Origin of the sequence: Vibrio sp. ECSMB14106, from assembly GCF_000972265.1 — a bacterium.
In the GTDB taxonomy this organism is placed as follows: domain Bacteria; phylum Pseudomonadota; class Gammaproteobacteria; order Enterobacterales; family Vibrionaceae; genus Vibrio; species Vibrio kanaloae.
This window is the reverse complement of sequence record NZ_LAUM01000001.1, coordinates 1-57,671: the sequence shown is the minus strand read 5'-3', so window position 1 is coordinate 57,671 and position 57,671 is coordinate 1. Positions and strand designations below refer to the sequence as shown.

49 protein-coding genes and 1 tRNA gene (1 of these 50 running past the window's edge) are annotated in these 57,671 nt (G+C 44.5%); 20 read left to right on the top strand and 30 right to left on the bottom strand.

Annotated features, from left to right (window positions below; all coding sequences use genetic code 11):
- The 3 genes from WR49_RS00250 to WR49_RS00240 all read left to right on the top strand — a co-directional run.
- Nucleotides 1-99, top strand: partial view of a YejL family protein gene (locus WR49_RS00250; protein WP_017056482.1) — the 3' portion only. 129 nt of this gene lie to the left of the window's left edge; 99 of the gene's 228 nt are visible here — the last part of the coding sequence; the start codon falls outside the window, past its left edge; its stop codon occupies nucleotides 97-99.
- 28 nt (nucleotides 100-127) lie between these two features.
- Nucleotides 128-1,930 (top strand): DUF3413 domain-containing protein, encoded by a 1,803-nt coding sequence (locus WR49_RS00245; protein WP_017056481.1) that lies wholly within the window; start codon nucleotides 128-130, stop codon nucleotides 1,928-1,930.
- Nucleotides 1,931-2,067: 137 nt separating this feature from the next.
- A tRNA-Ser gene (locus WR49_RS00240) sits at nucleotides 2,068-2,158 on the top strand.
- 75 nt (nucleotides 2,159-2,233) lie between these two features.
- Here WR49_RS00240 and WR49_RS00235 read toward each other — a convergent pair.
- Together WR49_RS00235 and WR49_RS00230 are read right to left on the bottom strand one after the other, a co-directional pair.
- The gene (locus WR49_RS00235; protein ID WP_046222680.1) at nucleotides 2,234-4,360 is read right to left on the bottom strand and encodes a methyl-accepting chemotaxis protein; all 2,127 of its coding nucleotides are present in this window, start codon (nucleotides 4,358-4,360) and stop codon (nucleotides 2,234-2,236) included.
- A 193-nt stretch (nucleotides 4,361-4,553) separates the two neighbouring features.
- The gene (locus tag WR49_RS00230; protein WP_017056479.1) at nucleotides 4,554-5,474 is read right to left on the bottom strand and encodes a histone deacetylase family protein; all 921 of its coding nucleotides are present in this window, start codon (nucleotides 5,472-5,474) and stop codon (nucleotides 4,554-4,556) included.
- Nucleotides 5,475-5,735: 261 nt separating this feature from the next.
- On the opposite strand from WR49_RS00230, the gene WR49_RS00225 reads away from it, so the two are divergent.
- Together WR49_RS00225 and WR49_RS00220 are read left to right on the top strand one after the other, a co-directional pair.
- A complete protein-coding gene (locus WR49_RS00225; RefSeq protein WP_046222679.1) occupies nucleotides 5,736-6,422 on the top strand; it encodes an SDR family oxidoreductase in 687 nt (228 codons plus the stop codon).
- A 7-nt stretch (nucleotides 6,423-6,429) separates the two neighbouring features.
- Entirely contained in the window at nucleotides 6,430-7,431 is a 1,002-nt protein-coding gene (locus WR49_RS00220; protein ID WP_046222678.1) for a DUF3080 domain-containing protein, read from the top strand.
- 18 nt (nucleotides 7,432-7,449) lie between these two features.
- Here WR49_RS00220 and WR49_RS00215 read toward each other — a convergent pair whose 3' ends face one another.
- The 3 genes from WR49_RS00215 to WR49_RS00205 form a co-directional block, all read right to left on the bottom strand.
- Nucleotides 7,450-9,459, bottom strand: coding sequence for a DNA topoisomerase III (locus tag WR49_RS00215; RefSeq protein WP_046222677.1), 2,010 nt, complete (start codon nucleotides 9,457-9,459; stop codon nucleotides 7,450-7,452).
- Nucleotides 9,460-9,586: 127 nt separating this feature from the next.
- Nucleotides 9,587-10,135: an NAD(P)H nitroreductase gene (locus WR49_RS00210; protein ID WP_046222676.1), complete on the bottom strand. Its 549-nt coding sequence runs from the start codon at nucleotides 10,133-10,135 to the stop codon at nucleotides 9,587-9,589.
- A gap of 207 nt (nucleotides 10,136-10,342) precedes the next feature.
- On the bottom strand, nucleotides 10,343-12,352 hold the full coding sequence (locus tag WR49_RS00205; RefSeq protein WP_017056474.1) for an NADPH-dependent 2,4-dienoyl-CoA reductase: 2,010 nt from the start codon (nucleotides 12,350-12,352) through the stop codon (nucleotides 10,343-10,345).
- 289 nt (nucleotides 12,353-12,641) lie between these two features.
- On the opposite strand from WR49_RS00205, the gene sppA reads away from it, so the two are divergent.
- A complete protein-coding gene (gene sppA / locus WR49_RS00200) occupies nucleotides 12,642-14,492 on the top strand; it encodes a signal peptide peptidase SppA (RefSeq protein ID WP_017056473.1) in 1,851 nt (616 codons plus the stop codon).
- A 110-nt stretch (nucleotides 14,493-14,602) separates the two neighbouring features.
- Complete coding sequence (gene ansA / locus WR49_RS00195) at nucleotides 14,603-15,619, top strand: asparaginase (RefSeq protein ID WP_017056472.1); 1,017 nt, start codon at nucleotides 14,603-14,605, stop codon at nucleotides 15,617-15,619.
- A 164-nt stretch (nucleotides 15,620-15,783) separates the two neighbouring features.
- Here the strand turns inward: ansA and WR49_RS00190 are convergent, their stop codons facing one another.
- Nucleotides 15,784-16,065, bottom strand: a complete 282-nt coding sequence (locus WR49_RS00190; RefSeq protein WP_017056471.1) for a YeaC family protein — start codon at nucleotides 16,063-16,065, stop codon at nucleotides 15,784-15,786.
- Nucleotides 16,066-16,179: 114 nt separating this feature from the next.
- On the opposite strand from WR49_RS00190, the gene WR49_RS00185 reads away from it, so the two are divergent.
- Nucleotides 16,180-16,986 carry a DUF2989 domain-containing protein gene (locus WR49_RS00185; RefSeq protein ID WP_046222675.1) on the top strand — a complete coding sequence of 269 codons (807 nt, stop codon included), beginning with the start codon at nucleotides 16,180-16,182 and terminating at the stop codon, nucleotides 16,984-16,986.
- A 147-nt stretch (nucleotides 16,987-17,133) separates the two neighbouring features.
- On the opposite strand, the gene msrB is transcribed toward WR49_RS00185, so the two are convergent.
- Nucleotides 17,134-17,571: a peptide-methionine (R)-S-oxide reductase MsrB gene (msrB, locus tag WR49_RS00180; RefSeq protein ID WP_077680161.1), complete on the bottom strand. Its 438-nt coding sequence runs from the start codon at nucleotides 17,569-17,571 to the stop codon at nucleotides 17,134-17,136.
- Between the two features lie 319 nt (nucleotides 17,572-17,890).
- Between msrB and gap the strand changes: the two genes are divergently transcribed.
- Nucleotides 17,891-18,886 (top strand): type I glyceraldehyde-3-phosphate dehydrogenase, encoded by a 996-nt coding sequence (gene gap / locus WR49_RS00175; RefSeq protein WP_046222674.1) that lies wholly within the window; start codon nucleotides 17,891-17,893, stop codon nucleotides 18,884-18,886.
- A gap of 255 nt (nucleotides 18,887-19,141) precedes the next feature.
- Complete coding sequence (locus tag WR49_RS00170) at nucleotides 19,142-20,026, top strand: D-hexose-6-phosphate mutarotase (RefSeq protein WP_046222673.1); 885 nt, start codon at nucleotides 19,142-19,144, stop codon at nucleotides 20,024-20,026.
- Between the two features lie 94 nt (nucleotides 20,027-20,120).
- Here the strand turns inward: WR49_RS00170 and WR49_RS00165 are convergent, their stop codons facing one another.
- Nucleotides 20,121-21,095 carry a nucleoside hydrolase gene (locus tag WR49_RS00165; protein ID WP_046222672.1) on the bottom strand — a complete coding sequence of 325 codons (975 nt, stop codon included), beginning with the start codon at nucleotides 21,093-21,095 and terminating at the stop codon, nucleotides 20,121-20,123.
- A gap of 205 nt (nucleotides 21,096-21,300) precedes the next feature.
- On the opposite strand from WR49_RS00165, the gene rlmA reads away from it, so the two are divergent.
- The 5 genes from rlmA (at nucleotide 21,301) to WR49_RS00140 (ending at nucleotide 27,548) form a co-directional block, all read left to right on the top strand.
- A complete protein-coding gene (gene rlmA / locus WR49_RS00160; protein ID WP_046222671.1) occupies nucleotides 21,301-22,116 on the top strand; it encodes a 23S rRNA (guanine(745)-N(1))-methyltransferase in 816 nt (271 codons plus the stop codon).
- A gap of 75 nt (nucleotides 22,117-22,191) precedes the next feature.
- Nucleotides 22,192-23,151, top strand: coding sequence for a ChaN family lipoprotein (locus WR49_RS00155; RefSeq protein ID WP_046222670.1), 960 nt, complete (start codon nucleotides 22,192-22,194; stop codon nucleotides 23,149-23,151).
- A gap of 274 nt (nucleotides 23,152-23,425) precedes the next feature.
- A complete protein-coding gene (locus tag WR49_RS00150) occupies nucleotides 23,426-23,779 on the top strand; it encodes a hypothetical protein (RefSeq protein WP_046222669.1) in 354 nt (117 codons plus the stop codon).
- 111 nt (nucleotides 23,780-23,890) lie between these two features.
- Entirely contained in the window at nucleotides 23,891-25,777 is a 1,887-nt protein-coding gene (locus tag WR49_RS00145) for a BCCT family transporter (RefSeq protein WP_046222842.1), read from the top strand.
- Between the two features lie 193 nt (nucleotides 25,778-25,970).
- Nucleotides 25,971-27,548: an alkaline phosphatase gene (locus WR49_RS00140; RefSeq protein WP_017056461.1), complete on the top strand. Its 1,578-nt coding sequence runs from the start codon at nucleotides 25,971-25,973 to the stop codon at nucleotides 27,546-27,548.
- Between the two features lie 124 nt (nucleotides 27,549-27,672).
- On the opposite strand, the gene WR49_RS00135 is transcribed toward WR49_RS00140, so the two are convergent.
- Nucleotides 27,673-28,110 carry a YcgN family cysteine cluster protein gene (locus WR49_RS00135; protein ID WP_046222668.1) on the bottom strand — a complete coding sequence of 146 codons (438 nt, stop codon included), beginning with the start codon at nucleotides 28,108-28,110 and terminating at the stop codon, nucleotides 27,673-27,675.
- Between the two features lie 159 nt (nucleotides 28,111-28,269).
- Here WR49_RS00135 and WR49_RS00130 point away from each other — a divergent pair, with 159 nt between their 5' ends.
- Nucleotides 28,270-28,518 (top strand): YkgJ family cysteine cluster protein, encoded by a 249-nt coding sequence (locus WR49_RS00130; protein WP_004734153.1) that lies wholly within the window; start codon nucleotides 28,270-28,272, stop codon nucleotides 28,516-28,518.
- Between the two features lie 220 nt (nucleotides 28,519-28,738).
- On the opposite strand, the gene recR is transcribed toward WR49_RS00130, so the two are convergent.
- The 7 genes from recR to WR49_RS00095 form a co-directional block, all read right to left on the bottom strand.
- Nucleotides 28,739-29,338, bottom strand: a complete 600-nt coding sequence (recR, locus tag WR49_RS00125) for a recombination mediator RecR (protein ID WP_029626987.1) — start codon at nucleotides 29,336-29,338, stop codon at nucleotides 28,739-28,741.
- 78 nt (nucleotides 29,339-29,416) lie between these two features.
- A complete protein-coding gene (locus tag WR49_RS00120; protein ID WP_009848672.1) occupies nucleotides 29,417-29,746 on the bottom strand; it encodes a YbaB/EbfC family nucleoid-associated protein in 330 nt (109 codons plus the stop codon).
- Between the two features lie 152 nt (nucleotides 29,747-29,898).
- Nucleotides 29,899-32,082, bottom strand: a complete 2,184-nt coding sequence (gene dnaX, locus WR49_RS00115) for a DNA polymerase III subunit gamma/tau (RefSeq protein WP_017056457.1) — start codon at nucleotides 32,080-32,082, stop codon at nucleotides 29,899-29,901.
- A gap of 18 nt (nucleotides 32,083-32,100) precedes the next feature.
- Nucleotides 32,101-32,646 (bottom strand): adenine phosphoribosyltransferase, encoded by a 546-nt coding sequence (gene apt / locus WR49_RS00110; RefSeq protein ID WP_017056456.1) that lies wholly within the window; start codon nucleotides 32,644-32,646, stop codon nucleotides 32,101-32,103.
- A gap of 161 nt (nucleotides 32,647-32,807) precedes the next feature.
- The gene (locus tag WR49_RS20845) at nucleotides 32,808-33,179 is read right to left on the bottom strand and encodes a YbaN family protein (protein ID WP_077680152.1); all 372 of its coding nucleotides are present in this window, start codon (nucleotides 33,177-33,179) and stop codon (nucleotides 32,808-32,810) included.
- Between the two features lie 119 nt (nucleotides 33,180-33,298).
- Nucleotides 33,299-33,436 (bottom strand): hypothetical protein, encoded by a 138-nt coding sequence (locus WR49_RS21405; protein WP_004734169.1) that lies wholly within the window; start codon nucleotides 33,434-33,436, stop codon nucleotides 33,299-33,301.
- A gap of 155 nt (nucleotides 33,437-33,591) precedes the next feature.
- Nucleotides 33,592-34,695: a response regulator gene (locus tag WR49_RS00095; protein WP_017056454.1), complete on the bottom strand. Its 1,104-nt coding sequence runs from the start codon at nucleotides 34,693-34,695 to the stop codon at nucleotides 33,592-33,594.
- A 228-nt stretch (nucleotides 34,696-34,923) separates the two neighbouring features.
- On the opposite strand from WR49_RS00095, the gene WR49_RS00090 reads away from it, so the two are divergent.
- Nucleotides 34,924-35,799, top strand: a complete 876-nt coding sequence (locus WR49_RS00090; protein WP_017056453.1) for a LysR family transcriptional regulator — start codon at nucleotides 34,924-34,926, stop codon at nucleotides 35,797-35,799.
- A gap of 141 nt (nucleotides 35,800-35,940) precedes the next feature.
- Here WR49_RS00090 and purF read toward each other — a convergent pair whose 3' ends face one another.
- From purF to fabB, 10 genes are all read right to left on the bottom strand, one after another.
- Nucleotides 35,941-37,455, bottom strand: coding sequence for an amidophosphoribosyltransferase (gene purF, locus WR49_RS00085; protein ID WP_046222667.1), 1,515 nt, complete (start codon nucleotides 37,453-37,455; stop codon nucleotides 35,941-35,943).
- A gap of 33 nt (nucleotides 37,456-37,488) precedes the next feature.
- Entirely contained in the window at nucleotides 37,489-37,980 is a 492-nt protein-coding gene (locus WR49_RS00080; protein ID WP_046222666.1) for a CvpA family protein, read from the bottom strand.
- Nucleotides 37,981-38,041: 61 nt separating this feature from the next.
- Nucleotides 38,042-38,617, bottom strand: coding sequence for an SPOR domain-containing protein (locus WR49_RS00075; protein WP_046222665.1), 576 nt, complete (start codon nucleotides 38,615-38,617; stop codon nucleotides 38,042-38,044).
- Nucleotides 38,618-39,880 carry a bifunctional tetrahydrofolate synthase/dihydrofolate synthase gene (gene folC / locus WR49_RS00070; protein ID WP_017056449.1) on the bottom strand — a complete coding sequence of 421 codons (1,263 nt, stop codon included), beginning with the start codon at nucleotides 39,878-39,880 and terminating at the stop codon, nucleotides 38,618-38,620. It abuts the gene before it with no gap.
- A 42-nt stretch (nucleotides 39,881-39,922) separates the two neighbouring features.
- On the bottom strand, nucleotides 39,923-40,849 hold the full coding sequence (accD, locus tag WR49_RS00065; RefSeq protein ID WP_017056448.1) for an acetyl-CoA carboxylase, carboxyltransferase subunit beta: 927 nt from the start codon (nucleotides 40,847-40,849) through the stop codon (nucleotides 39,923-39,925).
- Nucleotides 40,850-41,025: 176 nt separating this feature from the next.
- Nucleotides 41,026-41,820 (bottom strand): tRNA pseudouridine(38-40) synthase TruA, encoded by a 795-nt coding sequence (truA, locus tag WR49_RS00060; RefSeq protein ID WP_017056447.1) that lies wholly within the window; start codon nucleotides 41,818-41,820, stop codon nucleotides 41,026-41,028.
- A gap of 154 nt (nucleotides 41,821-41,974) precedes the next feature.
- The gene (locus tag WR49_RS00055; RefSeq protein ID WP_046222664.1) at nucleotides 41,975-46,786 is read right to left on the bottom strand and encodes a FimV/HubP family polar landmark protein; all 4,812 of its coding nucleotides are present in this window, start codon (nucleotides 46,784-46,786) and stop codon (nucleotides 41,975-41,977) included.
- Between the two features lie 208 nt (nucleotides 46,787-46,994).
- Nucleotides 46,995-48,008, bottom strand: a complete 1,014-nt coding sequence (locus WR49_RS00050) for an aspartate-semialdehyde dehydrogenase (RefSeq protein ID WP_017056445.1) — start codon at nucleotides 48,006-48,008, stop codon at nucleotides 46,995-46,997.
- Nucleotides 48,009-48,020: 12 nt separating this feature from the next.
- Complete coding sequence (locus WR49_RS00045) at nucleotides 48,021-49,154, bottom strand: 4-phosphoerythronate dehydrogenase (RefSeq protein WP_046222663.1); 1,134 nt, start codon at nucleotides 49,152-49,154, stop codon at nucleotides 48,021-48,023.
- 484 nt (nucleotides 49,155-49,638) lie between these two features.
- Nucleotides 49,639-50,850, bottom strand: coding sequence for a beta-ketoacyl-ACP synthase I (gene fabB, locus WR49_RS00040; protein WP_017056443.1), 1,212 nt, complete (start codon nucleotides 50,848-50,850; stop codon nucleotides 49,639-49,641).
- Nucleotides 50,851-50,978: 128 nt separating this feature from the next.
- Between fabB and mnmC the strand changes: the two genes are divergently transcribed.
- Nucleotides 50,979-53,057 (top strand): bifunctional tRNA (5-methylaminomethyl-2-thiouridine)(34)-methyltransferase MnmD/FAD-dependent 5-carboxymethylaminomethyl-2-thiouridine(34) oxidoreductase MnmC, encoded by a 2,079-nt coding sequence (mnmC, locus tag WR49_RS00035; protein WP_046222662.1) that lies wholly within the window; start codon nucleotides 50,979-50,981, stop codon nucleotides 53,055-53,057.
- A gap of 130 nt (nucleotides 53,058-53,187) precedes the next feature.
- On the opposite strand, the gene WR49_RS00030 is transcribed toward mnmC, so the two are convergent.
- The 3 genes from WR49_RS00030 to WR49_RS00020 all read right to left on the bottom strand — a co-directional run bounded on the left by WR49_RS00030 (nucleotide 53,188) and on the right by WR49_RS00020 (nucleotide 54,688).
- Entirely contained in the window at nucleotides 53,188-53,709 is a 522-nt protein-coding gene (locus tag WR49_RS00030) for an NADPH-dependent FMN reductase (RefSeq protein WP_046222661.1), read from the bottom strand.
- A gap of 175 nt (nucleotides 53,710-53,884) precedes the next feature.
- On the bottom strand, nucleotides 53,885-54,148 hold the full coding sequence (locus tag WR49_RS00025; protein ID WP_017056440.1) for a YfcL family protein: 264 nt from the start codon (nucleotides 54,146-54,148) through the stop codon (nucleotides 53,885-53,887).
- Between the two features lie 9 nt (nucleotides 54,149-54,157).
- Nucleotides 54,158-54,688: an elongation factor P hydroxylase gene (locus WR49_RS00020; protein WP_017056439.1), complete on the bottom strand. Its 531-nt coding sequence runs from the start codon at nucleotides 54,686-54,688 to the stop codon at nucleotides 54,158-54,160.
- A 300-nt stretch (nucleotides 54,689-54,988) separates the two neighbouring features.
- Here WR49_RS00020 and WR49_RS00015 point away from each other — a divergent pair, with 300 nt between their 5' ends.
- Nucleotides 54,989-55,612 (top strand): trimeric intracellular cation channel family protein, encoded by a 624-nt coding sequence (locus WR49_RS00015; protein ID WP_017056438.1) that lies wholly within the window; start codon nucleotides 54,989-54,991, stop codon nucleotides 55,610-55,612.
- A 143-nt stretch (nucleotides 55,613-55,755) separates the two neighbouring features.
- On the opposite strand, the gene aroC is transcribed toward WR49_RS00015, so the two are convergent.
- The gene (aroC, locus tag WR49_RS00010; RefSeq protein WP_046222660.1) at nucleotides 55,756-56,841 is read right to left on the bottom strand and encodes a chorismate synthase; all 1,086 of its coding nucleotides are present in this window, start codon (nucleotides 56,839-56,841) and stop codon (nucleotides 55,756-55,758) included.
- A 297-nt stretch (nucleotides 56,842-57,138) separates the two neighbouring features.
- On the opposite strand from aroC, the gene WR49_RS00005 reads away from it, so the two are divergent.
- A complete protein-coding gene (locus tag WR49_RS00005) occupies nucleotides 57,139-57,639 on the top strand; it encodes a GNAT family N-acetyltransferase (protein WP_046222659.1) in 501 nt (166 codons plus the stop codon).
- Nucleotides 57,640-57,671: the final 32 nt, after the last annotated feature.

The window sequence follows — 57,671 nt, the reverse complement described above, 5'->3', positions numbered from 1 at the left end:
GTCTTAAATCAGAACGTTGCTGCTTCACAGCGCAAAGGAATTGCTGAAAAATTTGCCGAAGCTTTGATTTCTTCTCTTGAAGATAAAAAGTCTCACTAAGTTTGATTGACGGATAAAAGAATTATAAATGGTAGACAGCGCAAACTCATATAGCGATCGCGTATCTCGACTGGTTGGTTGGGGTCACTGGTTTGCATTTTTCAACATCATTGCTGCGATGTTGATCGGTACTCGTTATATTACTCAATCTGCTTGGCCAGAAACCCTATTGGGTCAATTTTATTTGGCTGCATCATGGGTTGGTCATTTTGGCTTTTTAGTCTTCGCGCTCTATCTATTAGTGCTGTTTCCGCTCACTTTTGTTCTTCCGTCGAGGAAGTTATTACGTTTGGTTGCCGTTTGCTTCGCGACCATAGGTTTAACTGTCCTGCTAATTGATACCCAAACGTATCAAAATATAAACCTCCACCTGACACCTGTCGTGTGGGAGGTTTTATTTAGTGGAGAGGAGTCTGCATTCACTTCTGATTTGCAACACCTCTTCATTGTTATGCCACTTATCTTCTTATTACAGCTAGGTCTGTCTGAATGGGTTTGGCGTAAACAGCGTAAACTATCTCACAAGCACATCGGCCGACCAATTGCGGCAGTTTTCTTTTTATGCTTCATCAGCAGTCACCTCACTTATATGTGGGCTGATGCCTTTTTCTATAACCCGATAACAAGCCAAAAAGCCAACTTCCCACTGTCTTACCCAATGACAGCGAAAAGCTTTATGGAAAAACATGGTCTGTTAGATCGTGAAGAGTACCTACAGCGCTTGGAAGAGAACAAAGAAAGCGTAAATTTAGTTAGCTATCCGCTAGAAAAAATTCAATACAACCGTCGCAGTGATGACCTAAACATCCTGATGGTAAGTGTAAACAACCTTCGTTCTGATGCATTAAACGCAACAGCAATGCCAAATAGCTACACCTTTTCTCAACAAGCAATCAACTTCACAAATCATTACAGCTCAAGTAACGATATGTATGGTATTTTTGGTTTGTTTTACGGCCTGCCAAGTAGTTATTCAAGCAGCATCAAAGCACAAGGCTCAAGCGCCGTGCTATTAGATGTGTTAGAGCATCATAATTATAAATTTGCTGCGTTCAGTGGTGATAACTTTGAAGACCCACTGTATTCAGAAATTATTTTCCGTGGTCGTGAAGTGACACCAGAGCAAGCGACTCTCAATGATCAGAGTGCTATTCAAGCATGGTCTGATTGGGTTCAGTCACCAAAAACCAAAGGTCCTTGGTTCAACTTTATTGAGCTGACTACACTTGATAACTTTTCGAACTACGATTTAAATTCTGACTCTGAGTTAAGCACTGAAGAACGCTTTGCTGCTGACTACAAAAAATCAGCACAAGCAGCTGACAAGCAGTTGTCTACTATTTATGCTGAACTAGAACGTTTAGAGCTTAGCGATAATACTGTTGTCATCATTACCTCAAATCACGGTACAGAATTTAATGAGACTAAAACGAATAGCTGGGGTGCCAACTCTAACTATAGTCGTTACCAACTACAGGTTCCTTTGTTTATCAGCTGGCCGGGTAAGTCACCATCTGAGTACACTCATCGCTCAAGTCATCTGGACGTGTCTGTCACGTTAATGCAAGAATTACTGGGGGTATCTTCGAACCCCACCGATTTCAGCAGCGGGCGCAATCTGTTTGATGAACGTAATAGGAAATGGATTTTAGCTGGCGACTCTCGTGAGCTAGCCCTAATCACAGACAAACAAACAACGGTGTTAGATAAATTTGGTAATTACAAGTTATACGACCAAAACTATAAACGCCTAAAAGATATCAGCCCTCGCTTACCTGTATTGATGCAAGGCCTTACTGAGCTACAGCGTTTCTACACAAAAAATGATTAAATGATCGTCAATTATAAAAGGGAAGCCAGTCGCTTCCTTTTTTATAACCATGAGCGATTAGAAAATAAGCAACCAAACAAAATTATGAAAATTAAGGGTTTACAAGTTCCTCTACCCCTTATATTATTCACGCCACTGGAGGGATGGCTGAGTGGTCGAAAGCACCGGTCTTGAAAACCGGCAACCGTTAATAGCGGTTCTAGGGTTCAAATCCCTATCCCTCCACCACATTAAAGAAAGCCGCTGAGAAATCAGCGGCTTTTTTGTATCTGGCGTTTGCGTAAAGAGCTTACGTAGTTTCTACTACGCCACCTTTCGGCTCACTTCAAAGCGTCCAATCAATTGGTCTAAGCGGCTCAATGCATTACCCATTAACGAGACTCGACGTGCGAGTTGCTTAGTAGACAGTTGTAAGTCAGATATTGAACGTTGGGCTTTATCTGCCGTTTGTCCGTTTTTCTGACTGTTTTCATCTAAGTTAGACATCGTGGTAAAGAGATCAATCACCTCTGCTTGAATTTGTTCACTGCGGGCGTTTGAGTCGACTGTTAAGTTTCCTTTACTCACATTCTCAACACCTCGCTCCATGGATTCCACAGCACTGCGAGACTTACTATGCAGCTCTTTCATTAGGTCACTAATATGGTTAGTGGCTTGTGAAGTACGATCAGCCAGAGTTCTTACTTCAGAAGCGACGACAGAGAACCCTCTCCCGTGTTCACCTGCTCTTGCCGACTCGATGGCCGCATTCAAGGCCAAAAGGTTAGTCTGCGCGGTAATGTCAGTAATGATATCTATAATGTCAGACACCTTGGTCATTTCATTATTCACCTCATTCACGCTATGCGCCGAGCTTTCTACGATATTGCGAACAATCTCCATGCCTTCGACAGACTGTTTGTATTCCTTTTCCGCGCTCAGGACGGCTTGTTTCATCACCGTATCCATTTGCGTTGCTGAGACACTCGCATGAGTAATTTCACTCTGTTGATGCTGACTCAACTGAAGCATATTGCTTAACGCTTGTGATGCATCATCACTGGTTTGCTTCATCACGACACTGCGACGAAACATAGATTCCGACACTTCCCTTACTTCGTGGCTGGCATGAATCAATTCACTAACTGTGCTGTCTAAATTGTCGATAAAGCTGTTAGTCCAGCGTCCTAAATTACCAAGTTCATTATGACTGAATGTGGTTGGGTCAAGTCTCCGACTTAAGTTGCCATCACCTTCGGCTAAGGTTCGCATCACCCCGGTCATTTCGTGAATTTTATTCGCTAACGGCTTAGCACTCACGAAACGGAATAAACCAAGGGCGAGACCAGCGCAAGCAAACATAACACCGCTTTGCATCAAAGGAGTGAGCGTATAGAAATTAGCAAGCAGTAATGGAAAAAATAGAGGCAGTAACATGCAGCTGATAAAGTGTTTAGATAAGGTGTAGCTTAGACTTCGGTCTCTGTAGACCTCTTCTAAGTCGGATTCACACATCATACCAAAAGTGTCAGATGAGCCATCCAGTTGAAAAGTGATACCTTTGCCGATAACCGGTATGTGGCGATAGTCGGAATACCCCGGGTAACCGATAAACAGGTTACTACCATTTTTGATGGTTTCTCTTACGCCAGGGTGAAGTTGATTGGTGGCGGGGTCCGTAAAACGAATCTCAAATTCGGTGTGTTGCTGGATCTTAACCGTTCCCCAATCAGTATGAATCCCTTGTTTTAAGTTCTCACCGTGTGAAAAGGTATTGTCTTCAAAGCGAGAGCGAGAGAGCGCCACACCCGGCTGAATGTGAGGATCATGAATAGAGTCGACCATAAAGATATAGTTGTCACCCGACTCACTATAAATATGCCCCGCTTCTCTTTGAATAATGTCACCAATAACATCATTTGGAACCCGACCACATAAAAACAGCTGTGTCCCTTCGTCCCGAGAAAAGGGGACATAAAACATCAGCGTGACTTGATCATGAAACGATGAACTCGATGCCCCTACATTCAACGTGCGTGGATCCATATACGGGCCATGTAGATAACGCTTTGATGTCCCTTCGACTAAAGCTTTCTTATCTGCGAGAGCTACTCCGATATGGTCGTGATAACTCGATGCTTGCGCAACGCCTTTCGAATCGACAATCGCCAATTCAGAAAAGTCCGTGCTGCGCTTAAGAAGACTCGACAATGTACCTTCAGCTTGCTCTTCTGTTCTACTTGCTAAATAAACGGCAGAGTCCTCTAAAAAACCCCATTGGTTCTTCACCCAATTATGAAGAAGTTGAACTCGAGTATGAGCGATACTTTCAAATGTTTGCTCAAGCTCTTCCGCCCTACTTCGGTTTAGGAGACAAGCCCTGCGCATTGCCAGTTTCCCTGTTGCGCCAAACCAATTAAGCCAACTGCGTTCCTTATCCTTCAGGTTCATGTACATCCCTTGTGTTTTTATATTCACATAGGGTAAAGCAATTTACAGACCATAATTAATCACACGAATACGTAACTAATTAATAAAAAAGTACTTTATATGTATAGCTATGGTGCAAGCCATGTCTTTTTTGGTGCAACAGGCGCTTCTTCAAAATCCTCTTTTTAATGCGCTTTCAGCAGTTAATTTGAAGCTAATCGTAAACATGATAAGCCGCTTTCAATAACTGCATGTGAATCGGCACCAAATCTTGATGTTGAGTTCGATATCCGCCACCGACTACGCAGGCCATCGGAATAGATTCTGATTTCGCTAAGCCGATCATGAAGCAGTCACGTTCAAATATCCCTTGTGTGGAAACATTCAAATAACCCAGTTCATCGTCTTGATGGATATCGATACCCGCATCATAAATGATGAGATCCGGTTGGTGATGAGCAATTGCCAGTTTGGTGACTTGTGCGAAACAGCGCTGAAACTCTTCATCTTCGGTTTCACGGCTTAATGGCACATCTAAATCAGATAGCGGTTTTCGTGCCGGGAAGTTTTTGTCGCAGTGGAACGACAAAGTAATGATGTCGTCATTCTCTTGGCAAAGCGTCGCAGTGCCGTCACCGTGGTGTACGTCACTATCAACGATCAGCACCTTATCTATGTGCTCAAAGGTCAAGGCGTGCTTTGCCGCCAACACCAAATCGTTCAACAAACAAAAACCGCTTCCAAAGTCATGATGCGCGTGATGATAACCACCACTCAAATGAATCGCTAAACCGCACTCTATCGCCATTTCCGCGGTCAAGCAGGTTCCACCGCTAGAATAGAGCGTTCTTTCAATAAGTGACTCACTCCACGGGAAGCCGATGCGTCTCATCTTTGCTGCGGGTAGATTTCCAGAAACAAGCAAATCCACATACTCGCTATCGTGAACCTGTTTTACTTGGTCAACCGAAACCGGCGTGGGCTGGAACACTTCAAACTTGCTGTTCCATAGTGGACTGCTATCCATTAGCACCTTAACTGCACTGTGTAACAACTGATATTTGTTAATCGGATAACGATGACCTTCAGGTAAAGGTAATTGCGAATAGATTGGGTGGTAAATTAAAGGAATCATAATCAAGTTAATTGCGTATCTTTCTTAAAATCATAACAGCCTCAGACTTGGCGACAACCTTAATTAATGATAACAATTATCATTATCCACAATGCATTTCAAAGGCAACAATGAAAAACGTAATACTCATCCTTGGGGTGATCTGCGGCTCGATGGCTGCAATAATGATTTTTGTAGGAATGCTAATGGCCAGTTGGTGGACCGTTGATTTTCTCGTGTTAAGCCATCAAACTTAACTAATTGAACTGAAAAGGAATCACCATGAATGTAATTTTTATTACTGGAGCGAACCGCGGCATTGGCTTTAGCCTGACTCAACAATACTTAAAAGGTAATCACAAGGTGTACGCGACTTACCGTGATGCCAATTCAGCAAAAGAACTGCTCTCACTCGCAGAGCACAACACCAACCTGACCTGTATTCAATTAGAGATAACCGATTACCAAGCGGTGAGCCAACTCTCCTCTCAAATTCCGTCGATTGATGTCTTGATTAACAATGCTGGCTACTATGGTCCTAAAGGCTATGGGCTGGGTAATACCGATGTTGAAGAGTGGCGTCGTGTATTCGAAGTCAACACCATTGCTCCGCTGAAACTTGTCGAAACGCTATTGCCTTTATTAGAACACAGCGATATCAAAAAGGTCGCTTGTTTATCCTCTAAAGTCGGCAGCATGACCGAGAACACCTCAGGCGGCGGTTATATCTATCGCTCCTCCAAAGCCGCTCTAAACTCCGTGGTGAAGAGCCTAAGCAACGACTTAACCGAGAATGGCTTTACGGTGTTAGCACTTCATCCAGGCTGGGTACAGACTGAAATGGGAGGCCCTAATGCTCTGATCGACACCGACACCTCAGCTTCTGGTCTTATAAAAGTCATCGAGTCAGCGAATACCGAAGTGAGTGGTCACTTCTTCAATTTCGATGGCAGCGAAATAGACTGGTAATCCACAGATGAATACAGGGCATCTCTCAAACCTAGTTAAGCACTCAACGCTGTTTTGTCTAACAGTGATGCTAGCTGGCTGTTTCAGTGATGGCCCCGGCGACTTGTTCGACAACTACCAAACCAAGATAGCCAGAGTACAAGATGCTGAAGAACTCAAAGAGGATTGGGAGTTTGAAAGCCTACCGAGAAAACGAGAACTGCTGCTTGACGTGCCCACACTCTCTATCGGTCTCATCGACAGCTATCAGCTTCGCCAGTGTGGCTTGTTCAATCTGATTGCAGAAAGAAATTCGGTTCTGGGCAAGGTCGCGGATCAGTTTCGTAATTACGATTATCAAGTCGCGCTACTTGCAGGTGTGGGTAAATGTTTATCCAGTAATGAATTAGACCCAGAGATCGTAGAATTACTCAAAGAAATTGAGCAACAGAAACTCGCACAGTTTCCATTGCACCAATGGAATCTCATCTATGCCAGTGATGCGATGCAGTCACAAATGCGGGGTAGTCAGTGGTTACGCGCTGATATCGGCGATCAGGTACGACAAACCAGTGATGCCTTAGAACACATCAATCAAGCGTTAAACACATCGCTCGTTTCCGACAAAACCATTGAGGTTCAAGAAGTACTAGAGAAGAGTTCGACCCTTGGGGATTTGTACTACTCGCTCACGCGAGCTTCGGCCGAACTTGATACCATTACCAAACAGCTGACAACTTTTGATGCCAACATCATCTGTGGTAAACAACGAGACACGACCAAGTTTCGTTATCTCAACAATGTGTTCGAGCAACAGTACATAGGTAAGGTTCAGCCTTACATGGCGCAACTGGATGGCTACTATCAACAGTTAGCCCCGCAACTGGGGATGTTTGACGCGCAACCTGAACTGCACAGTTATTACTTTCCCATTCAAGATGCACATCAAGCATTTCGAGCATCAACTCGTCGCCATGTCGACTATTGGCAGCAGCTGTTTAAACGTTGTGGCCGTAAAGTCGGACGTTAATCCCAACCTCAATAAGTCTTAGCTTTTAGTGCCCTTCTTAGCGGAAGTGCCTTTCTTAGCATACGAACCTGTCTTGGCATACGTACCTTTGTTGGCATAAGACTTCGCACCACCGCCTTTGCGACGTTTAAAAGCCGGTCTTTCGACTTTAGGAAGATGACGCAGAGACTCAGGAACTTCGCCTGTTTTTACCTTGCCCATCAAACCATCAATCTTGCTTTCTAGCGCTTGCATGAAAGGTTGATACGCTTGATTTCGTTCTGCCATGCCTTGCAACTGGTGCTCCCAATGTGCCGTCATGTCTGGGAAGGTCGAATCCTCAGGTAAGGCATGAATCAAACCTCTGCCCGCAGGGCTACTATGAATGCTCTTACCTTGGCGCGTTAGCAGTTGCCTTTTGAATAGAGTATCTAAAATGCCCGCACGGGTTGCTTCTGTGCCAAGGCCGTCGGTCTCTTTCAAAATGGCTTTAAGGTCTTTGTTCGCGACAAAGCGCGCGATACCTGTCATCGCTTGTAGCAAGGTCGCTTCCGTGAAGTGTTTTGGCGGCTCGGTTTTCTTATCGCCAATCACACCTTCACGACACGTCAGTACGGTTCCTTTGTCTAATGGAGGCACCGTATCCGTGCCATCACCTTTCTCTTCGGTGTCTGTTTTGCCCATCAACACTTTCCAACCGGGGTTGATAAGCTGACGTCCTTTTGCGATGAACACACCACCAGCAATATCAAAGACTAGCTTAGCATCGGCAAAAATAGCAGGTGGGTAGAACTGCATTAGATACTGGCGCGCGATTTGCTGATAGATTTTCATTTCATTGGCAGACAAGCCGTTCACCGATGATTTTTTCGGAGTAGGAATTATCGCGTGGTGAGCATCGACCTTACTGTCGTTCCATGCTTTGGATTTAAGAGAAAGATCCGCACCTTGAGCACCACTTTGCAGCTCTTTCGCATTGTTAGCGATAGCATCCACGACCGACTCTCGTTGTGAGTAATGATCTTTGGGTAAGTATCGGCTGTCAGAACGTGGATAGGTGATGAGTTTGTGTTTCTCGTACAATGACTGACAAGTGTCGAGTACCTGCTGAGCACTCATGCCAAATCGCTTAGACGCATCAATCTGCAAAGCTGACAACGAGTAAGGCAGTGGCGCAGCTTGTTTACTTTGCTTTTGCTCTGATTCCGTCACCGTCGCGGGTTGATTCGCAATTCGGTTAGCAACGTTCTCAACCAGTTTTCGATTGAGCACTCGGCCTTCTTCATCTTGCCATGGTTTACATGCTTCGCTTGGTTTCCAACGCGCTCGAATATCAAAGCTCTGGCCGTTGTTTTGATAAGGGATCAGCGCATGCAGAGTAAAATAATCTTTCGGAATGAAGTTTTCGATTTCTTCATCACGTCTCACCACCAAACCAAGTACAGGGGTTTGTACTCGCCCTACCGACAATACGCCTTGGTAACCCGCCTTTTGACCAAGTAAAGTATAAGCACGAGTCATGTTCATTCCATACAACCAATCAGCTCTAGAGCGTGCTAAAGCCGAAATAGACAGTGGAATAAAATCACGATTACTGCGCATTTGAGAGAGCGCTCGCTTTACCGCTGGCAAGTTCAAGTCACTAATCAGCAGCCTATCCATCGACTCTTTCTTGGCCTTAGACACCTTGCAGTAGTCAATCACTTCATCAACCAGCAACTGCCCTTCTCTATCCGGGTCACCTGCATGGACAATTTGAGTGGCGTCCTTCAATAGCTTTCGGATCACCGTGAGCTGTTTGCTGGATGTCTTGCGTGGCCTTAGCTGCCATTGCTCTGGCACGATAGGAAGATCGGCCAAGTTCCATTTCTTATAGCGGTCGTCATAAACATCCGGCTCAACCTGCTCCAATAAGTGTCCAATACACCAAGTCACCACGTCCCCATTACCACATTTGATAAACCCTTGGTCTTTCTTCTGTGGATTCGGTAGAGCGGCGGCGATCGCGCGGCCTAGGCTTGGTTTTTCAGCAATAATAAGGCGAGACATGTTTTTCCAGATGCTACAAACAATTAGGGCCACATTATCTAATGTGGCCCCTAGAAATCAAGGAAAACTGGTTGTTTATACAGTTAGCATTCAACAATTCGTTGTATAGCTATTTTCCTAACGAGATCTATAAGAACTCGACGAACTTTGAGAATTCACGCTCTGGCACTTTCATTGGCGTACAGCCCGGAGTACCCAAATATAAGAAACCAACAATTTCGTCATCGCCTTCTAGGCCAAATGCTTGGTGAACTTCTGGATGGAACATCCATTTCCCTGAACGCCAAAAACCTTGGAAACCTTGCGCGACAGCGGCCATTTGCATTGCTTGCGCAGCACAGCCAGCAGACAGGTGTTGTTCGAACGCTGGCACTTTTTCGTGCTCAGTTACCTTTGCGATGATAGTGATCACCATTGGAGCTCGAAACGGCGCTTTTTTTACTTTCTCAATGACCGCTTCTTCGCTTTCGTCCGCTTCAGCAGCACGAACCAAGATATCAGAAAGCTTCTGTAACCCTGCCCCTTGTGCGATCACAAAGCGCCAAGGTGTTAGTGCACCGTGGTCTGGAGCACGTAAGCCCGCTTTGATTATATTTTCTAACGCGACACCTTCAGGTGCCGGATCAGAGAGTTTTGCGATAGAGCGTCGGTTAAGCAATAGATCCAAAGCATCCATTTGAAGTCCTTACTATTTCTTTATTATTTATATACTTGAACTTTAGCACAGAATACAAACGATAATAAATCTCAACGACTGTCTCTTTAACCTAGATTAGAAACAATAAAGGCTCCTAAATCTATGACTTAGGAGCCTTGTTCAAAATCTAACTCAGCACATTAAGTAACAATATCTGCCGATAAAATTACAGTTTGATAGCTGATTCTATAACTTGATAGCTAGCTCAACACCTTGACGAATTGCACGTACGGCATCCAGCTCACCGGCATAATCGGCACCGCCTATCACGTGCAGTTTGCCACCAAACTCTTGCCACATGCCTTCAAATGGTCGAACCGATACTTGGCCTGCACACACAACAACGGAATCGGCATCCAACACTTGGTCTTTTTTACCAACGCTGATATGCAGACCTTGGTCATCAATTTTGTTGTAGCTCACGCCGCCAAGTAGGTTCACACCTCGTTTTTCTAGCGTACGTTTATGAATCCAGCCCGTCGTTTTACCCGGGCCTTTACCAACACGACCTTCTTTACGCTGCATAACCCACACCGTTTTATCGCTGAACGAATCAGGGTAAGGATAAAGCCCGCCTGGGTGTTCCATGTTCTTATCGATGCCCCACTCATGCAGCCAGTCATCCAAGCTATGTGAAGTCGGCTCTGTCAGCATAGTTGCCACATCAATACCGATACCACCAGCACCAACAATTGCGACCTTTTTTCCTACTGGTGTCTTATCGCGAATCAAGGTTTGGTAATCAACCACGTTTTCTTGGTCAATGCCTTCAATATCGAGCTTTCTTGGTTCTACACCTGCTGCCATCACCACTTCATCGTACTTCAACAACATCTCGAACGTCGCTTCGGTATCCAGTTTTAAATTGACGCCTGATGCATCGATTTGGTTAGCAAAGTAACGAATGGTTTCTCTAAACTCTTCTTTACCTGGGATCTGCATGGCCAATCTAAACTGGCCGCCGATACGGTCATTTTTCTCAATCAAGTCAACCTTGTGTCCACGCTGCGCTAAGGTCGTCGCACACGCTAAGCCTGCAGGGCCTGCGCCGACAACCGCAATAGTCTTAGTCGCTTGAGCTGGTTGCACAACAATTTCGGTTTCGTAACAAGCGCGTGGGTTAACCAAACAGCTCGCGCGTTTACCCTTAAACACGTTATCAAGACAAGCTTGGTTACAACCGATACAGGTATTGATGAACTGCGCTTGGTCTTGAGCGGCTTTATTAACAAAGTCCGGGTCCGCCAAGAAAGGACGCGCCATTGAAACCATGTCGGCCTGTCCTGAACTGAGGATGCGTTCAGCCTCTTCTGGCGTGTTGATCCGGTTACAAGTCACCACTGGAATCGATACGTATGGTTTCACTTTTTCCGTCACCCAAGAGAACGCGCCTCGTGGTACTTGCGTCGCGATGGTCGGAATGCGCGCTTCGTGCCAACCGATACCGGTATTGATAATGGTCACGCCGGCTTCTTCTAGCTTTTGAGCCAGTAGAACAACATCTTCAAAGGTGCTGCCTTGCTCAACCAAATCCAGCATCGACAGTCGGAAAATAATAATAAAGTCATCACCCACCGCCTCACGGATCGATTTAACAATCTCCAGTGGGAAACGCATACGCTTCTCATAAGAACCGCCCCATTCGTCGTAACGCATGTTGGTACGTTTACAGATGAATTGGTTAATTAAGTAACCTTCAGAGCCCATGATTTCAATGCCGTCGTAACCAGCGACTTGAGCTAGCTCAGCACTGTTCGCAAAGGCATCAATAGTTTTCCTAATTTGACGAGGGCTCATCTCACTCGGTGCAAACTTAGCGATTGGCGCTTTGATGCCCGAAGCACTTTGCGCGAATGGATGCATGGCATAGCGACCAGCATGTAATAACTGAAGCGCAATTTTACCACCATGTTTGTGTACGGCTTCGGTAACAACTTGATGCGCTTTTGCGTGTTTAACCTTGCTGAATTCAGCACTAAATGGGGTCAATCTGCCACGTAAATTAGGGGAGAAACCACCGGTAACAATAAGACCAACGCCTCCTTTTGCTCGCTCTTCATAAAACGCGGCGAGTTTGTGTAGGCCTTCTTTATTTTCTTCTAAACCTGTGTGCATTGATCCCATCAATACACGGTTACGTAACTGAGTAAATCCAAGATCGAGTGGTTCAAGTAAATGTGGGTACATGGCAGACATCACTTCTATTATTTTATCCTTGTGGTCTGACCACACTATAGTTCAATCATCAAAAGTTCAAACAGCCGTTTACATTTTTGTAACACCGATCATAGTGCTTTGAATTTTAATGCTTCAAAAGCCAACTCTAAAGGTCAATAGACCCTATACTTAATGAGAATATATATCGATAAACTATTCTTGGTGTAGTTTGAGCTTGGGAATTATCGTAGGATAATAAGCAGCTTAATATTATGAGATTAATGGTTTACGGCTTGTTCGGGCAACGTTATCTCACCGTGGAGAAAGAATGAAAAAAATATTCAAATTTATCGGTATGATTTTTAAAGGGATTTGGAAGCTCATTACGTTTGTGCGTCTTGCGCTTGTTAACATCATCTTTTTACTCAGTATCGCCATCATTTACTTTGTATACTTCCACTCGACTACGACTAAGCCGGTCGTTCCACAACAATCGGCTTTAGTACTTAACCTATCGGGTCCAATTGTAGAACAAAGCCGTTATATCAACCCGATGGACTCCGTAACAGGGTCATTGCTTGGTAAAGACTTTCCGAAAGAAAACGTACTGTTTGATATTGTTGAAACGATTCGCTACGCCAAAGACGATGAAAACGTAACGGGCATTGTGTTAGCGCTTAAAGAGCTACCAGAAACCAATCTAACCAAGCTTCGTTACATTGCTAAGGCACTGAACGAGTTCAAAGCAGCTGGTAAGCCGATTTATGCGGTAGGTGACTTTTACAACCAGAGCCAATACTACCTAGCGAGCTACGCGACTAAAGTATTCTTGTCGCCAGATGGTGGTGTCCTTCTTAAAGGCTACAGCGCTTATTCACTTTATTACAAAACCTTATTAGAGAAGCTAGACGTGAACACACATGTGTTCCGAGTAGGCACTTACAAGTCTGCAATCGAGCCTTTTATTCGTGACGACATGTCAGATGCTTCCAAAGAGTCAGCATCACGTTGGCTAGGCCAACTGTGGGGTGCATACGTCGATGACGTGACCAACAATCGCCAAATAGATGCTAAAACTCTAAACCCAAGCATGGAATCATTCTTGGAAGACCTTGAGTCAGTAGACGGTGATATCGCAAAACTGGCAGAAAAGCTTGGCTTAATTGATGAGCTAGCGACTCGCCAGCAAGTACGACTCAAACTTGCAGACGTGTTTGGCAGCGATGGTCAAGACAGCTACAACGCGCTTGGCTACTACGAATACCGTGCAACGATGCTTCCAGACCTAACAAGTGAATCGCATGATGTTGCTGTAATTGTTGCCAGTGGTGCCATTATGGATGGTAAGCAACCACGTGGTACGGTTGGTGGGGACACGACTGCCGCACTACTTCGCCAAGCTCGTAACGACGACAAAGTGAAAGCCGTCGTACTTCGAGTAGATAGCCCCGGTGGCAGCGCATTTGCTTCAGAAGTAATACGTAATGAAATAGAAGCAATCAAACAAGCAGGCAAACCTGTTGTCGTGTCCATGTCTAGCCTTGCCGCTTCTGGTGGTTATTGGATCTCTATGAGCGCGGACAAGATCTTAGCTCAACCAACCACACTAACTGGCTCGATTGGTATCTTCAGCGTCATCACGACCTTCGAAAAAGGACTAAATGACATTGGTGTTTACACTGATGGCGTTGGCACATCACCCTTCTCCGATTTGGGTATTACGACAGGACTAAGTGATGGCGCTAAAGACGCTTTTCAAATGGGCATTGAAAATGGCTACCGCCGTTTCATCAGCTTGGTTGGAGAAAATCGCGGCATGGACATTGGTTCCGTCGACGAGATCGCTCAAGGTAGAGTATGGACAGGTCAAGATGCGATGCAGAGAGGCCTAGTCGATGAAATTGGTGATTTTGATGATGCGATTGCAGCGGCGGCTTCACTTGCCGAGTTAGAAACCTACAACATTTACTGGGTGGAAGAGCCTCTTTCAGCAACTGAACAATTTATTCAAGAATTCATGAATCAAGTCCAGATGTCGATTGGTCTTGATATTCAATCCATGATACCTAGCAGTTTACAGCCAGTTACTCAGCAGTTAGCTCAAGATAGCCAGCTGTTAGGCAGCTTTAACGACCCACAAGGCCGTTATGCTTTTTGCTTAAACTGCCAAGTTCAATAAGGTAAACCAATAACCAAGAGGCGCCTCTGTGTTAGGTGCCTCTTTTTATTGCATGACAATCCGCTATAATTGCCCTCCTGTTCCCTATATCACACTAAGTATTAATCGCTATGGAAAGAAAACACATCTATATCGCGTACACTGGCGGTACTATTGGCATGCAGAAATCTGTTGATCACGGTTATGTCCCAGTCGCAGGTTTCATGGATAAGCAGCTAGCTGGCATGCCTGAATTCCATCGCCCAGAGATGCCTGAGTACACCATACATGAATACTCTCCGTTAATGGACTCTTCAGATATGACGCCGCTTGATTGGCAGACTATCGCTGATGATATCCGAGCGAACTACGATAAATACGATGGTTTCGTGATCTTGCACGGTACTGACACAATGGCTTACACCGCTTCTGCGCTGTCGTTCATGTTAGAAAACCTAGGCAAGCCTGTGATTGTAACGGGCTCTCAGATTCCACTCGCAGAGCTACGCTCAGATGGACAAGCCAACCTACTGAACGCACTGCACATCGCGGCGAATTACCCTATCAACGAAGTGACACTGTTCTTCAACAACAAGTTGATGCGTGGTAACCGTAGCACCAAATCACACGCTGATGGCTTCAATGCGTTTACTTCCCCAAACCTGACCCCATTGCTAGAAGCGGGTATCAACATCCAACTTAGCAATAACGTAAAAGTAAACGAACAACCAAGAGGTGCGTTTAAGGTTCATAACATTACTCCGCAACCTATCGGCGTGATCACAATGTACCCAGGCATCTCACACGAAGTGATCCGCAACACGCTGTTGCAACCAGTGAATGCAATGATTCTGCTTACTTTTGGTGTCGGTAATGCGCCACAAAACCCCGAACTTCTTCAACACTTAAAAGAGGCCTCAGAGCGAGGTGTCATTGTGGTGAACTTAACTCAATGCTTGGCGGGTAAAGTCAACATGGGGGGTTACGCAACAGGCTGTGCCTTAGCGGAAGCAGGTGTAATCAGTGGTTACGATATGACCCCAGAAGCGGCATTAGCGAAGTTACACTATCTATTAAGCCAGAGCTTGAGCTATGAAGAAGTGAAGACTCAGATGCAACAAGTGTTACGTGGTGAGATGAACTTATAAGATTGTTAAGTGGTCCTTGAGCCCAAGGCCTTGACGTGAATCCTGTCGTTTCACGATGATAATCAAAGGGTTTTAACGTGAACTAAGTCGTTTTATTGCTTACAAATAAACAACTTAACAATAAAAGGGATGGCACAGTGCCACCCCTTTGTTGTAATTTAAGATTAATGATTTGGGTTAACCCTAACAATATCTTCTTGGTCTGATTTAAACTGTTTCTTTAATTCAGACTTAGATTTAAAACTCATCTCACCGCCAGCTGCAATTGTCATATGTTGAGCTTCAGAGTTATGTTTAGATTGGTATAACATAACCGCTTGCATACACGAATCGCGCTGTTCTTTTGAGAGCACCGTGCCTTCTGGCCATTTACCCGTTTCAACAGCGTAAGTTAAACGTTCGTAGACTTCGGGAGTCATTGCGCTAAGAAGTTGTTCTGCATCCATGGTAAAAGCCTTAGTTTTAACAATTTTCACCAGAAAATAACCCGTAACAGAATTGAGTCAAGAACCTGACCGAAAATAAGTGTATTTGATCACAAGTGAAGGAATATGAAAATTATGAAATGGTTGGCGGTTGGCATATTGCCTCTCACTTTAGTTGGGTGTCTTGAAGGGAACAAAAACACCGATCAGTTGTGCCAAAGCAACCCGGCGTTACAGTGTGAGCAATTGAACATGAATGACGGTCACTGTCGCGTTGCGCGTACCGACCTTATATGGCATCGATTTGAAGTCCAAAAACAACCAACCGAAACCAATAAGATTAAAGAATTTAAACTGGTATCTGCCTATAAGAAATGCCTAGAGCTTGCCGCACAGATCGAGACGATCGACCAATCCAAACTTCAAGAACGCCGCTTTACCTCTTTAATGCACAGCATTGAAGAATCTGAACGCATTGTTGAAGAACTAGCTCAATCAGACACGCCTGAAACACTCTACTTTTTATGGTCACAAACTGGCGACATCAGCGCAAGGCGCAGTTTCTTACAGTTAGAAGGAAAAGAAGCCTTAAATACCGCAGAAATGCAGTATGCCTTAGCGACTTTCTATACCACGAGAGATCATGCTAAAACGTTAAAATTGCTCAATAATGCCCTGACATTATCTAATGGTTCAATCGTTAATACTGAAATCTTCAAGTCTATGGCCAGCATCAACCACAGCCTAGGTCACATGGAAAAAGCGTACGTGTGGGCAATGGTAGCCAAAGAATTTAATGTACCGATAGCATCTGAAGCGGAGTTGGCTGTTCTTTATCGTTTCGCCAAGCCAAAATACAAACAGTTAAACAAAGATGCTGATAAAATTGTCGAAGCCATTGAAGATAGAGTTTACAGCTCTTCCGTAATCCCAAATTATTGAGGTTGCCGTTCCCACTTATTAAAAATAAAAACAGCTACCATGATGGTAGCTGTTTTTATTTGTACTAGAGTTAACTCTGTAATCTGAGTCGTTCAAGGTTCCTTAAGCGACAAATGCGATCTGTAAGGATTAAACAATAGTGACAAGTTATTTCGTACTTTTGTCATTTTTGTTGAAAATTAACGACACCGAATTAACACAGAATCGCTCACCGGTTGTCTTCGGACCATCAGGAAAAACGTGACCTAAATGGCTATCACAAGCAGCACAACGGATCTCTACACGCTTCATTCCGTGACTTAGATCTTCTATATAGCGTACGGCTTCATCCGTTACAGGGGCATCAAAACTAGGCCATCCGCACCCAGAGTCGTATTTGTTATCCGACAGAAACAAAGGGCTTTCGCAGCATGTACAGCTATAGATACCCGTCTCTTGGTTGTGTAGTAACTTACCGCTATATGGGGCTTCAGTACCACGTTGACGACACACTGCAAACTCGTCGTCTGATAGGCGTTCACGCCAGTATTCATCAGGCTTTATCATATTTTCTTCCTTTTGAATCACGTTAATATATCTCCACATTCTCATTTATTATATTTACTTTTTTCTTTAAAGGCTTGCATGTAAGTCATTTTGTAGCACATACTTTCTCACTAGAAAACATTGTACATATACACTCATAAATGAATCATCATTTAGAGGTATTTTACCCAACTGGAAGGGTACAGAGCCATTCGCAATGGTCAATTTTCAACCACTTACACCCAATTGTTAAGAAAAGCGGCGCTTTTTTTTGACTTTAAACAAGTTAAGTCGGATTATCTATTGCAGATGTATACTGGATTCTGTAATTTTACTACCAGTTATCTTTAATCAGAAATTAAGTTGTGGAGCAACTACAATGACTATCAAAGTAGGTATTAACGGTTTTGGCCGTATCGGCCGTTTCGTATTCCGCGCAGCTCAAGAGCGTGCAGACATCGAAGTAGTAGGTATTAACGATCTAATCGACGTAGAGTACATGGCATACATGCTTAAGTACGACTCAACTCACGGCCGTTTCAACGGTACTGTTGAAGTTGAAGGCGGTAACCTAATCGTTAACGGTAAAACTGTACGTGTTACAGCTGAACGTAACCCAGAAGATCTTAAGTGGAATGCTATCGACGTAGACGTAGTTGCTGAAGCAACTGGTCTTTTCCTAACTGACGAGACTGCACGTAAGCACATCACTGCTGGTGCTAAGAAAGTTGTTCTTACTGGTCCTTCTAAAGATGCAACTCCAATGTTCGTAATGGGCGTTAACCAAGCATCTTACGCAGGTCAAGACATCGTTTCTAACGCTTCTTGTACTACTAACTGTCTTGCACCTATCGCTAAAGTACTTAACGATAAGTGGGGCATTGAATCTGGTCTTATGACTACAGTTCACGCTACTACAGCAACTCAAAAAACTGTAGATGGCCCTTCTGCTAAAGACTGGCGCGGTGGCCGTGGTGCTTCTCAAAACATCATCCCATCTTCAACTGGTGCTGCTAAAGCTGTAGGCGTTGTTCTTCCAGAACTAAACGGCCTTCTAACTGGTATGGCTTTCCGTGTACCAACTGCTAACGTATCTGTAGTTGACCTAACTGTTAACCTAAAAGAAGCAGCATCTTACGAAGAAATTTGTGCTGCAATGAAAGAAGCTTCTGAAGGCGAAATGGCTGGCGTTCTAGGCTACACAGAAGACCAAGTTGTTTCTCAAGACTTCATCGGCGAAACTCAAACTTCAGTATTCGATGCTAAAGCTGGTGTTGCTCTAACTGACAAATTCGTTAAAGTTGTATCTTGGTACGACAACGAAATCGGTTACTCAAACAAAGTTCTAGACCTAATCGCTCACATCTCTAAGTAATTTCTTTTTAGAAATAGCTTTAGACAAGCATTAGCGAAGACTGTTTTGAGCAGACTTTGAAAAAGGCGACCTTAGTGTCGCCTTTTTAATACCTGTTACCTTTTGAACGGCATTTATTTCGCTCGTTAAAATACCTTTGGCTCATTAAAACGCTAAAATTAAATTCCAATACTGGCTCTGATTGTCACTCATAAAATCACAAGCACCGTTGTTACAGTCAGCATTTGAATTTAATTTCCTTAGAAGGATCATGTAATGGATTTATCTACTCTACCGGCACTGACTGTACTTTCTGACAACGTCACTATCGTTGAACACCAAGGTGTAAAACTGGTTCGCATTATCCATGATAAAGCGAACGCAGCGATTTCACTGTTTGGCGGCCATGTAGTGTCATTCCAACCGCGAGGTCAAGAAGACCTGATTTGGATGAGCCAACAAGCTAAATTCGACGGAAAAACAGCCCTACGTGGCGGTATTCCGGTATGTTGGCCTTGGTTTGGTCGTATTGCAACACCTGCACATGGCTTTGCTCGTTCAAGTGAGTGGCAATTGATTGAGCATCGTGAAAGCGAAGCAGGCGTGATTGTAAGCTTAGGTCTGAAACCTAGCGAAGCGACTCTGGCAGTATGGCCTCATCAATTCGATGCTCGATTGAACGTTGAGATTGGCGACCAACTAAAAGTCACTTTGGATGTGAAGAACACAGATTCGCAACCATGGACTTTCTCTGGCGCGCTGCACACTTACCTAAATATTGGCGATATCCACAGCACAACGACCACTGGTATGGGCGCTGAGTACATTGATAGCCTGCAAGGTGGCAAGATCTGCCAAGGCGGTGCTGAATTGGTACTGACCGGCACGATTGACCGTGTTTACACACAACCAGAAGCGCAAATCTATATTGCTGACAAGAAGCTGGATCGCACGCTAACAGTTGAAAACCACGGTCATAACTCTGCCGTACTATGGAACCCTTGGGCTGAAGGCGCTGCAAGTATGGGCGACATGCAAGACGACGGTTACCTAACCATGCTGTGCGTAGAATCAACACTGCATGCACCAAGCCTAGAAGCAGGAAAAACGCTAAAGCCTGGCGAAAACCACCAACTGATTACGATGATTGCCGCTCAGTAAGCGACTCAATAAGACTATTTAAAGGCCGGTTCATCCGGCCTTTTTTACAGCTACTTTTTAAGCGACTTATTAACAATACTATGATGGCTATCAATTAGCTTTGCTGCTGTGAATAGTGAACTAAAGTTTTTCTATAGAGTGACAGTAACGCATTGTCGTCCACTTTAACGCCTACTTTTTGATCAGGGAACGGGCTCCATTCATCATTCATGTAACTACGTTTGTCGCTTTTCTGAATCGTCATTCCTTCAGCTGGACCATCAGTCACGACTCTGACCGAGCCACTACGACAGGTAAACAGAGATGGTTGGATAACATAAGCAATCGCTGAAGGATCGTGAACATGACACCCTTCCATACCTACTTTTTCGGAATAGAACTTTAAGTAGTAACGGCTGACATCCCAGATAAACTGCCCTACCTCTCCAGCCTCATCTCGCAAATCATCTAGGTATTGGCGAGTAAAAAAGCTCTCCTCAGTAACATCAAGACCGATAATCACAACAGGCCATGAGGCAGTAAATACCTTGTCGGCTGCATGAGGGTCATCATGGATATTCGCTTCCGCAAATGGCGTTACATTACCTCTATGGTCATTTTCACCGAACGCGCCTCCCATAACGACCACTTCTTTTACCAAATCGACAATTTCTGGGTCGGCTTCCAGAGCGAGTGCGAGGTTAGTAAGAGGGCCAACCGCCACAAGAGTAATCTCTCCCGGTTCAGCTCTAACACTGTCGACAATGAACTGATAAGCTGGCTTATCAATCGCTGTGACATCTAACGAACTTGGCGCTTTTACATCACCAAAACCTTCCTCGCCATGCACAACAACCGTGGCTCCAACGGGATCTCTGATTAAGGGTTTATCCGTCCCCTTAGCCACAAGCGCGTTCATACCAAACCTCTGCTTCAAATAGAGAGCATTCCGAGTACCGTTGTCTATCGTCGCATTACCATAAACCGTGGTGATGCCCATCAGGTCAATATCCGGGTGCGCTTCTGCAAATAGGATTGCCATTGCATCATCGATGCCCGGATCTGTGTCTAAGATGATTTTCTTTGTCATATCAGCTTCTAATTAAACAGTAGGAAGGAGAGAACGATACCCATAAAAAAATCAGATAAACGTGATCTAAACCTAATGCTATGATTTTGATTGAAATAGTACTTAAACTCATCATTCTAAGAGCGGATGTTTTCGTCTTTTTATTTAGCCTGATGCAGACCTTTTTGGTAGAATTTGCGCCCAACTCTATGCCTCTGAGAGCGTCATGACTTACCAATGCCCTTTGTGTCACCAACCTTTATCTCAAAACGATCGTACGTTTAAGTGTGAAAAGAACCATCAGTTCGACCTAGCGAAAGAAGGCTATGTCAATTTGATGCCTGCGCACCACAAACGCTCAAAAGATCCAGGTGACAACAAAGAGATGATGCAGGCACGTCGTCGTTTCCTTGAAGGTAACCACTATGACCCAATGCGCCAAGCGGTGGTGACATTGTGTTCTCGCTATCTACCAGCTGAGGCACCTAGCCTATTGGATATTGGTTGTGGCGAAGGGTATTACACCAACGAAATTGCTGTGAATCTTCAAGAAAAGAATGGTGCGACTTTTGGCCTAGACATTTCTAAGATTGCTATCAAATACGCCGCTAAACGCTACCCTGCTGTCGACTTCTCAGTTGCATCAAGCCATCGCCTACCCTTTGCTGAAAACAGCTTAGACGGCATTCTACGCATTTACGCGCCTTGCAAGGCTGAAGAACTACAGCGCACCATCAAAGACAGCGGTGTGGTGATCACCGTGACGCCAGCTAACCGACACCTATACCAACTGCGTGATGCGATTTATGATGGTGTTCGCTTGCATGACGAAGATCCAGAAGTGATCGAAGGTTTTACGCTTGAGCACCAAGAGCAACTAAACTATGTAATGGAACTATCGGGGTCAGATGCATTCGACCTGCTACAGATGACGCCGTTTGCTTGGAAAGCGACTGAGGAGTTTAAACAACAACTCACCGAAGCTGAGCAATTCAACTGTGAAGCAGACTTTATGCTAAGAGTGTATCGCAAATATATTTAATTGATATTGATTATCGTTTGCATTGAAATCTCATCTTGCCTCCTTTAGTATGCGTGTTCTTCAAGGAGGCATTTCATGCAACGTATTATTCTTATCGGATTAGCTACCCTGCTCACGGCTTGTGCTAATCAACCTTCAAACAGCACTTCTCAAAAAGTGGCTAACACGCAAACGGAAACCATTTCCACATTCTATGATTACCAGTTAGCTTCTCCACAAGGCAAAACGCTTTCTCTCAATGCTTTACCTGAGCAGTTGATTGAAGCTGATGTGGTTCTTATTGGTGAATGGCACACTCACTCGGCAATCCATCGCTTTCAAACCGACTTCTTAAAAGCGCGCCGCAACGCCACATCAAACATTGCGCTTTCAATGGAACAGTTCACTCGAGAACACCAAACCACACTCGACCAATACTTAAGCGGCAAAATTGGTGAACAAACTCTCATGTCTCAAGCGGCAGCTTGGCCAAATTACGAAAGTGATTACCGCGCGTTAGTTGAGTTCGCAAAAGCCAACGACGTCGATGTTATTGCGGCAAATGCACCAAAGCCATTTGTTCAGTGTATTGGCCGTAAAGGATTGCCTTACCTAGACCAGTTATCGACCGAGCAACGCCAATGGATTGCTGCCGAAGTGGATACTGGTGATAGCCCTTACAAAGAAAAGTTCATGGCTTCGATGCATCACGGCACCCCAGAGCAAACAGAAAAGCAGTTTGCCGCTCAGGTAACGTGGGACGAAACCATGGCAGAGTCGATTGTGGATTACCTAGCGTCGAATCCGAATAAACAAGTAATTCATGTGGCTGGCAAGTTCCACACCGAGGGTGGTTTAGGAACGGCAGCATCGATTCTACGTCGTAACCCTGATTTGAAAGTGGTCGTTATCAGCCCTATTGAAGAGTTATCAGCGGATACGAGCGACTACCAACTAAAAGTGCTTTCGCCTCCCGCTCGCTTTGTTCAAAAAGAGAACCGAATGAAGGCATACAAACACCTATCTAAACGCGGTTCTGATCTCAAGTGCGACTAAATACATCCGCAATCCAGCCTTAAGCTTTATTTAAGTTGAAGCCTGGTAAGCGAGAAGTCTGGTAAGCGAGAAACCCGGCACGCTAAAAGTTTGTTAAATAGCGCTCTAAGTTAAATATTAATATCGGCATAGGAATTGCTTAATTACCAAGCAGTTTTGATTAAGCAGAAGAAAATGTAATGTGCGAATAAAAAGCATCACTATCGATGATTAATTGCACAAGTTTTTCACACCTCTGCCGATACTATATTTAAGGATAGGTAAGGAGAGCGATATGACGCCAGTAGGAACGAGTAACACTCAGCTGTATTCACCTTCGCAAATGAGCGCACAAGCTAAAAGCAATGAAGCTGAAAAGCCTGCACCTCTTAAGGTTGAGCAAAATACCGTGAAGCTTTCTGATGAAGGCAAAGCCCTATTATCTGCCCTTAAAGAGATCGATAAAGAAGCCAAAAAGGTCGAAGCTGAAAACGCGACCGTTACCGATAAGGTTGAGTCATTTGCTCATGGCGCTTTAGGTATGGATCACCCAGATAAGATTGAAGAAGAGGACGATGGTTCTTATTCTGCAGGGCAATACCTGTCCGCAGCGGCAACCGTTGGTGGGATCCTTCTCGCTCTGGTTTAACGCCCTCCCCTCATGAATTAAATCTATTTGTTGTTACGACAATAGATTCGATTTGCCCTAAAAAATGAGTTCACTCCATAATTCCTCTCTCATTTTAATGGAATTATGCTCGTGAAAAACGCTTTTGAGCTTATTGATAAGCCAACCTTCTTTGGTGCAATTGCACTCCTACTCACGATAGTTTTCCCGCTCATTTTGTTCCCAATTCAGGGCGCAGACTGGATTGCGGTTGCAAAAACATTCATGACAGATCAACTTGGATTTCTCTATCTTGCTTTAGGTCTCGCTGCTTGTGCATTTATGGTTTACGTTGTCTTCAGTGATATGGGCCAAATTAAACTGGGTGAAGCTGATGAAGAGCCTGAATTCAAAACAGCATCATGGGCTGCAATGCTATTTTGTGGTGGTATTGGTGCAAGTATCCTGTACTGGGGCTGTATTGAGTGGGCTTACTACTACCAATCACCTCCTTTCCAACTAGAGCCGGGCAGCGAAGAGGCGGTTCGTTGGGCAGCAACTTACGGTTTGTTTCACTGGGGACCTATTGCTTGGTCTATCTATCTAATCCCTGCAATTCCTATTGCTTACTTTTTCTATGTTCGTAAACAGCCCGTTCTAAAGATCTCTAGTGCACTGATGCCTGTTCTTGGTGAGCACCGCAGTAAAGGCGTACCTGGAAAAATCGTCGATATCCTATTCATTTTCGGCCTACTTGGCGGTGCGGCGACAACATTAGGTTTAGCAGCCCCTCTTATTACTGAAGGTCTGAACCACCTATTTGGTCTACCTAAAAATAACCTAACGCAAGTGATGGTGCTTTTAGTGTGTACTGCGATTTTTGCTTACTCATCTTATGCAGGATTAGAAAAAGGCATCAAGATTCTAAGTAATATCAATTTCTGGGGTGCGATGGGTCTACTGGTTTTCGTGTTGATTGCGGGTCCAACCATCTTCATGCTTGAAACTGGTTTAGATTCAATTGGTCGCCTACTGTCTAACTTCTTCGTGATGGCGACATGGGCAGAACCATTTGGAGGTTACGGTACCTTTGAAAACACCCACTTCCCACAAGACTGGACCATTTTTTACTGGGCATGGTGGCTAGTATTTGCACCGAGTATGGGTCTGTTTGTTGCGCGTATCTCTCGCGGCAGAACCATCAAACAAATGGTGTCAGGTTCTATCTTCTTCGGTTCACTAGGCTGTTTCTTATTCTTCATGATCCTAGGTAACTACGGCCTATCACTGCAGCTTTCTGGTGAGCTAGATGTGGTTGCGATTTTGAATGCCGAAGGCGCAACTAAGGCCATTTTCTCGATGCTAGCACAACTGCCTATGAGCACTCTAGTTATCGCGGTATTCACTCTGCTTTGTATCATCTTTACAGCAACGACGTTTGACTCTATCTCATACATCCTTGCGTCTGTGGTTCAAAACAATGTGACTGAAGAACCAATGCGCTGGAACCGTATGTTCTGGGCATTCACTCTGTCGTTCTTACCAACGATTCTGATGTTCTTGGGCGGTCTAAGTACGCTACAAACGGCGGCGATTGTTGGTGGCTTACCGTTGCTTGTTATTTCTGTGATGCTGATGATCTCAGCAGTTCGTGCGACTAACCTCGACCTGCGCCACCAAGATGCGTACATCGAACCAACGATTAACATCGAAGAGTTGCCAGACATGGATCCATGGTCTGCAGAAGGTATGGCACTGGCTCAGTTTGAGAAAGAAAGAGATGCAGCACAAGAAGCTGCAGAACTTGAGCGTGTTGCTTACACAGAACTTGCCGCAGTGAAGAAAGAAATTCGCGCTTATGTGTTAGAACAAGGTTCACAAATGGAAACTCACGAGTTACCAGAGAACCTACAACAAGCACTTGAGCAGGCCGAGAGTAATCTGAGTACCGCACAAGCTAAAAAGATCGAGTTATCTGAGCAGGCTCAGAATGCTCGAATCGCATTCAATCAAGTGGTTACGGAACTACAACTTGCTTAATATTAGCCATAACGTCGTCCATTTACTTGGACACTCCTAAGTAAGCAAAAGGCTCACCGAAACGTGAGTCTTTTTTTATGTTCTCTCAGAATTTTGAGTTATTACTCAAATTTATAATTATGAAACAAATGTGAAACGACTTTGACACATTTTGATGTTCTAATCATCCGGCTTATATGAAAAGGGACAACTAATGAAGCACATTATTAAACCAATCATTGCCGCAGTGGCAACCTCAACACTCTCATTCAACGTACTTTCAGCAGAAATCAAAAACGTCATTCTGATGATTGGTGATGGTATGGGACCTCAGCAAGTTGGCTTATTGGAAACCTACGCAAACCAGGCGCCAAATTCCATTTATAAAGGGAATAAAACCGCCCTTTACCAATTAGCTCAAGAAGGGGTCATTGGTTCATCCCTGACTCACCCAGAAGATGCGATTGTGGTGGATTCCGCTTGTTCTGCAACCATGCTTGCAACGGGTATCTATAGTGGTTCAGAAGTGATTGGCATTGACTCGCAAGGCAATCATGTCGAGACGGTACTTGAGAAAGCCAAAAAAGCAGGCAAAGCAACTGGCCTAGTGTCCGACACGCGTTTAACTCACGCGACACCCGCTTCTTTTGCGGCTCACCAACCTCACCGTTCACTCGAAAACCAAATTGCTAACGACATGCTAAAAACGGGCGTTGATGTAATGCTTTCAGGCGGGCTACGTCACTGGATTCCAAAATCGACCAATGACAAAGGCGAAACCTACAAGCAACTTGAGAAATTGACTCAGGGCGATGTTTACCTAAAATCAAAACGTAAAGACGACCGTAACCTTCTAACTGAAGCAGAAAAGGACGGCTACCAACTAGCGTTTAACCGTAGCATGTTAGAAGAAGCTAAAGGCGACAAGCTACTTGGCCTGTTCGCCTACTCAGGCATGGATGACGGCATCGCTTACAGCAACAAGAAAAAGAGTGGCGAACGTACTCAGCCAAGCTTGAAAGAGATGACACAAAAAGCACTCAACGTGTTATCCAAAGATGAAGACGGCTTTTTCCTAATGGTTGAAGGTGGTCAAATCGACTGGGCGGGCCATAGTAACGATGCCGGCACTATGCTGCATGAACTGCTCAAGTTTGATGAAGCGATCCAAACAGTGTATGAATGGGCAAAAGATCGTGAAGACACGATCGTGATAGTGACCGCAGACCACGAAACAGGCTCTTTCGGTTTCAGCTACTCTTCTGACAACCTACCAAAACCACAGAAACGTTCTGGCGAAGCTTTCGCTGATCGCGACTATGCACCCAACTTTAACTTTGGTGCATTCGACATTCTAGATGGTTTATATAATCAGAAACAAAGCTACTATGGCATGATCAGCGAATATCAGAAACTGGATAAAGCGCAGCAAACACCTGAAAAGCTGGCTGAGATCGTCAACCAGAATAGTGAGTTCCCTATCACAGCGGAACAGGCGAAAAACGTATTAGCCAGTAAGCCGAACCCATACCGATTGGCTCAGCACAAATACTTGTCGGCAGAGGAAGTACCTGCTATCAACGATTTTGATGCATTCTTCCCTTATAACGACCGTGGCAATTTACTTGCTCGTGAACAAGCAACCGGTCAAAACATCGTTTGGGGTACAGGCACACACACTCACACACCAGTGAACGTTTTTGCTTGGGGCCCAGCAGAGAAAATACTGCCAGTTTCGAAAATCATGCACCACTCAGAACTGGGTGAGTACATTAAACAACAAGTAAACTAGCCTGAACTTTTTACTCGTTTAAGCAAGCGCCCTTCGGGGCGTTTTTTTGATTCTAATTGTTGGTTTTTTTTTGGTACTACCGAATAACAAAACAGCCGCTCAAGAGCGGCTGTTTTTAGAATAACTAGCGATTCGGGTGGTTCAATATGTGGTCTTCCCAATCAACCACATCAATTTCGTATACCACTTGATTACGAACGCTTTCACCTGCTGCATGCATCTCTGATTTAGAACCCGTGATCAATGGGTGCCATTTGGGAATTGGCTTAGATTCTGATAGAAGACGGTAAGCACAGGTGTCTGGTAGCCAATGAAATTCATCGATCTTGTCACGAGTCAGCTTCAAACACTCTTCACCTGACGTGAAGCGGTTCGGGTAATCTTTACACGAACATGTTTTATCGTTTAACCAGCTGCACGCCACGTTGGTGTAGTAAACTTCATCGCTATCTTCATCCATTAGTTTATGCAGGCAACACTTACCACAACCGTCACACAGTGATTCCCACTCGTTCTCGGTCATTTGCTCTAGTGTCTTTTCTTGCCAAAATGGATTCGTCATAGGATTACTTCTTACTCTTTTACTGGGGTGCGTGTTATACCGCTAGCCCATAAAAAGTTCAAGGATAATAATTGTTCATTCTTTGATTCAATCAACAGCTGTCACTCTCATCATTTTTTGCTACTATCGCGCACCCTGTTATTTAGTGAGTTTAATTTGATGGAATGTCGCCTAGGTTGTGGAGCTTGTTGTATCGCTCCAAGTATTACATCTGCTATTCCTGGAATGCCTAATGGTAAGCCTGCTGGCGTACGCTGCATTCAATTAAATGAGCAAGATCTATGCAAATTATTTGGTCAACCTTCACGCCCGAAGGTATGTCACCAGTTCAAAGCCTGCCCTATCATCTGTGGTAAGACGGACCAAGAAGCACTCGATAACCTTATCGAGTTAGAAGCGATTACCTAAGCATATTTGCTCTTATATCCGCAAGATTTCACAAATTTGCGAAATCTCAACTGTCTTGTTGAGACTATTCCAGATTAATAAGAATTGTTATGAATAGGTATACGTTAGAAATGGTCGGAACATTTGGGGTGGTGTTAGGTAATAGCGCCGTTTTAATCGTCGCTTCTATCTATGCAGGTAAAAGAAAAGCCGCTTAGTGATAATTCACCAAGCGGCTTTTTTAGATCTTATGACGACCTAGTAAGGAGTGAGAAAGCGTGGTGCCATCCACCAGCTCTAGCTCACCACCAACGGGAACACCATGAGCAATACGGCTTGCGTTGACTTCATGGGCACTACACAGCTCTGCGATGTAATGCGCTGTTGCTTCCCCTTCAACTGTCGGGTTCGTCGCTAGGATTACTTCAGAGATATCACCACGACGTAAGCGGTAGTCCAAAACATCGAGACCGATATCACTTGGACCAATACCATCTAGTGGTGAAAGATGCCCCATCAACACAAAGTAACGACCTGAATATTGGCCAGTTGCTTCAATTGCTGCAATATCTGCAGGGCTTTCTACTACACATATCTGACCGTTATCCTGACGTTTAGGATTAGTACAAATATGGCAAGTATCTTCTTCGGTAAAAGTACGGCACTCATTACAATGACCAATTTCTGTCATTGCTTGGCTAAGAGCTTCAGCCAACTGTAGGCCGCCTTTTCTATCGCGCTGTAACAAATGAAAGGCCATACGCTGCGCCGACTTAGGGCCAACCCCAGGCAGACAACGTAAGGCCTCCATCAGATGCTCCAGCATGTGACTGGTACGCATATTTAACCGTTCTGATTTTCAAATGGTGACTTGTTCGACACAAACCGCCACTTGAATTAACTTTAAAGAATAAGTTACTTAGAAAGGCATCTTCATACCTGGTGGAAGTTGCATTCCACCAGTTACGCCAGCCATTTTCTCTTTTTGAGTTTCTTCAACACGACGAGCCGCATCGTTGAAGGCAGCAGCGATAAGATCTTCAAGCATCTCTTTATCGTCTTCCATTAAACTTTCATCGATATCAACACGGCGAACGCTGTGGCTACCAGTGATCGTTACTTTTACAAGGCCAGCACCTGACTCACCTGTAACTTCCATATTTGCGATTTCTTCTTGAAGCTTTTGCATGCGCTCTTGCATTTGCTGGGCTTGCTTCATCATGTTGCCCATACCGCCTTTACCAAACATGTTAATACTCTCTGGTCTAATTGGTTTATTAAAATTAATTAAGCTATACGTGCCTAAATGGGGGTTAAAACAATGCGATTCAACCCCTCGATGTTCAGTTCTCAGATTCGCTTATCTGAGATGATATGCCGGTCACTAAACGAGACAGTGTTCTAGATAGGACGAACGCTGTCTCTGTCGAGCTCCGCAGCAAAACGCTTTTCTATAAACTGTACGTTGGCATCGTTTTCCAAACTGGTAAACGCATCTTTCAACTTGCCTTGATACAATCTTTCTCGTAGTTCTAGAGGCGTTTCTCCACCCTCACCGATTTCAACGCTCAAATGACACTCTTCTCCGAGTACGGCATTGAGAGACTGTAATAGTTCGCTCTGCGCACGGTCCGTATTCAAGTGAGCCTGACTCGCTCTTAACGTTAGAGTAATTGATGTTCCATTTTTAGAAAACACTGAGTTTAATGCTAACTGTTCAACAAGCTTGGCTGTCTCTAGCTTTTGAATCGTGGCGGACCATTGATCTTGAGAAATAGACTCTTGAAGCAATTTTTCGACCATTTCTGGTGTCTTAACATGCTCCAACGCGCGCTTGATCTGAGTGGGTGTAAGCTCTTTGTTCACCTCTTGCACTACAGGTTTAGACGGTTTCCAGCGATAAGATTCATTATCATTGGTCACCTTTTGTGTCGAAGAGGTAGATAAAGAAGCTGGCGACACCCGCTCAGAGCCACCGTGTTGCTGAGCAACTCGGTCAAGAACTGAAGTTTTAGCTGGTGTCGCTTTAGCCTTTTTTGGCGCTGAACCTTTGCTCTCTGTTGGTGCTGCGCTGCCTCTGCGTTGAGAACGCAGTTGGTGGCGTAAACCACTCACAGGCGAAGCCGGACGTTCTGATTGTCCTTGCGGAGCAGAAGAAACAGGTGAAGCAGCGTTGTGTGGCTGAGCTGGGCTCTGATTCTGATAATTCGCTTGCTGTTGAGGCTGCTCTGCACCATAGCTAGGGCGTTCGTCATAAGTCGGTGGTGCATCATACTGACTGTGCGAGTAATCCTGCTCAGGATAACCTTGGCTGCCTGAATGGCCAGCGTAACCTTGCGAATCTGAATACTGTGCTGGATTCTGCTGCTGAGCCTGTTGTACAGGTGGCGACTGCATAGCTTGCTGTTGAGGCGCCTGTTGTTGCATCTGAGACTGTCTCGGAGCTGCCATTGACGCAGTGCTCGTCGACTGAGTCGATATTGCCGTTGCCATTGCTTGTTCTGCAGGTCTAAACGCCAACATACGTAAAGCCACCATCTCAATACCAACACGCGCAGTGGGTGATAACGGTAGGTCTTGACGTCCTTTCAACACAATCTGATAGTACAGTTGGATATCTTGTGGGCTTAATGCGTTGCTAAGCAGTTCTATCCGTTCAGCATCAGGCTGTGCTTTATCTAAGGTTGATGGTAATGCTTGAAACATTGCAAGGCGATGTAACTGGGTCGCAAGTTGACTCAATAAACCATCCCATTCCACACCATTCTCGGCAAGACCTTCGATGCAAGCCATTGCTACTTGCGGCTGCTTACTGCTGATCGCTTCTAGCAAGTGAATGGCTTGGTCGGTGTCTAGCGTACCGAGCATATGAGCCACAGTGTCTGTCACAACATTGCCGTTGCCTAATGCGATAGCTTGATCCGTTAAACTCAGAGCATCACGCATACTGCCGTCAGCCGCGTGAGCAATCATCCCAAGCGCACGAGACTCAGACGCAACACTTTCTTGTTCAAGAATATGATCGAGCTGCTCGTGAATATTATCAACACTGATCGGCTTAAGGTGGAACTGCAGACAACGCGATAGAATCGTCACTGGAAGCTTCTGTGGATCGGTCGTTGCGAGCAAAAATTTCACATACTCAGGCGGCTCTTCTAAGGTCTTTAGAAGCGCGTTAAAACTGTGCCTAGAAAGCATGTGTACTTCATCGATAAGGTAAACCTTGAAGCGACCACGTGCTGGCTTGTACTGAACATTGTCCAGAAGCTCGCGGGTATCTTCTACCTTTGTTCGAGAGGCAGCATCGATTTCAAGAAGATCAACAAAACGACCTTCATCAATCTCTTTACAGGTTGCACATTCACCACAAGGGGTTGAGGTAATGCCTGTTTCACAGTTGAGACCCTTAGCAAATAAACGGCCGATGGTCGTTTTACCGACACCTCGTGTGCCGCTGAACAGGTATGCGTGATGCAACCTATTTTGGCTAAGGGCATTCTCTAATGCTGTTAAAACATGGGCTTGACCAACCACTTCTTTGAATTTGGTTGGTCGCCATTTTCGCGCTAACGCAAGATAGCTCATGAATAATTCCGAAAAGGATTAGTGACCGTCGAATTCGCAGATGCTAAACACTTCTAGACCTAAGCCTTTTAAGCGCTTGTCACCACCGATTTCTGGAAGGTTAATAACAAATGCAGCGTGCTCTGCCACACCACCGAGCCTACGAATCAGCTTTGTTGTTGCTTCAATCGTACCGCCTGTTGCTAACAAATCATCAACCATCAGCACTTTATCGCCTTCAACGATAGCGTCGGTATGGATTTCTAATGTATCTGTACCGTACTCAAGTTCATAAGATTGAGCCACAGTTTCACGAGGCAGCTTGCCAGGTTTACGAACAGGAATGAAGCCAACACCTAGCTCAAGAGCCAAAGGCGCACCAAATAAGAAACCACGAGCTTCCGTACCAACGATCTTAGTAAAGCCCATGTCCTTGAATGTTTCCGCTAGCAGGTCAATAGTCGCTTTGTAAGCCGCAGGGTCTTCCATCAAGCTTGTTACGTCACGGAACAAAATACCTGCTTTAGGGTAATCAGGGATGCTTTTGATGCTTGCTTTGATCAGGGAGATTTTTTCTGTGTTCATAATCTTATGCACTTCATTAGGCCGCTTTCCAAACCCTCGTTAATGAATCAAACATCAACGCTTGGAATTAAGGAAAGGTACGATTGGTATTCATTGCAACGAGAGTCATAGCCCTGATTGCTGAAATAATAAACGCCCGCTTTACAAGCAGGCACATTGGCTTAATGGTAGTGATTTTCTTTGCTGTCAGCAACCAACTCATGGGTCGGAAGTCGCATAAACCATGTGAGAAGAATAACAAGTACGCAAATAAGGAAAACCTTAACCCAAATGATCGGGGAAAAGCAGATGGATAACGCAAAACTCAACAAGATAAAGAACACACCGCGCGTTTTAACTTGTTTGGTTACGGCACCATGTTGATACCAATTGTTCAGTAAAGGACCCAGCGTTTTGTGTTCATGCATCCATTTATGAACTTTAGGATTGCTTCGCATGAAGCATGCGCTAGCAAGAAGAAGAAAAGGCGTGGTTGGCAGAACAGGTAAAACTATCCCTAGCACTGCGAGAAATATACAAAGGCCACCAGCAATATTGAGACTTAAAACTCGAACGCTAATTGTGGCCTCCTTAAATTAATTACGACCCGTTAACTTTCAATCAGTCAGCTCTGAATCAGTCAACTACGATTCAGCAAACGGAAATCGGTTAACTAAAATGTTGCGTAACCATTGAATACACGGATCAACGTTAATGTTGCTGGTAACAATGGAATCGCTAAAAATGCGGCTAAAAATCCTAAAAAATAGAATACATTAAACGGGTCTTGAAAGTCTTTGTTATCTGCCATGATTGCTTCTTGTTTTTGTTAGTAAAGGTAAGTATGTGCTATCTGGTGAACCAAACCCGCTTTGCTAAATTGACATTTAACAAAAAAGGCATAGCCACACCATTTGCGCAACTATACCTTAATCAATTATTCACAAAAACCGAGGAAATATAGGGTTAATCGGTAGACCCTTGGTGTATGTCTAAACTAAAGCTCGCCGCTCCAAGCAAGCTCAATGAGAGTTGGCAGCCTTGTTCAATCGGCAAGTCTCTCGTAATAAAATTCTTCTTACAGTTTTCGCCTAAACGCTCACCAGCGGCAATGTTTTGATTCATCTCACCATTCGACCAGCGTCCATCTAGACCCGCAGGCAAAACAGAGATGGTACCCTCGGCAAGGTTGGCGACACCAAACAATGCATTAACGGGCGTGGCACATTTGGAGCACTCAATCCCCTTCTCTAAAATCTCAGCAATATCTTTGAGATCAACATTAAAATCTTTTCTATTTCTTATGTAATCGTGAAATAGCGCTCGCACCAACAATGTAGACGCTGAGCTGGCATTATCAGAAGAGGACGAATCGACGAGGTAAAAAGCAAACTGCCCATTCATCATCCATGCGTAGTCAAACACAAGCGGCATCATCTCTGTTGATTGCAATAATCGATAACTACAACACCATGAGCCTTGTCTTGTATCTTTTTCAGGCAGCAGCGCATGCAGTAAGTCTTTTGCTGCACTTGGGTTTTCTTGTAAATAATTAAGGTGCCAATGCAGCTCTTGATCTTCGGGGATCTCTCCTCCGTCATCCACACAAAACCATTGGCTTGAAAAATCTCGTTGATCCGAAATGTTGTCGAATGAATCTTTTAACGTATTCGCGATTGCACTGCCTAAGTGACCGTGATCCTCTAAAGGTTTGGCTAAGAAGTCTTTGATGCCAAATCGTAATGCTTTCGCCACATCCGACATATCGTCTGTCCCTGAGACAACGATCATAGGCAATGATGGATACTCTAAACTGAGCTCTTCCACAAGCTCAATGCCGTCCAGGATCGGCATTGACAAGTCACACACAATTAAATCTGGCGCCGAGTCTCTGAGCTTTTGCAGAGCGTCCAGTCCATTTTCAGCCTCAACCACTTTATAACCAATCGTGTCTAAGTACGCGCTGGTTATACGGCGAAAAATAGGATCATCATCAACCAACATCACGCATTTCGGGTTGATTACTTCCTGAGCCGAGGTCATTACTGGCTGACTGTGAGTTTTGTACATAATCTATAACCTCACAAAACTAAGTCGAATTATTATTGTTATCTGTTCTAAGAACTAATATAAAACTTAGTAACAAAATGCTAAATACACAAATGTTCACTCTTTACTGGTAATCCGTGACGAGGGTTGGAATACTTGTAAATAATGCAACGAGTTGACGTAACGCAAACATTGATCTCACTGTTACGTATAAATTAGATGAGATTGTAAACAAATGTGTCTGGATTTATGAAATTAGATGATTTAAACCTCTTTCGACTCGTCGTTGAAAATGGGAGCTACACCGCAACATCGCGCAAGACTATGATTCCGGTTGCGACCATTACACGACGTATTCAAGCCTTAGAAGACTCTCTGAACCTGAGGCTTCTCAATAGACACGCACGTAAACTCTCTTTAACAGAGGCTGGCGAACGTTTTTTCAATGAATGCTCTCCGCTATTGCAACGCCTGTCTTCTACTGCAGAAGAGCTCACGGACGTGTGCAAAGGAGCTTCCGGTAAGATTCGTATTACGGCCCCATCCAACCTGACCAAACGCATGATGATGCCAATGTTCAGCGACTTCATGATTCAATACCCTGATATCAATATTGAATTGATGATGAACAACCAAGCCGATCAGCTTGATCCAACCGAGTGGGACGTAATTTTCCGCGTTGGCCCACAACGTGACTCAAGTCTAATCGCAAGAAAAATCAGTGAAGTAAAAGATATTCTTATCGCGAGCCCTGATTATTTAGCGAAGAACCCGGCACCAAGCCACGCGGAAGAACTGGCTCACCACTCTCTCCTAAAAGGCTACCCGCTAATTAAGTGGCAACTGAGTAACTCCAATGATGAGACGGTGGTTAACAGCGAGAAAGGTCGTTTCAACGCCAATGCACTCAATGTAGTGAGACAAGCATGTTCTGGAGGCCTAGGTATTACCCTAATGCCTGACGTGATGATTCGTGAATACATTGAAGATGGCAGCTTAGTGCAGGTCCTAGAAGACTGGAGCGCTAACCCTCGTGATATTTATATGCTTTATAACCACAAAGACCACCTGCCAGAGAAGGTAAGATTGTTTATTGATTTTGTGATCGCATACCACATTCATTAAAACCAACTCTCTTTGCTGAAAATAAAAAAACCAGAGCGAATACTCTGGTTTTTTAGATTCTGAATCGCTTGCAATCATGAATCATTGCCAGAAAAACAATGATTCGTTGCTAGCAAAAAAGCGCTATTCCTAACGGAAAGACTAAGCGCCTTCGTTATGTAACTCTAGGTTCGCTAGGTCTTGTTGGATTTCACGCTGAACCTTTGAGTCGTCATTACGCAAAGAATCTAGGAAATCTAAGTACGCTTGGTCGATATCACCTGTTACATACTCACCGTTAAATACCGAAGTATCGAAGCGAGAAATGTCTTGGTTGCCCATACCTACCGCAGAGATTAGATCTGGTAGCGTTTGGAAAATCAAAGCATCTGCGCCAATCTGCTTACAAATCGTTTCGTTGTCACGACCATGAGCAATCAGCTCTATCGCGCTCGGCATATCGATGCCGTAAACGTTCGGAAAGCGCACCTCTGGAGCGGCTGAAACCATGAAGACTTTACTTGCACCTGAATCACGAGCCATCTCAATGATCTGCTCTGATGTTGTACCGCGAACGATAGAGTCGTCAACCAATAGAACATTCTTACCTTTAAACTCTGAACGGATTGCGTTCAGCTTACGGCGAACTGATTTTTTACGCTGTTGCTGACCAGGCATGATAAACGTGCGGCCAACATAGCGGTTCTTCACGAAACCCTGACGGTATGGCTTGTTGATCGCTTGAGCTATGCGTAGCGCAATATCGTTCGAAGTTTCAGGAATTGGGATAACCACATCAATATCTAAGTCGGCGTACTCTTCTTTAATACGTTTACCTAGCATCTCACCCATCTCAACGCGTGCGCTGTAAACCGAGATTTTGTCGATGAATGAATCTGGGCGAGCAAAGTATACAAATTCAAAGATGCATGGGTTTAGTTGTGGGTTGTCTGCGCATTGCTTAGTAAAAAGATCACCATCGAATGTTGCGTAGATAGCTTCACCAGGAGCAACATCGCGCATAAAATCAAAACCAACAGCGTCTAACGCGACTGACTCAGACGCAACCATGTACTCTGTTTTACCATCAACCTCACGCTTACCAAGACACAGAGGACGGATACCATGTGGGTCACGAAATGCAATCATACCGTGGCCGATAATCATTGCCGTTACTGCGTAAGCGCCGCGAATCGTGCGGTGTACATTAGAGACAGCGCGGAAAACATCATCTGAAGTCACGTTACCTTTAACGGTATCGATCTCATGAGCCAAAACGTTCAATAGAACTTCAGAGTCAGAAGTTGTATTTAAATGACGACGGTCTTTCTCGAACAACTTTTCACGCACTTCGCTTGCGTTTGTCAGGTTACCGTTGTGAGCCAACGTGATACCAAAAGGAGAGTTTACGTAGAAAGGTTGAGCTTCAGATGCACTTGAACTACCCGCAGTAGGGTAACGAACATGACCAATACCAACTTCACCTTGTAAGCGCTGCATGTGTTTTGCTTCAAAAACATCTTTGACTAAACCATTTGCCTTACGCAGACGGAAACGATTGCTTTCTATGGTACAAATACCTGCGGCATCTTGGCCACGATGCTGCAATACCGTTAAAGCGTCATAAATTGACTGGTTTACAGGTGTTGAACCCACGATTCCAACAATACCACACATGTCCTAACCCTCGATTTTCGATATTAACTGGCGCTAAAACGCGCCAGATAAGAAACTAGATGTTGCTTGTAAATGCTCGAAGAACGGCGCAATGATTCGACTAAATTCTGGAACCAATTGCGAACTCTTCCACCACTCAGAACTTGGGAATGCAGTAAACGCATCCATGAAAAACAACACTGCAGAGACAATCAAAACACCACGTAAACCGCCAAAGACGACTCCGAGGATTCTGTCTGTACCTGACAGGCCTGTTTTCTGAACTAGCTGACCGATGACATAGTTAACTAAGGCACCAACAACTAACGTTGCAACAAATAATGCTGCTATCGCAGTTCCGTTTCGAAACATCTCATCTTCGATATTGGTGAAGTACATGGCTAATTTAGCGTAGTACTGGCTAGCAATAAAAAATGCTCCAAACCAAATAACCAATGACAACGCTTCTTTAGCGAAACCACGAACTAAACTGATCACGGCAGAGAAGCCGATCACGCCTAAAATGACAAAATCTAACCAATTCATGAATTCTTCATCTTAAGTTGGCGCGCATTTTAACAGAAAAAATGCTGACGCAAACGTTTTCTTATGGATTTAACGGTTTAAATTTGAGCAATTGACCTTTTGAACCCGTAATTTTCTCTAATTCCTTAATTTGTCGCTCAAGTTTGGATTTAGAGACATCCGGGCCAATAATTACTCGCGTAAAACTATTTTCTTGCTTGGTGTGAGCCTGGTAGCCGCGCTTTTGTAAATCCTTAACAACATTTTTGGCGTTGTCAGCATTTTTTAAAGCCATTAATTGAATAATCCAAGCACTGTCTTGGTATTCATTTTTTTCCGGTACTGGCTTAACCACTACTGCCACTTTGTCTGCTTCTTTACTATTGGAAGAAGACGCGGTTTGCGTGTTTGAATTGTCAGTACTACCACTTTCAACCACTTGCTCAACCGGAGAGTCCGGTAGCGCTATCTGATCTTCAACAGGATCGAGTACTTCAAAAACCTCAACATTACTATCAAGCTCAGGCTTAATTGGAATGCTTGCAAACTCTTCTTTATAGTGGAGCTTCTTACCATCTAGCACATCGGGCAATACAATCACGCCAATAGCCACTAAAATGATGGTACCGACTAATCGGCTTTGGAATTTACTTGCCATTTAGTTTCCTTTTTTCTGCCAATGCTCCAGCACTTCACCCACAGTATGGAAAGAACCGACCACCAACACAACATCATCACCTTGGACAGAAGCTAAAGCCGCTTCAAACGCTGCAACAGGGTTTGAATGCTGTTCTACGCCTTCAGGTAGGCTTTCACACAATTCGGCAGCGGTTGCCGCACGAGGGCCTTGTAGTGAAGCTGGATACCAATGTGTTGCAACTGGTGCTAATACTTCCAATGTTGCGGGAATATCTTTGTCATGAAGCATGGCGACTACAACGTGTAAATTTTTTCCGGCATACTTTTGAATAACTTGTTGTGCAAAATACTCAGCCGAATGTGGATTATGCGCCACATCAAGCACAATCACAGGTTGATCGCTGACTTGCTGCATACGTCCGGGAAGCTGTGCGCTCTTTAGGCCATTGGTGATATTTATATCACTAATACTCAATTTTGAAGTTCCCAATGCCATCAATGCGGTTGCTGCATTAGGTAACGGTAAACCTGGAATTGGTAAAGCTTCTAGTTGGAATGCACCACTGCGCCAGTTCCAAATATCACCGTCAACATCATAGGTGTATTGAATACCCACTTGGTAAAATTCAGCTTTTATATCGTCTGCATGTGCAGCAACTGTAGCGGGTGGCTTAGGCTGTCCACAGATAGCAGGCTTACCACTACGATAAATACCCGCTTTCTCAAAGCCAATCACATTGATGTCGTCACCAAGCCAATCAACATGGTCGACAGCCAAACTGGTAATCACAGACACATCATGATCAACGATATTCGTTGCATCTAAACGACCGCCTAATCCCACTTCCAATAACACGACATCTACCGCTTCCGTTTGAAATGCGCGTAACGCGGCTAAGGTGCCGTACTCGAAAAAACTAAGGCTGATTTCGCCACGCTCTTTTTCAATAAAATCGAATGACTGCACGATTTTTTCATCGGATAGATCTTGCCCGTTGATACGAACACGTTCGTTATAGCGGATTAAGTGAGGGGAACTGTAGACACCAACGGAGTAACCAGCATCTAATAGAATGGCTTCCATCAGGGCACACGTTGAGCCTTTGCCATTGGTTCCAGCAACGGTAATCACGTGTTGAGCAGGTTTGGTGAGGTTTACCTTAGAAGCGACGGCCTTAACTCGGTCTAACCCAAGATCAATAGCGCTTGTGTGGATGTTTGATAAATAATCAAGCCACATCTCCAAAGAGGATGTGGCTTGAGGAATAGGTTGTTGACTCATCTAACTCATAACCATAATTAAGTAGGTTTGTTAGAAGGTACTTTACCCTTTTTCTGGCGCTTCTGGTACTTCATAAGTAGCTTCATTCGGTGAATCGTTCACAGAAACTACCAATGGTGAAGGCTGGTTGGTCATTTTTCCAACTAGGCTAGCTACGCGCTGACGCATCTCACGACGATCAACGATCATATCGATAGCACCGTGGTCTAGTAGAAATTCACTACGTTGGAAACCTTCAGGAAGATCTTCACGTACCGTTTGTTCGATTACACGACGTCCAGCGAAACCGATCAATGCTTTTGGCTCACCGATATTGATGTCACCTAGCATTGCTAGACTCGCAGAAACACCACCCATTGTTGGGTCAGTCATTACGGAAACAAACGGCAAACCTTTCGCAGATAAACGCTCTAGCGCTGCACTGGTTTTCGCCATTTGCATTAGAGACATAAGCGCCTCTTGCATACGCGCACCACCACTTGCAGAGAAACAAACTAAACCACAATTGTTTTCAATAGCAGCATCGACCGCTTTCACAAAACGAGCACCAACAACGGAACCCATAGAGCCGCCCATGAATGAGAATTCAAAAGCACACGCTACGATAGGTAAACCAAGCAGTTCGCCTTTCATTGCTACTAATGCATCTGTCTCTCCACTGTTCTTCTGAGCAACAGAGATACGTTCTTTGTAACGCTTAGAGTCTTTAAACTTCAGTTTGTCTTGTGGTTCAAGATCAGCACCTAGTTCAACACGTTCACCTTTATCTAGGAATGTATCCAGACGGCGACGTGCTTTCATGCGCATGTGATGATCACATTTTGGACATACTTCTAGGTTACGCTCTAGTTCAGCATGGTAAAGCACTTGCTCACAAGAAGTACATTTAGTCCAAACACCCTCAGGGATAGACGCTTTACGAGATGTTACGATGTTGCTTTTTTCTAAAATCTTTTCAAGCCAACTCATGGAAGACCTTTTTGTTTCGATTCTTGCGCTTGATTGCGAAAGAAATAAATTTGGGAATTATGCGTGGGAATTAAAGCACATAAAACAGCGACTGTAGATAAAAAACTGGTTGTACCTATTTTCTGTCACCATCTTACACGCGAAATCACCATGTTTTTTGAACCTAAGTCTCACATTTAGTTCAAATTATCTGGTAAGAAAAGAGGGCCAATCGGCTCTCGTGGTAACTCAAAATGTTCAGGATAATCAACATCCACCAGGTACAAACCTTCCGCTTTTGCAGTTGCGCCGGCTACTTTTCGATCTTTAGCTTCTAAAAGCCACTGGATCCACTCTGGTTTCTGCTCACCTTTACCTACGGCAATAAGGCTACCAGTAATATTCCTCACCATGTGGTGAACAAACGCATTCGCTTTAATATCGATCACAATGTAGTGTCCATGACGAGTCACGTTCAAGTGAATCATGTTTCTCCATGGACTACGAGATTGACAATGTGTTGCCCTAAACGAAGTAAAGTCATTCTCACCAAGTAAGTACTGACCCGCTTCGTGCATTTTTTTCTCATCAAGATGACCATGATAATGGCTCACACCTGAATTCAAAATACCTGGGCGTAGTGCATGGTTAAAGATAATGTATCGGTAACGGCGCGCAGTAGCCGAGAAACGAGCATGGAAATCCTCATTCACTTCTGCCGCCCAACGAACCGCAATATCTTTTGGCATGTTAGCATTCGCGCCCATTGTCCATGCCACCATTTTACGATCGACATTAGTTTCAAAGTGAACGACTTGTCCCGTACCGTGAACACCGGCATCTGTACGACCTGCGCACATAACTTCTACAGGGTGATTCGCGACAACTGAAAGAGCCTTTTCCAATTCTTCTTGGACACTTTTCACGTCTCGTTGGCGCTGCCAACCAAAGTAGTGGGTACCGTTATATTCAATACCTAAAGCAATTTTCATGTTCTTGTTCTCTTTGAAAATGGGCGAGAAGTATATACGGAAATCGGTGCTATCCCAAATAGGATGGGGCTAAAACTGTAATAATAAAACAAAGGCTCTTAGCCTCGCCCTAAAACAAAGGGTAGCCAATGCTACCCTTTCTATTTCGTTGAGCTTACCGACCGTTTAATTTATCGATGATATTCTTGGCCTCGCGACGAATATCATCGCTTCCGTCAACAATAGCTTCTTCTAGAAGCTTAATCGCGCCTTGCGAGTCACTCATCTCAATGTAGATTTTAGCTAAATCGAGTTTACCTGCAGCTTCTGCATTGCTATCAACATCAAAATTGCCTATGTCACCGATAACATCAGGGAACTCATTTAGACCAACATCCAGCTTCAATTCTTCATCGTCTGGATTAGTGGCCTCTTCACCTTCTTGCTCTACTTGAGCCATCAGTTCATCAATCGTCATGTATGGCTTATCACGACCTCTTCCTGATTCGGTTAAGTTGTCTTGTTGTCCCCAATTCTCTTCTTTAACTTTAGGTTCAGCTTGTTGCTCTGCCGATGCCCAAATCTCTTGTTGATCATCAGGAACATTCTTATGCATGCTCGATTGTTGCTCTGGCGCTAAGTTAAACCCCTTCCAATCTTCGCCACCCACTTCAAGCATCGCATCAATATCTAGACCTGCACTATCAATCGACGTTGTATCCAATGGTTTGTCAAACATATTATCGACAGTGGTTTGAACATCTTCTGAAAGTAACTCTGCCAGAGCAGTCTCATCAAAGTCTTCTAATGGTTCATCTTGAACCGCCTTTGGCGTTGAGCCTGGCTCTGAAGACGCGTTCAGTGATTCATCTGGTTGTGTAAAGCTAGCCTCTGAGCTTTCAACGTCCGAGAGAGCATCAGCATAATCAAAGCTTTGCGGGTTTGAGAACAAATCATGCAACGCATCTTGCTCTTCGCCTTGTGGGCTGAAAGAAGTTAGCGGTGTTGTTTGCTCAGCAAACGCATCAGAGATTGCTTCATCTTCACCATATTCTGGTAAATCCAATTCATCGAACTCTACACCCGTATCTTCCGCTACAGGTTCAGCGCTGCTTTGTTCAATATCGTCTAAAACAGAATCAGCTTTTGCGCTCTCTTCATCGTATTCAGGCAGCTCAAGGTCATCAAACTCAAACTTCTCGGTACCACCAGATAGATCTTGTTCTAACTGTGCTTCATCCGGTTCGCTAGCCACTTCTGCTAATGCGTCTTCTTCACCGAACTCTGGCAGATCGAAATCATCAAATGAAAATTCTTCCTCACTTGCTTGCTCCGCCACTTCAGTTTGTGGTGCAACCTCAACTTGCGGTGTAACTTCGGCTTGCGGTGTCGCTTCAGCTTGCGGCTCAGCTGTTGGTTCCGTCTCAGCGTCTAGTTGAGATTCAACAGCGGGCGCGACTGGTTCTGGTGTTGTTTCAACACCAGCTTCCGCTAGTGCCTCTTCTTCACCAAACTCTGGCAGATCGAAATCATCAAATGAAAATTCTTCTTCACTTGCTTGCTCCGCCACTTCAGTTTGTGGTGCAACCTCAACTTGTGGTGTAGCTTCGGTTTGTGGTGTCGCTTCAGCTTGCGGCTCAGCTGTTGGTTGCGGTTCAGCGTCTAATTGAGGTTCAACAGCTGGTTCTGGTGTTGTTTCTGCCTCTGGTGCAGGCGTCTCATCTTCAATCAGCCAATCGTCATCTTCTGGTACGCCGAATTCATTTGGAATGATCTCTGGCATATTTGCTGCACGAACTGGCTCTGGCTCTGGCTCTGGCTCTGGCTCTGGCTCTGGCTCTGGCTCTGGCAAGGATTCAACAACATTCTCAAATTCATCGCTACCTTGAATTTTCGGTTCAAAGTCAAAATCAGAGTCGATGTTCGATGGCGACTCAACATCGTCGATCGATTCTGCTAACCAATCTTCAACTGTCTCTTCTTCGTCTTCTGAGACATCACTCAGTGACGATGGTGAAGTTTGGTTTTCAGAGCTAGGCGCGATTTCTTCGTGACTGTCTTGTGTATATGTTGCTTTCGGCTCAAGCGCTTCTTGCTCTAATTCAGTGAAAGCGGGGTCTTCAACATCAGAATTTTCAGATAACAGCGACTCAATATCCAGTTCGTCATTTTCTTCAACAGGCGATGCGGTATCTTCCGGAAGTGCTTCTTGAATATCCGAACTTGGAGTTTGATCTCGTTCAGAAACCTGTTCGATTGACTCTTCAACTTGCGCTTCATTCGCTTCCAACATGCCACTGTCATCAGGCGTCATTAACTCATCAATCAACGCTTCGTCTGTGGTTTCTAATGAATCATCAAGCAGAGCATCTGTTGCTGGCGCTACACCAAAGAGATCATCGATGAAGTCATCACGATTAAAGGCTTCATCGTTTTGTGGCGTAACATCATCGCTCTCTGGCTCAAGTTCTGAGCTGGCTTGCGTCGGTTCCAAATCTAACGGCTCATCACTAACTGGTTCAGGTTGTGATGTTTCACTCACCTCAGCAGCTTGCGCTGGCTCAACTTCAGAAGGCTCCGATGTTGACTGAGTCGTCTCAACGCTTGACCCTTTGATCGGCTCCTCATTGGCTTTGTCAAAGTCAAAGGCCGCCTCTAGTTCTTTATCAAACGCTTGCTCTTCCGATGCTAATTCACCTTCAATACCGCTTGTTAGTAGATCATCAAACGGATCTAAAGATTCAGTCTCCTTCTCGCCCGCTTCATCTGTTGATGCATCATCGGCTAGCAATTCGCTATCAAGGAAATCATCAAGCAAATCAGTGCTATCTGCATCGAGTTCGAAGTCATCACCGTCAGAATCACCGATCAGCTCATCTAAGGTTTCCGTGCTATCTTCCGCAATGTTTAGGTCATCGTCCGCCGATATGCCAGAAAGCTCTTCAAGTTCAGACAAAGCGTCAAACCCTAAAGGTTCGCTTTCAGACTCATCATCCGATTCACCTTCCAACATTTCATCAAGAAGATCGGTCGAATTACTTAGATCTACGTCATCACCTGCCAATTGCTCATCGAGCAGATCAACGCTGTCTTGAGCTTCTTCATCTTCAATTGGCTTATCAAACTGAGATAGGATGTTTTCGATATCATCATCAGACGCCAAACCACTGCTTAGGTTAGCGGCAACCTCATCGTCATTATCAAGGTTAGAGGGAGCATTCGTTTCACCTTTCTGAGCGGCAACCTGAGCAAAAATATCATCAATATCCTCTTCGACACTAGGAGCCGAAGGTTCAGCGGTTTGCTGTTCGGAAATCAAAGTATCGATATCGAACTCGTCATTGCTCAAGTCAGCAGGCTTGGCATCGCTCTGTTGCTCTGAAATAAGCGCATCAATGTCAAAATCATCGGTTGCTGGGGTGCTGTTATTAGAAGGCGAGTCACTTTGCTCTTCCGAAATCAAAGCATCGATATCGAAACTACCATCGTCTTCGTCATCAAGCGCGAACAGATCATCTAATAGAGACTGATCTAGCTCATTCGCTCCTAAGTCTTCAGTCTCAGACTCTTGAGATAGTAGGGATTCAACCTCATCAGCAGACATCGCGTTATCATCCGCAAGGTCAAAGTCCTCGTCATCAGAATCAAGAGAACTTTCCGCTGTTTTATCCAGAGCGCGTTCCATTTCTTCCAGACCAAGCGCCTTTTCTTCACCATTAACACTGATGCCGGTGTTACTGTCTAAGTCCAGATCGTCGAAGTTGGTGTCTAAATCACCGTTTTCACCGATACTTGCAAACGGGTCATCGTCTTCACCATCAAGATTAAAATCAAGATCGGATTCATCTAAGCCTGCAAATACATCGTCTTCTTCAGCCAATGCTTGATCGTCAAATAGCTTGGTAGCGTCGTCTTCAGTATCAAAAAGTTCATCATCCAAAGACAGCTCATTATCAAGATCGCTCATCTCTTCGCCTAAAGAGATAGGAGCCACACTGCTTGGTTCAGGTTGAATAGGTTGTTCTTGCGTCGTTTGCTGCTGTTCATCGTTTTTAGATCGGCGCCCCAACAGCATCACAATAATAAGGCCAAGTAAAAGGCCTGGAATACTCGCAAGTGCAGCCACTAGCCAACCATTAGATAACAACTGTTCTGTAGCAGTCGGTGCCATTTTTTCGATTTCGGCGTTCTTTTTACGCTCTTCAGCAAGCAGCTTCTCAACTTCGCTGCGGATACGGTCTTCGTCGCTTAGTTCCGTTTTAAGCACATCCACTTCAGACTGCACGTTCGACAGCATTAAACGAAGCTGATGATTTTTCTCTTCCAATGACAGTAACTCTGTTTCTGAAAGTTCTAGTGTCTTTTCTAATTCGTTCATCTCCTTGGTTGGAGACGTTGAATCAGTTGGAGAAGATGGATTTGTAGGCGCTTTAGCTGCACTTACTTGCACTTGCTTTGCTGAAGCCGCATTTTTATCACTTACATCAGGTCGGGTTGGCACTGGCGCTGGTTTTGTTTTTGGCGCTACAGGCTTAGCCACTGGAGCATCAAGCTTGGCAAGGTGCGAAGTCATGATGTTGACCGCTTGCTGCGTTGAGCTGGCACGAGCTTGCTCTAAAGAAGGCACTCGTAAGTTGCTCGCAGGCAACAGGCTATGGATATTCTGGTTTTCAAATGCTTGAGGGTTTAAGCGATAAATCGCCAACAGGGTTTGTTGGACTGACACGGAGTTATCCGGACGTAATTTTGAGGCGATAGACCACAGCGTCTCTGAACCACGAGTTGGACCATAGAAACGTGAGGGCTCACTAGTACCATTGGAGGCGCTAAGCGGCTGCACTCTTTGCAGAGGTTCGGAAAAAGTAGGCGCTGATTGTATCTGACCATTAGGCCCTACAACTCGAATGGAATCTGCACGAACAACGGGAATCTGAGTCGCAATGATAACGGCCAAAGGCATTAACCAAGGCTTAAAAATTTGAAACATAAAGTGCTCAGCTAGGTGCTTAAATTCGGATAAAGTGATGAACTATTAAATATATCGGATAAATGACATAAAACTATAGAGACGAAGACAAAAAATGTGTTACGACAACAATATTCGCAGCAATTTCACACAATTTTCCTAACAATATTTTCAATTGATTAAAAAAGCCCCACTAAAGAGTGAGGCTTATTTATCAAAGCAATGAAACTTAGAAGTAATCGCGAATCAGAACTTCAGCGATTTGCACTGCGTTTGTCGCTGCGCCTTTACGAACGTTATCAGCAACCACCCACATGTTTACGCCGCTGTGATGGCTGATGTCGTTGCGAATACGGCCAACCATTACGTGATCTTTACCACCCGCATCACGAACTTGAGTTGGGAAGTCTAACGCTTGAAATACTTCAACGCCTTCTGTGTTCTCAAGAAGCTGAACCACTTGCTCTGCAGCAATTGGAGCGCGAGTTTCAATATGTAGAGATTCAGCGTGACCGTAGAATACAGGTACGCGAACACACGTAGGGTTCACCGTGATTGAAGAGTCAGCAAAGATTTTTTGAGTTTCCCAAACCATCTTCATCTCTTCACGCGTGTAGCCGTTCTCTGTAAATTCATCGATTTGAGGAATACAGTTGAAGGCGATCTGCTGTGAGAACGCTGACTTGTCCGCTGGCATGCCGTTAAGAAGCTTAGCCGTTTGACCCGCTAGCTCATCGATCCCCGGCTTACCCGCACCAGATACAGATTGATAAGTTGAAACGTTAATACGCTCAAGGCCCACTTCATCGTGAATTGGTTTAAGTGCTACAACCATTTGGATAGTAGAACAGTTAGGGTTCGCGATGATGTTGCGGTTACGGAACTCAGCAATCGCTTCAGGGTTAACTTCTGGCACAACCAGAGGAACATCATATTCGTAACGGAAACGTGATGTGTTATCGATAACCACCACACCTTCGTCAGCCGCGATTGGAGCCCAACGTTCTGAAAGCTCGCTACCTGCAGAGAAAAACGCAATATGTACTTGAGACCAATCGAAGTCTTCTACGTTTTGTACTTGTATTGTTTTGCCGTTAAAACGGGAAGTTTTGCCTTCACTACGTTCACTTGCTAGTAAGTGCATTTCACCGACAGGGAATTTACGCTCTTTAAGTACTTCAAGAATGGTTTCACCAACCGCACCAGTCGCACCCAAAATAGCAATATTAAATTCTTGGCTCATTGTTTCTCTCTTTTATAAAGTTGGCTTTACCATAAAACCGAGTTTAGATAACGGCGTTAAATTACAAGATTCATCGCCCGTTAACTCGACTGCACTGTACTCTCTACGGTCCCAATATTCTTTACGCATCTTGTCAAAAGAACCCGGCGTAGAGATATTGCGACGGAATAAGGCGTCGTCTTTGCGCACATCATAGATCAACTGAGTCAAATTGTGCAGTGTTGCTTCATCCCAAGCCCTATCTAATTTCATTTGAGGCACTGGGGCTGTCGGTAGAAGATCGCTTGCATAAGCACGTTGTTCCGCACCTAAAAACTCACAATAGCTGTTAAAGATCATGGTCGTACCGCGCGCTTTGCCCTCTAAACCGTAGCCCGCTACGTGAGGCGTTGCGAAAGCAAGCAGTGGAAGCAATTCCATGTCGACTTCAGGTTCAAACTCAAATACATCAAGAACGGCAGTAAAACCGTCAGCTTTTAGCAGGCGAGCTTTTAGTGCTTGGTTATCAACGACTGGGCCGCGCGCAGCATTAATCAGGATTTGATCGGCGCGGAAGTTGTTTAGCACTTGCTCATTGATCATATGGTGCGTTGAAAACTCGCCCGTCTTGGTGATAGGCGTATGTAACGTGATCACATCAGATTGCTCTAATAACGTTTCAAGGTCGGTAAATTCACGAGTGTCACCCTCCAGTTGCTTAAGAGGATCGTTGAGCTGCACTTTAATACCAATGCCTTCTAGGCATTTCGCTAAGTAGCTGCCCACTTGACCACAACCAATAATACCGACCGTTTTGTCGAAAACAGAAAAACCTTGTTGTTGAGCAAGCACCATCATCGCGCTGAAGGCATACTCCGCTACACCCACCTTGTTACAGCCAGGCGCCGCGGTGAAGAAAATGCCACGCTCTTTCATCAATTCTTGGTCAACGTGATCCATACCAGCTGTTGCGGTTCCAACAAACTTAAGCTTGTTCGCTTTGCTGATCAGCGCTTCATTGACCTTAGTCACCGAGCGAATCATCAGAGCATCTACGTCAACAAGATCGTCAGCGGTTAGCGTTCGACCGGACTTCATTGTCACTTCACCTAGCTGGCTAAAAAGCGCTTCAGCATAAGGCATATTTTCATCGATTAAGATTTTCATTGGGAAGGTACTTTCGTTGGGGTCTGTCGACCTTAAATGTGAATTGAAATGATTGTGCAAAATTCCACACACGGTGTCGAGTCGCAATTGGAATACATTATAAATAAAGGGCTGAATCCCCTAGCCTTCACAAACAAGAACAGGAATTGAGTCATATCCAAGGTCAAAACGAAAAATGCCCGATTGAATAAACAATCGGGCAAACATCCAGAACAAAAGGATCCTATCTCGCTCTCCAGGAGACAGAGTCTTGCGTCTGTTCAACCAGTACTAACTAAGTCACTACTGATCAAGCTCTGGAAACCTTTCAATTTCTAAACCCAGATTTTAAAAACCATGTTAAAAAACAAGTTTCAAAAACCACGCTTAAAAACCTATATCTAAACAAGCTTCTGATAGCCGTTATTATTAGAAGACCTGCGCGTGTTGAGTCTGCACTAGCCCACTTTTACGATTAACCTTGTCTCTCTAACTCAAGCCTAAGTTAAGCTTGATACTTTTTGATTACTAGCGTTGCGTTAGTACCGCCGAAACCAAAGCTGTTAGACATAACCGTCGTTAGCTCTTGTTCACGAGCTTCCGTTACGATGTCTAGGCCTTTACCTGCTTCGTCTAAGTTTACAACGTTAATGCTTGGAGCAATAAAGCCATTATCTAGCATTAGCGTTGAGTAAATAGCTTCGTGTACGCCAGCAGCACCTAGAGCGTGACCTGTCATCGCTTTAGTTGCTGAGATTGCTGGGCTGTTACCGCCAAAGACTTCTTGGATTGCGCCAAGCTCTTTAACGTCACCAACAGGAGTTGAAGTACCATGAGTGTTCACGTAGTCCACGCCATCAACGTTTTGCATTGCCATCTTCATACAACGAACCGCACCTTCACCAGAAGGAGCAACCATGTCGTAGCCATCTGAAGTTGCGCCGTAACCCACGATCTCACCGTAGATTTTCGCGCCACGAGCAACTGCGTGCTCAAGTTCTTCGATAACTAGCATGCCGCCGCCACCAGAGATAACGAAACCATCACGGTCTGCATCGTAGGTACGAGAAGCCAATTCTGGCGTGTCGTTGTACTTAGTAGAAAGTGCACCCATTGCGTCGAACATCATAGTCAGAGACCAATCCAGTTCTTCACCGCCACCAGCGAATACAACGTCTTGCTTACCAAGTTGGATAAGCTCCATTGCGTGACCAATACAGTGTGCAGATGTCGCACATGCAGAACTCATAGAGTAGTTCACACCACGGATTTTGAAAGGAGTTGCTAGACAAGCAGAAACCGTAGAAGCCATTGTACGTGGCACCATGTATGGACCAACGCGCTTAACGCCTTTTTCACGGATGATGTCTACAGCGTTAACTTGGTTTAGAGATGAAGCACCGCCTGAACCCGCAACGATACCCGTGCGGTCATTAGATACTTGATCTTCAGTTAAACCAGAATCAGCAATTGCTTGCTCCATTGAAAGATAAGCGAATGCCGCTGCATCACCCATAAAGCGCATTTTTTTGCGATCGATATGGTCAGCAGGGTTCATTTTTAGGTTACCCCATACTTGAGAGCGCAAGCCATTTTCCTTGAACTGCTCTGAAGCGGTAATACCAGATTTACCCTCTTTCAGTGATGCTAAAACTTCTTCGACGTTGTTACCGATACTTGAAACAATACCCATACCGGTGATTACGACTCGTTTCATGTGACATTCCTATAATTCTAAATTCAGCTAGATGATAACTAAGAAGCCTAACAAAAGTGGTCAGCTTTCCTAGAAATTCGTACAATCCCTACCAACATATCGCTTCAAATCACAAAATGATAGATTTTATGACTTCAATTACTAATGCAGAACTGGAATGGAATGAATCTGGCACGCCAGTTTCAGACCAATTTGACGACGTTTACTTCTCTAATGTTAACGGTTTAGAAGAAACTCGCTACGTCTTTTTAAAGCAAAACCACCTTCCAGAGCGTTGGGTTGAACATCAACAACGTCGTTTTGTGATTGCTGAAACCGGCTTTGGTACAGGTTTAAACTTTCTTGCTGTGTGGCAGTGGTTCGATACTTTCCTTAAAGATAACCCACAAGCGATGAACAAAGAGTTACATTTCATCAGTTTTGAAAAATATCCTTTAAACAAAGAGGACCTGATCAAAGCACATCAATCGTGGCCAGAATTAGCCGAGTATGCGACGCAACTCCAAGAACACTACCCTATCGCCCTGCCTGAATGTCACCGTATTGTGCTCGGTGATGGTGCGATCACGCTTGATTTGTGGTTTGGCGATATTAAAGATTGCATGCCTAACGTACCAACCCCACGTGAAGGTTTGGTTGATGCTTGGTTCTTAGATGGTTTTGCGCCGAGCAAGAACCCAGAGATGTGGAATCAAAACCTGTTCAACGGCATGGCCAAGCTCGCTAAACAAGGTTGTAGCTGCGCCACCTTCACCGCTGCTGGCTTTGTTCGCCGTGGCTTAATTGAAGCAGGCTTTGCGATGAAAAAAGTCAAAGGCTTTGGTACTAAGCGAGAAATGATTGCCGGCCAACTTGATGAGAAGCACGCTCATACCAACATCAAACCTTGGTATGGCCTCGCTCAACACAATGATTCACAAGACATAGCTATTATTGGTGGTGGTGTAGCCAGTGCAGCACTTGCAAAAACCTTAAGCCGTCGTGGTAAAAACATCACTCTTTATTGTGAACACCCACAAGCTGCGGGCAATGCCTCTGGCAATAATCAAGGTGCGATTTACCCGTTATTGAGTGAAGCGACCTCGAACGTGTCTCGCGTGTTCGGCCCAGGGTTACTGTTTGCTCGTCAATTTATTAATCAAGCGGCTCAGTCTGTTCAATTTGATCACAGCTGGTGTGGCGTGAACATCTTGATGTGGGATCAAGGCTCCACTAAAAAACTCAACCGCATGTTGGAAGGCAACTTCCACACAGATTTGATTCAGCGTTTATCGCCAGACCAAGCCAACGAAGAGATTGGCTTACCGGTTGATAAAGAGAGTGTTTACTTTCCGTTGGGCGGTTGGTTAAGCCCCCTTCAGCTTACTCAAGGTTTGATTGGTAAGTTGGAAGAGACCAACCAAGTGAGCGCGCACTATCAACATCAAGTGACTCAACTTGAATGGTTAGAAGCAGAGCAACAATGGTTGCTGACGATTGAGACACCTCAAGGTGAGATTCAAACCAAGCACGATCAAGTGGTTGTAGCGAACGGACACAAGTTCACTCAGTTTAAACAAACTCAGCCAGTACCACTGACTCCGGTTAAAGGCCAAGTAAGCCATATTCCGACTACAGAAAACTTAGCTAAGCTAAAAACGGTTTTGTGCTTTGATGGCTATCTGACGCCGCAGAATCCAAATAACGGCCACCACTGTATTGGCGCAAATTACGATAAAACCAATATCGACCAAGAGTTTGATATTGAGGTTCAGCAACATAATGGCGATCGCCTGAACGGGTCGTTGCCAGACCAAGCGTGGACAAAAGATGTCGACACCAGTGACAACTTAGCGCGCCAAGGTATCCGAAGCGTAAGCCGTGATCACTTACCATTTGTCGGAAATGTTGGTGATTTTGAATCAATCAAAGCTCAGTACCAAGATCTGCACAACTTTAACCCACAGCGCCACTCGGTTGATGGTGTTCAAACGGTAGCAAGCTTCCCTAACCTGTACTGCTTTATCGGGCTGGGTTCGCGCGGCTTAAGCTCTGCTCCATTGCTGGCCGAAGTGTTAGCATCACAAATATGTGGCGATCCGCTACCTTTACCGGTTGATGTGCTTGAGGCGATTCACCCAAGTAGAATGTGGGTGCGCAGGCTGCGTAAAGGTAAGGCATTAACCGCTGGTTGGGTTGCAGACAAACACTCTAGAACAAACCCATAGTTTCTAGTTCAACTATTCTGAACATCTGAAACACCTGAAACTAAAAGCTAAAAAGCCCGAGTGACATTATGTCACTCGGGCTTTTTGTTGTTCTTGTTGATCTAAACTGATGTTCTAAACGGAGCAGTATTTACAGCTTAGCAACCGCGTCTTTGATCTGCTGAGCAATCTCTTCGTTGCTGATAGCACCGGACTCAAAGTCAAAGTTATCGTAGAAATTTGGCACTGAAAGTGAAGCCTTAACGTTGCCGCCAAAGAATGATGCAGACCCCGTTGCAGCACCAAGTACCGTTTGAGCGCCACCAGGGCCAGGAGAAGTTGCTAGGTAAACCGCTGGCTTCTCGCCAAACACTGAACGCTCAATACGTGTTGCCCAATCAAATAGGTTTTTATATGCCGCTGGGTAGTGACCGTTATGTTCGGCAAAAGAGATAACAAACGCGTCCGCTTCTGCTAAATCACGCAAGAATGCTTGAGCACCTTCCGCTTGGCCAATCTCTTTTTCAGTGTCTTCACTGAACATAGGAACGTTGTAATCGTTGATGTTTAGGACTTTTACTTCAGCACCTTCAATCAAGTTAGCTGCGTAAGTTGCTAGAGTTTTGTTGATAGAGGTAGAGCTTGTGCTTGCGCCGAATGCGATAACTTTCATGATGTGACCTTTTATGTAATTCCGTTAAGTGAGCTTAGAATAACGTAGTCGGGAAATGGAACCATCACAAGGATTGAACAGACTCATTCAAAAATTTCGAATGAGTCTCAAATAATTAACGACTCAGCAAAATGAAAAGGAAGGGACTGAGCGGATAATGATAAATAGTTAGCGATTAAGCTTGGTTTTGCAGCTCAACCCAAAGGTCATTAACAATAGTACGATCTGCGGGTGTTAGTTCAGAGCGAGCGTCATCTAGGCTCTTCTCGATGCGTGCTTTAACTTCAGCCACGTCTTCAATGCCTTCTTCTTCACATGAAGCCACTGAAAGAGAAATATGACCACGTAAGTAACCACCGGCAAACAGTTCGTCCTCTGATGCGTTTTCAATGCGAGCATCAATTACTTCAAGTAGTTTTTCTTCAAATTCGATAATCATAATATTCTCTTATTTCACAATAAATTGGCTAGCACATAAAGGTTCTACATCGTAGAAGCTGCGTAATGCTTCAGAGAGCATTTTTACGCGAGGCGGAAGGCCAACTTCGAAGATCCCCATGACTTCGCTGTGTACTTTATTCATAAAGGCCAAACGATCTGGCTCAAAATCGCCGTGTAGATTGTCACAGCTGACATTAAAAGGAAAGCCTGCGCTCATCGCAATGATCCATTCATACGCTTGTGGGCGAATTTCTACTTTTTCAAACTCAGCTTGAACCGATTCCGTTCGACCATCAGGTTCATACCAATAGCCAAAATCTTCCAGCAATCGACGTTCAGGGCCAGCAACACACCAGTGTGCAATTTCGTGCAAAGCAGAAGCATAAAAACCACGTGCAAAGACAATTCGATGGTGTGGGATGGTTTCATCAGCAGGCAAATAGATCGGCTCATCATCACCTAGCTCTAATTTGGTATTAAAGCTTTCAAAAAAGGTCTGATTAAAAATATCGATAAGGTCTGAGTATTGGTGCGTCATAAAACTGGCTTAGAATAAAATAAACCCCCGTATTTTGCTCTGTTTTCGTGCCTTGGTAAACCCCATATCAAGCGTAACTTTCCCCGTTCAAGCAAGCCCCGTGATTGCACGCCTGTTTATCTTCAAGGTCGGTAACCTCAAGCTAGTTCAACAGATTACTTGAACTAATCTGAAATGCTCATTCACGGTACAAATATTCATTCGTCAACAAGCATTTTTATTACTACACTCGCGCTTCATTTTATATCCCTAAGGCCTATAAGACTCGAATTTATAGACCTAAATTATAGAGCTACAGCAATGCTACTAAGTGTTTTGTATATCATTGGCATCACGGCAGAAGCCATGACCGGCGCTCTCAGTGCTGGCAAACAAAAAATGGATTGGTTTGGTGTAATGCTAGTTGCGAGTGCAACGGCAATTGGCGGTGGTACGGTGCGAGACATACTACTCGGCCATTACCCTTTAGGTTGGGTTGAAAATCCAGAATTTTTGGCTATCACTTGTGTCGCAGGCGTCGTCACGACAGGCCTGGCGAAGTGGGTCATCAAGCTAAAAGGCTTGTTCATTCGTTTGGATGCCCTAGGCCTAATTGTATTCAGTATCATTGGCACTAAAGTCGCGATGACCATGGGTCTGCACCCAATGATTTGTATGGTGTCTGCCTTAGTGACTGGTGTTTTTGGTGGTTTACTACGCGACCTTATCTGTCGTCAAACACCATTGGTTCTGCACGAGGAGTTATATGCCTCTATCGCGCTTATCGCTTCAGGTTTGTACTTAGGTTTACTTGAGTTTGGTATCAACGACGTAACCGCGACGATCGTCACACTTGTGGTTGGTTACTTGCTGCGTATGGCTGCAGTGAGATTCAAATGGCGCTTACCGTCGTTCCAACTTGATTCTGAAAGTTCAGTGCATTAATCGCTTAGAGCCTTGTATTGATAGCGCTCATTGATGGTCTCTAACTGGATGAATAATCCAACGAATGTGAAAAAGGGTTGCTTCATTACGAAGCAACCCTTTTTTGTATCTATCAATTCTATTCTGAATGAACAGAAACAGAATTATATTTGTGGCGTTTCTGTTGTCACACCAAAGTTCTGACCACGATGGCGTAGCAAGTGATCAAGCAGCACGATAGCCAGCATTGCTTCTGCAATAGGCACCGCACGGATACCAACACATGGATCGTGACGACCTTTCGTGATTAGCTGCGTCGCTTCACCCTCTTTAGTGATAGTGTCACCCGGTACCGTAATGCTTGATGTTGGCTTAAGCGCAATGCTTGCCACAATATCTTGGCCAGTAGAGATACCACCTAAAATACCGCCAGCATGGTTGCTAGTGAAGCCTTCTGGCGTTAATGGATCACGGTGTTCGCTACCGCGTTGATTAACGACATCAAAGCCATCACCAATCTCAACACCTTTCACAGCGTTAATGCTCATTAGCGCGTGCGCGATGTCGGCATCTAAGCGATCAAAGATCGGCTCACCAAGGCCTACAGGCACTTTAGTCGCGACCACTTGAATCTTCGCACCGATCGAGTTGCCTTCTTTTAGTAGGTCACGAATCAGTTGGTCAAACTCAGATACTTTATCTGCATCAGGGCAGAAGAAAGCGTTGTTTTCAATCTCGTTCCAATCCACTTTATCAATTGAGATATCACCCATTTGAGAAAGGTAAGCTTGGATTTCAACACCAAATTCTTGTTTTAGGTATTTCTTTGCAATAGCACCTGCGGCAACACGCATTGCTGTTTCACGAGCTGAAGAACGACCACCACCACGGTAATCACGCACACCGTACTTTTGATGGTACGTGTAATCAGCGTGGCCTGGGCGGAATTTGTCTTTAATTTCGGAATAGTCTTTAGAGCGTTGGTCTGTATTTTCAATCAATAGACCAATAGAAGTACCCGTAGTTTGGCCTTCAAATACACCTGATAAAATCTTTACTTCATCTGCTTCACGGCGAGCCGTTGTATAGCGAGAAGTACCAGGGCGACGACGATCCAAATCTCTTTGAAGGTCTGCTTCAGTAATTTCCAATCCTGGTGGGCACCCATCTACGATACATCCTAGTGCGATACCGTGACTTTCTCCGAACGTGGTCACGCGGAAATGTTGTCCGATACTGTTTCCTGCCATTACTTCCTCTAAATCAGCAATTAATCAGAAGGTTTGATTCTTAAACCGACTGGCTAATAGCTTTACTTGTCTATTCTTCGTGAATTCATAGTGTCTTTATTACCAAATGATGTAAACCCCAAAAAACGAACAATTTTAACTTTCTATTACATAAGCCGAATGAAATGAATAACGAGGGGAAATGAGTGGCGCTTTAAAGTGGTGATTTTGAATAGTTTCATGGCCAGTTAACAAAGGTTAATGAACTCGGTTTGAATACTCTCTATATTGTAGCCCAAAATAATAAGGAGAAAAGTGATGATCGAGTGGGGAGTTAAAAAATTTGCGGAGCTGTCTGTTCAAGAGCTCTATGATTTCTTACAGCAAAGAGTCGATATTTTTATCGTGGATATGAACACACCCTATAGTGATCTAGACGGCAAAGATAATCATCCAGAGACCTATCACATCATGGGTTATGAGAACGGACACCTAGTGGCTTACAGTCGAATTATGGCTCAGAAGCTTGGATACCCCGTAGATGTTCTCCCTCTGCTCGATTCTGATGCAGATGATGTTTGTATCGGGCGAGTGATCGTAGCGAAAGAATGCCGAGGTAAACAGATAGGTAACCAGCTCATGCAAGTGAGTTTTGATACCACTCGGAAGATTTACCCTGATTGCTCAATTTTTATTTCGGCACAAGCTCACCTTAAAGACTATTATGGTAAGTTCGGTTTCGACGTAGTGACCGATCGTTACTTGGAAGATGGATGCAGTATGCTAGGCCTTAGATATACCCCTGTAGTGGTACGGTGAATTTGGTCACTTAGTTAGAGGTGATATCATCA

What these genes read in the sequence shown, in the direction of transcription:
- WR49_RS00245 (WP_017056481.1), top strand. Translation starts at nt 128, where the DNA reads ATGGTAGACAGCGCAAACTCATATAGCGATCGCGTATCTCGACTGGTT.
- WR49_RS00235 (WP_046222680.1), bottom strand. Translation starts at nt 4,360, where the DNA reads ATGAACCTGAAGGATAAGGAACGCAGTTGGCTTAATTGGTTTGGCGCA.
- WR49_RS00230 (WP_017056479.1), bottom strand. Translation starts at nt 5,474, where the DNA reads ATGATTCCTTTAATTTACCACCCAATCTATTCGCAATTACCTTTACCT.
- WR49_RS00225 (WP_046222679.1), top strand. Translation starts at nt 5,736, where the DNA reads ATGAATGTAATTTTTATTACTGGAGCGAACCGCGGCATTGGCTTTAGC.
- WR49_RS00220 (WP_046222678.1), top strand. Translation starts at nt 6,430, where the DNA reads ATGAATACAGGGCATCTCTCAAACCTAGTTAAGCACTCAACGCTGTTT.
- WR49_RS00215 (WP_046222677.1), bottom strand. Translation starts at nt 9,459, where the DNA reads ATGTCTCGCCTTATTATTGCTGAAAAACCAAGCCTAGGCCGCGCGATC.
- WR49_RS00210 (WP_046222676.1), bottom strand. Translation starts at nt 10,135, where the DNA reads ATGGATGCTTTGGATCTATTGCTTAACCGACGCTCTATCGCAAAACTC.
- WR49_RS00205 (WP_017056474.1), bottom strand. Translation starts at nt 12,352, where the DNA reads ATGTCTGCCATGTACCCACATTTACTTGAACCACTCGATCTTGGATTT.
- sppA (WP_017056473.1), top strand. Translation starts at nt 12,642, where the DNA reads ATGAAAAAAATATTCAAATTTATCGGTATGATTTTTAAAGGGATTTGG.
- ansA (WP_017056472.1), top strand. Translation starts at nt 14,603, where the DNA reads ATGGAAAGAAAACACATCTATATCGCGTACACTGGCGGTACTATTGGC.
- WR49_RS00190 (WP_017056471.1), bottom strand. Translation starts at nt 16,065, where the DNA reads ATGGATGCAGAACAACTTCTTAGCGCAATGACTCCCGAAGTCTACGAA.
- WR49_RS00185 (WP_046222675.1), top strand. Translation starts at nt 16,180, where the DNA reads ATGAAATGGTTGGCGGTTGGCATATTGCCTCTCACTTTAGTTGGGTGT.
- msrB (WP_077680161.1), bottom strand. Translation starts at nt 17,571, where the DNA reads ATGTGGAGATATATTAACGTGATTCAAAAGGAAGAAAATATGATAAAG.
- gap (WP_046222674.1), top strand. Translation starts at nt 17,891, where the DNA reads ATGACTATCAAAGTAGGTATTAACGGTTTTGGCCGTATCGGCCGTTTC.
- WR49_RS00170 (WP_046222673.1), top strand. Translation starts at nt 19,142, where the DNA reads ATGGATTTATCTACTCTACCGGCACTGACTGTACTTTCTGACAACGTC.
- WR49_RS00165 (WP_046222672.1), bottom strand. Translation starts at nt 21,095, where the DNA reads ATGACAAAGAAAATCATCTTAGACACAGATCCGGGCATCGATGATGCA.
- rlmA (WP_046222671.1), top strand. Translation starts at nt 21,301, where the DNA reads ATGACTTACCAATGCCCTTTGTGTCACCAACCTTTATCTCAAAACGAT.
- WR49_RS00155 (WP_046222670.1), top strand. Translation starts at nt 22,192, where the DNA reads ATGCAACGTATTATTCTTATCGGATTAGCTACCCTGCTCACGGCTTGT.
- WR49_RS00150 (WP_046222669.1), top strand. Translation starts at nt 23,426, where the DNA reads ATGACGCCAGTAGGAACGAGTAACACTCAGCTGTATTCACCTTCGCAA.
- WR49_RS00140 (WP_017056461.1), top strand. Translation starts at nt 25,971, where the DNA reads ATGAAGCACATTATTAAACCAATCATTGCCGCAGTGGCAACCTCAACA.
- WR49_RS00135 (WP_046222668.1), bottom strand. Translation starts at nt 28,110, where the DNA reads ATGACGAATCCATTTTGGCAAGAAAAGACACTAGAGCAAATGACCGAG.
- WR49_RS00130 (WP_004734153.1), top strand. Translation starts at nt 28,270, where the DNA reads ATGGAATGTCGCCTAGGTTGTGGAGCTTGTTGTATCGCTCCAAGTATT.
- recR (WP_029626987.1), bottom strand. Translation starts at nt 29,338, where the DNA reads ATGCGTACCAGTCACATGCTGGAGCATCTGATGGAGGCCTTACGTTGT.
- WR49_RS00120 (WP_009848672.1), bottom strand. Translation starts at nt 29,746, where the DNA reads ATGTTTGGTAAAGGCGGTATGGGCAACATGATGAAGCAAGCCCAGCAA.
- dnaX (WP_017056457.1), bottom strand. Translation starts at nt 32,082, where the DNA reads ATGAGCTATCTTGCGTTAGCGCGAAAATGGCGACCAACCAAATTCAAA.
- apt (WP_017056456.1), bottom strand. Translation starts at nt 32,646, where the DNA reads ATGAACACAGAAAAAATCTCCCTGATCAAAGCAAGCATCAAAAGCATC.
- WR49_RS21405 (WP_004734169.1), bottom strand. Translation starts at nt 33,436, where the DNA reads ATGGCAGATAACAAAGACTTTCAAGACCCGTTTAATGTATTCTATTTT.
- WR49_RS00095 (WP_017056454.1), bottom strand. Translation starts at nt 34,695, where the DNA reads ATGTACAAAACTCACAGTCAGCCAGTAATGACCTCGGCTCAGGAAGTA.
- WR49_RS00090 (WP_017056453.1), top strand. Translation starts at nt 34,924, where the DNA reads ATGAAATTAGATGATTTAAACCTCTTTCGACTCGTCGTTGAAAATGGG.
- purF (WP_046222667.1), bottom strand. Translation starts at nt 37,455, where the DNA reads ATGTGTGGTATTGTTGGAATCGTGGGTTCAACACCTGTAAACCAGTCA.
- WR49_RS00080 (WP_046222666.1), bottom strand. Translation starts at nt 37,980, where the DNA reads ATGAATTGGTTAGATTTTGTCATTTTAGGCGTGATCGGCTTCTCTGCC.
- WR49_RS00075 (WP_046222665.1), bottom strand. Translation starts at nt 38,617, where the DNA reads ATGGCAAGTAAATTCCAAAGCCGATTAGTCGGTACCATCATTTTAGTG.
- folC (WP_017056449.1), bottom strand. Translation starts at nt 39,880, where the DNA reads ATGAGTCAACAACCTATTCCTCAAGCCACATCCTCTTTGGAGATGTGG.
- accD (WP_017056448.1), bottom strand. Translation starts at nt 40,849, where the DNA reads ATGAGTTGGCTTGAAAAGATTTTAGAAAAAAGCAACATCGTAACATCT.
- truA (WP_017056447.1), bottom strand. Translation starts at nt 41,820, where the DNA reads ATGAAAATTGCTTTAGGTATTGAATATAACGGTACCCACTACTTTGGT.
- WR49_RS00055 (WP_046222664.1), bottom strand. Translation starts at nt 46,786, where the DNA reads ATGTTTCAAATTTTTAAGCCTTGGTTAATGCCTTTGGCCGTTATCATT.
- WR49_RS00050 (WP_017056445.1), bottom strand. Translation starts at nt 48,008, where the DNA reads ATGAGCCAAGAATTTAATATTGCTATTTTGGGTGCGACTGGTGCGGTT.
- WR49_RS00045 (WP_046222663.1), bottom strand. Translation starts at nt 49,154, where the DNA reads ATGAAAATCTTAATCGATGAAAATATGCCTTATGCTGAAGCGCTTTTT.
- fabB (WP_017056443.1), bottom strand. Translation starts at nt 50,850, where the DNA reads ATGAAACGAGTCGTAATCACCGGTATGGGTATTGTTTCAAGTATCGGT.
- mnmC (WP_046222662.1), top strand. Translation starts at nt 50,979, where the DNA reads ATGACTTCAATTACTAATGCAGAACTGGAATGGAATGAATCTGGCACG.
- WR49_RS00030 (WP_046222661.1), bottom strand. Translation starts at nt 53,709, where the DNA reads ATGAAAGTTATCGCATTCGGCGCAAGCACAAGCTCTACCTCTATCAAC.
- WR49_RS00025 (WP_017056440.1), bottom strand. Translation starts at nt 54,148, where the DNA reads ATGATTATCGAATTTGAAGAAAAACTACTTGAAGTAATTGATGCTCGC.
- WR49_RS00020 (WP_017056439.1), bottom strand. Translation starts at nt 54,688, where the DNA reads ATGACGCACCAATACTCAGACCTTATCGATATTTTTAATCAGACCTTT.
- WR49_RS00015 (WP_017056438.1), top strand. Translation starts at nt 54,989, where the DNA reads ATGCTACTAAGTGTTTTGTATATCATTGGCATCACGGCAGAAGCCATG.
- aroC (WP_046222660.1), bottom strand. Translation starts at nt 56,841, where the DNA reads ATGGCAGGAAACAGTATCGGACAACATTTCCGCGTGACCACGTTCGGA.
- WR49_RS00005 (WP_046222659.1), top strand. Translation starts at nt 57,139, where the DNA reads ATGATCGAGTGGGGAGTTAAAAAATTTGCGGAGCTGTCTGTTCAAGAG.